The sequence below is a fragment of the Leptolyngbya sp. AS-A5 genome (assembly GCF_039962495.1).
Taxonomy (GTDB): Bacteria; Cyanobacteriota; Cyanobacteriia; order Leptolyngbyales; family Leptolyngbyaceae; genus Leptolyngbya.
On the sequence record NZ_JAMPLL010000009.1, the window covers coordinates 1 to 57,671 of the forward strand.

At 48.0% G+C, this 57,671-nt stretch carries 55 protein-coding genes (1 of these 55 running past the window's edge); 12 read left to right on the forward strand and 43 right to left on the reverse strand.

Going from position 1 to position 57,671, the window contains the following annotated elements; genetic code table 11:
* Positions 1-438: 438 nt before the first annotated feature.
* Together NC980_RS12575 and NC980_RS12580 are read right to left on the reverse strand one after the other, a co-directional pair.
* On the reverse strand, positions 439-1,149 hold the full coding sequence (locus NC980_RS12575) for a MarC family protein (protein WP_190376894.1): 711 nt from the start codon (positions 1,147-1,149) through the stop codon (positions 439-441).
* Between the two features lie 68 nt (positions 1,150-1,217).
* On the reverse strand, positions 1,218-2,669 hold the full coding sequence (locus NC980_RS12580) for a serine/threonine-protein kinase (RefSeq protein WP_190376895.1): 1,452 nt from the start codon (positions 2,667-2,669) through the stop codon (positions 1,218-1,220).
* A gap of 327 nt (positions 2,670-2,996) precedes the next feature.
* On the opposite strand from NC980_RS12580, the gene NC980_RS12585 reads away from it, so the two are divergent.
* On the forward strand, positions 2,997-5,813 hold the full coding sequence (locus NC980_RS12585; RefSeq protein WP_190376896.1) for a PAS domain S-box protein: 2,817 nt from the start codon (positions 2,997-2,999) through the stop codon (positions 5,811-5,813).
* Here NC980_RS12585 and larC read toward each other — a convergent pair.
* The gene (gene larC / locus NC980_RS12590; protein WP_190376897.1) at positions 5,810-7,117 is read right to left on the reverse strand and encodes a nickel pincer cofactor biosynthesis protein LarC; all 1,308 of its coding nucleotides are present in this window, start codon (positions 7,115-7,117) and stop codon (positions 5,810-5,812) included. The two genes, NC980_RS12585 and larC, sit on opposite strands and share 4 nt — an antisense overlap.
* Positions 7,118-7,165: 48 nt before the next feature.
* Here larC and NC980_RS12595 point away from each other — a divergent pair, with 48 nt between their 5' ends.
* The 3 genes from NC980_RS12595 to arsS all read left to right on the forward strand — a co-directional run bounded on the left by NC980_RS12595 (position 7,166) and on the right by arsS (position 9,256).
* Complete coding sequence (locus NC980_RS12595) at positions 7,166-7,828, forward strand: L-threonylcarbamoyladenylate synthase (protein WP_190376898.1); 663 nt, start codon at positions 7,166-7,168, stop codon at positions 7,826-7,828.
* A gap of 63 nt (positions 7,829-7,891) precedes the next feature.
* Entirely contained in the window at positions 7,892-8,224 is a 333-nt protein-coding gene (locus NC980_RS12600; RefSeq protein ID WP_068393759.1) for an arsenosugar biosynthesis-associated peroxidase-like protein, read from the forward strand.
* A 3-nt stretch (positions 8,225-8,227) separates the two neighbouring features.
* Positions 8,228-9,256, forward strand: coding sequence for an arsenosugar biosynthesis radical SAM (seleno)protein ArsS (gene arsS, locus NC980_RS12605; protein ID WP_190376899.1), 1,029 nt, complete (start codon positions 8,228-8,230; stop codon positions 9,254-9,256).
* 3 nt (positions 9,257-9,259) lie between these two features.
* Here arsS and NC980_RS12610 read toward each other — a convergent pair whose 3' ends face one another.
* On the reverse strand, positions 9,260-9,721 hold the full coding sequence (locus tag NC980_RS12610) for a DUF2141 domain-containing protein (RefSeq protein WP_347272604.1): 462 nt from the start codon (positions 9,719-9,721) through the stop codon (positions 9,260-9,262).
* A 153-nt stretch (positions 9,722-9,874) separates the two neighbouring features.
* Between NC980_RS12610 and NC980_RS12615 the strand changes: the two genes are divergently transcribed.
* From NC980_RS12615 to NC980_RS12645, 7 genes are all read left to right on the forward strand, one after another.
* The gene (locus NC980_RS12615) at positions 9,875-10,729 is read left to right on the forward strand and encodes an urease accessory protein UreD (RefSeq protein ID WP_190376900.1); all 855 of its coding nucleotides are present in this window, start codon (positions 9,875-9,877) and stop codon (positions 10,727-10,729) included.
* Between the two features lie 147 nt (positions 10,730-10,876).
* Positions 10,877-12,319 (forward strand): hypothetical protein, encoded by a 1,443-nt coding sequence (locus tag NC980_RS12620; protein ID WP_190376901.1) that lies wholly within the window; start codon positions 10,877-10,879, stop codon positions 12,317-12,319.
* Between the two features lie 79 nt (positions 12,320-12,398).
* Positions 12,399-14,372 (forward strand): HEAT repeat domain-containing protein, encoded by a 1,974-nt coding sequence (locus NC980_RS12625; RefSeq protein WP_190376902.1) that lies wholly within the window; start codon positions 12,399-12,401, stop codon positions 14,370-14,372.
* A gap of 294 nt (positions 14,373-14,666) precedes the next feature.
* Positions 14,667-14,969: an urease subunit gamma gene (gene ureA / locus NC980_RS12630; protein WP_190376903.1), complete on the forward strand. Its 303-nt coding sequence runs from the start codon at positions 14,667-14,669 to the stop codon at positions 14,967-14,969.
* Between the two features lie 12 nt (positions 14,970-14,981).
* Positions 14,982-15,323 (forward strand): urease subunit beta, encoded by a 342-nt coding sequence (locus NC980_RS12635; RefSeq protein ID WP_190376904.1) that lies wholly within the window; start codon positions 14,982-14,984, stop codon positions 15,321-15,323.
* Between the two features lie 63 nt (positions 15,324-15,386).
* Positions 15,387-16,067 (forward strand): Coq4 family protein, encoded by a 681-nt coding sequence (locus tag NC980_RS12640; RefSeq protein ID WP_190376905.1) that lies wholly within the window; start codon positions 15,387-15,389, stop codon positions 16,065-16,067.
* A gap of 109 nt (positions 16,068-16,176) precedes the next feature.
* On the forward strand, positions 16,177-17,163 hold the full coding sequence (locus tag NC980_RS12645; RefSeq protein WP_199298525.1) for an S-layer homology domain-containing protein: 987 nt from the start codon (positions 16,177-16,179) through the stop codon (positions 17,161-17,163).
* Between the two features lie 89 nt (positions 17,164-17,252).
* Here NC980_RS12645 and NC980_RS12650 read toward each other — a convergent pair whose 3' ends face one another.
* Positions 17,253-17,624 carry a hypothetical protein gene (locus NC980_RS12650; protein WP_348253931.1) on the reverse strand — a complete coding sequence of 124 codons (372 nt, stop codon included), beginning with the start codon at positions 17,622-17,624 and terminating at the stop codon, positions 17,253-17,255.
* Positions 17,625-18,676: 1,052 nt separating this feature from the next.
* Here NC980_RS12650 and dnaN point away from each other — a divergent pair.
* Entirely contained in the window at positions 18,677-19,810 is a 1,134-nt protein-coding gene (gene dnaN / locus NC980_RS12655) for a DNA polymerase III subunit beta (RefSeq protein WP_190376907.1), read from the forward strand.
* 302 nt (positions 19,811-20,112) lie between these two features.
* Here dnaN and NC980_RS12660 read toward each other — a convergent pair whose 3' ends face one another.
* The 38 genes from NC980_RS12660 to NC980_RS12845 all read right to left on the reverse strand — a co-directional run.
* On the reverse strand, positions 20,113-20,814 hold the full coding sequence (locus tag NC980_RS12660) for a response regulator (protein ID WP_190376908.1): 702 nt from the start codon (positions 20,812-20,814) through the stop codon (positions 20,113-20,115).
* A gap of 286 nt (positions 20,815-21,100) precedes the next feature.
* Entirely contained in the window at positions 21,101-22,141 is a 1,041-nt protein-coding gene (locus NC980_RS12665; protein ID WP_190376909.1) for a glycosyltransferase family 4 protein, read from the reverse strand.
* A 67-nt stretch (positions 22,142-22,208) separates the two neighbouring features.
* On the reverse strand, positions 22,209-23,153 hold the full coding sequence (locus NC980_RS12670; RefSeq protein ID WP_190376910.1) for an SDR family oxidoreductase: 945 nt from the start codon (positions 23,151-23,153) through the stop codon (positions 22,209-22,211).
* Entirely contained in the window at positions 23,150-23,905 is a 756-nt protein-coding gene (locus NC980_RS12675; protein ID WP_190376911.1) for a glycosyltransferase family 2 protein, read from the reverse strand. The genes NC980_RS12670 and NC980_RS12675 overlap by 4 nt, the downstream gene beginning before the upstream one ends.
* Positions 23,902-24,477 carry a WcaF family extracellular polysaccharide biosynthesis acetyltransferase gene (locus NC980_RS12680; RefSeq protein WP_190377047.1) on the reverse strand — a complete coding sequence of 192 codons (576 nt, stop codon included), beginning with the start codon at positions 24,475-24,477 and terminating at the stop codon, positions 23,902-23,904. Before NC980_RS12680 ends, NC980_RS12675 begins: the two co-directional genes overlap by 4 nt.
* A gap of 58 nt (positions 24,478-24,535) precedes the next feature.
* On the reverse strand, positions 24,536-25,381 hold the full coding sequence (locus NC980_RS12685) for a hypothetical protein (RefSeq protein WP_190376912.1): 846 nt from the start codon (positions 25,379-25,381) through the stop codon (positions 24,536-24,538).
* Between the two features lie 36 nt (positions 25,382-25,417).
* Positions 25,418-26,422: an SGNH/GDSL hydrolase family protein gene (locus NC980_RS12690; protein WP_190376913.1), complete on the reverse strand. Its 1,005-nt coding sequence runs from the start codon at positions 26,420-26,422 to the stop codon at positions 25,418-25,420.
* A 59-nt stretch (positions 26,423-26,481) separates the two neighbouring features.
* Positions 26,482-27,045 carry an ElyC/SanA/YdcF family protein gene (locus NC980_RS12695; RefSeq protein WP_190376914.1) on the reverse strand — a complete coding sequence of 188 codons (564 nt, stop codon included), beginning with the start codon at positions 27,043-27,045 and terminating at the stop codon, positions 26,482-26,484.
* 56 nt (positions 27,046-27,101) lie between these two features.
* A complete protein-coding gene (locus tag NC980_RS12700; protein WP_190376915.1) occupies positions 27,102-27,860 on the reverse strand; it encodes a glycosyltransferase family 2 protein in 759 nt (252 codons plus the stop codon).
* Between the two features lie 30 nt (positions 27,861-27,890).
* Positions 27,891-28,685, reverse strand: a complete 795-nt coding sequence (locus NC980_RS12705; RefSeq protein WP_190376916.1) for a glycosyltransferase family 2 protein — start codon at positions 28,683-28,685, stop codon at positions 27,891-27,893.
* 60 nt (positions 28,686-28,745) lie between these two features.
* On the reverse strand, positions 28,746-29,591 hold the full coding sequence (locus NC980_RS12710) for a glycosyltransferase family A protein (protein ID WP_190376917.1): 846 nt from the start codon (positions 29,589-29,591) through the stop codon (positions 28,746-28,748).
* 8 nt (positions 29,592-29,599) lie between these two features.
* Positions 29,600-30,535: a glycosyltransferase gene (locus NC980_RS12715; RefSeq protein ID WP_190376918.1), complete on the reverse strand. Its 936-nt coding sequence runs from the start codon at positions 30,533-30,535 to the stop codon at positions 29,600-29,602.
* 46 nt (positions 30,536-30,581) lie between these two features.
* Positions 30,582-31,388, reverse strand: a complete 807-nt coding sequence (locus NC980_RS12720; protein ID WP_190376919.1) for a glycosyltransferase family A protein — start codon at positions 31,386-31,388, stop codon at positions 30,582-30,584.
* Positions 31,389-31,449: 61 nt separating this feature from the next.
* Positions 31,450-32,628, reverse strand: coding sequence for a glycosyltransferase (locus NC980_RS12725; RefSeq protein WP_190376920.1), 1,179 nt, complete (start codon positions 32,626-32,628; stop codon positions 31,450-31,452).
* Positions 32,625-33,758, reverse strand: a complete 1,134-nt coding sequence (locus NC980_RS12730) for a glycosyltransferase family 4 protein (protein WP_190376921.1) — start codon at positions 33,756-33,758, stop codon at positions 32,625-32,627. The genes NC980_RS12725 and NC980_RS12730 overlap by 4 nt, the downstream gene beginning before the upstream one ends.
* Positions 33,759-33,761: 3 nt before the next feature.
* On the reverse strand, positions 33,762-35,120 hold the full coding sequence (locus NC980_RS12735; RefSeq protein WP_190376922.1) for an O-antigen ligase family protein: 1,359 nt from the start codon (positions 35,118-35,120) through the stop codon (positions 33,762-33,764).
* Positions 35,117-36,376: a glycosyltransferase gene (locus NC980_RS12740; RefSeq protein WP_190376923.1), complete on the reverse strand. Its 1,260-nt coding sequence runs from the start codon at positions 36,374-36,376 to the stop codon at positions 35,117-35,119. The genes NC980_RS12735 and NC980_RS12740 overlap by 4 nt, the downstream gene beginning before the upstream one ends.
* Positions 36,377-36,437: 61 nt before the next feature.
* Positions 36,438-37,562 carry a glycosyltransferase family 4 protein gene (locus NC980_RS12745; RefSeq protein WP_190376924.1) on the reverse strand — a complete coding sequence of 375 codons (1,125 nt, stop codon included), beginning with the start codon at positions 37,560-37,562 and terminating at the stop codon, positions 36,438-36,440.
* 86 nt (positions 37,563-37,648) lie between these two features.
* Positions 37,649-38,812 (reverse strand): glycosyltransferase, encoded by a 1,164-nt coding sequence (locus NC980_RS12750; RefSeq protein WP_190376925.1) that lies wholly within the window; start codon positions 38,810-38,812, stop codon positions 37,649-37,651.
* On the reverse strand, positions 38,775-39,947 hold the full coding sequence (locus NC980_RS12755; RefSeq protein ID WP_190376926.1) for a glycosyltransferase: 1,173 nt from the start codon (positions 39,945-39,947) through the stop codon (positions 38,775-38,777). The genes NC980_RS12750 and NC980_RS12755 overlap by 38 nt, the downstream gene beginning before the upstream one ends.
* Positions 39,944-40,771 carry a glycosyltransferase gene (locus NC980_RS12760; protein ID WP_190376927.1) on the reverse strand — a complete coding sequence of 276 codons (828 nt, stop codon included), beginning with the start codon at positions 40,769-40,771 and terminating at the stop codon, positions 39,944-39,946. The genes NC980_RS12755 and NC980_RS12760 overlap by 4 nt, the downstream gene beginning before the upstream one ends.
* 116 nt (positions 40,772-40,887) lie before the next feature.
* Complete coding sequence (locus NC980_RS12765) at positions 40,888-42,132, reverse strand: glycosyltransferase family 4 protein (protein WP_190376928.1); 1,245 nt, start codon at positions 42,130-42,132, stop codon at positions 40,888-40,890.
* A complete protein-coding gene (locus NC980_RS12770) occupies positions 42,104-42,646 on the reverse strand; it encodes an HAD-IIIA family hydrolase (RefSeq protein WP_190376929.1) in 543 nt (180 codons plus the stop codon). The genes NC980_RS12765 and NC980_RS12770 overlap by 29 nt, the downstream gene beginning before the upstream one ends.
* A complete protein-coding gene (kdsA, locus tag NC980_RS12775; RefSeq protein ID WP_190376930.1) occupies positions 42,643-43,467 on the reverse strand; it encodes a 3-deoxy-8-phosphooctulonate synthase in 825 nt (274 codons plus the stop codon). Before kdsA ends, NC980_RS12770 begins: the two co-directional genes overlap by 4 nt.
* A 332-nt stretch (positions 43,468-43,799) precedes the next feature.
* Positions 43,800-44,540 (reverse strand): 3-deoxy-manno-octulosonate cytidylyltransferase, encoded by a 741-nt coding sequence (gene kdsB, locus NC980_RS12780; protein WP_190377048.1) that lies wholly within the window; start codon positions 44,538-44,540, stop codon positions 43,800-43,802.
* An 89-nt stretch (positions 44,541-44,629) separates the two neighbouring features.
* On the reverse strand, positions 44,630-45,493 hold the full coding sequence (locus tag NC980_RS12785) for a hypothetical protein (RefSeq protein WP_190376931.1): 864 nt from the start codon (positions 45,491-45,493) through the stop codon (positions 44,630-44,632).
* Between the two features lie 88 nt (positions 45,494-45,581).
* A complete protein-coding gene (locus NC980_RS12790) occupies positions 45,582-46,748 on the reverse strand; it encodes an acyltransferase (RefSeq protein WP_190376932.1) in 1,167 nt (388 codons plus the stop codon).
* A gap of 64 nt (positions 46,749-46,812) precedes the next feature.
* The gene (locus tag NC980_RS12795) at positions 46,813-47,529 is read right to left on the reverse strand and encodes a sulfotransferase family 2 domain-containing protein (protein ID WP_348253932.1); all 717 of its coding nucleotides are present in this window, start codon (positions 47,527-47,529) and stop codon (positions 46,813-46,815) included.
* Positions 47,530-47,645: 116 nt separating this feature from the next.
* Positions 47,646-48,245, reverse strand: coding sequence for an adenylyl-sulfate kinase (gene cysC, locus NC980_RS12800; protein ID WP_190376934.1), 600 nt, complete (start codon positions 48,243-48,245; stop codon positions 47,646-47,648).
* A gap of 147 nt (positions 48,246-48,392) precedes the next feature.
* Complete coding sequence (locus NC980_RS12805; protein WP_190377049.1) at positions 48,393-49,382, reverse strand: KpsF/GutQ family sugar-phosphate isomerase; 990 nt, start codon at positions 49,380-49,382, stop codon at positions 48,393-48,395.
* A 319-nt stretch (positions 49,383-49,701) separates the two neighbouring features.
* Complete coding sequence (locus tag NC980_RS12810) at positions 49,702-50,817, reverse strand: glycosyltransferase family 4 protein (RefSeq protein ID WP_190376935.1); 1,116 nt, start codon at positions 50,815-50,817, stop codon at positions 49,702-49,704.
* Positions 50,814-52,292: a hypothetical protein gene (locus NC980_RS12815; RefSeq protein ID WP_190376936.1), complete on the reverse strand. Its 1,479-nt coding sequence runs from the start codon at positions 52,290-52,292 to the stop codon at positions 50,814-50,816. Before NC980_RS12815 ends, NC980_RS12810 begins: the two co-directional genes overlap by 4 nt.
* A 4-nt stretch (positions 52,293-52,296) precedes the next feature.
* On the reverse strand, positions 52,297-53,253 hold the full coding sequence (locus tag NC980_RS12820; RefSeq protein WP_190376937.1) for a glycosyltransferase: 957 nt from the start codon (positions 53,251-53,253) through the stop codon (positions 52,297-52,299).
* Between the two features lie 12 nt (positions 53,254-53,265).
* Positions 53,266-54,291, reverse strand: a complete 1,026-nt coding sequence (locus tag NC980_RS12825; RefSeq protein ID WP_190376938.1) for a glycosyltransferase family 4 protein — start codon at positions 54,289-54,291, stop codon at positions 53,266-53,268.
* Positions 54,288-55,625 carry a hypothetical protein gene (locus tag NC980_RS12830; protein WP_190376939.1) on the reverse strand — a complete coding sequence of 446 codons (1,338 nt, stop codon included), beginning with the start codon at positions 55,623-55,625 and terminating at the stop codon, positions 54,288-54,290. The genes NC980_RS12825 and NC980_RS12830 overlap by 4 nt, the downstream gene beginning before the upstream one ends.
* Positions 55,626-55,633: 8 nt before the next feature.
* Complete coding sequence (locus tag NC980_RS12835) at positions 55,634-56,446, reverse strand: hypothetical protein (protein ID WP_190376940.1); 813 nt, start codon at positions 56,444-56,446, stop codon at positions 55,634-55,636.
* Positions 56,447-56,593: 147 nt separating this feature from the next.
* Entirely contained in the window at positions 56,594-57,181 is a 588-nt protein-coding gene (locus NC980_RS12840; protein ID WP_190376941.1) for a YqeG family HAD IIIA-type phosphatase, read from the reverse strand.
* 24 nt (positions 57,182-57,205) lie between these two features.
* Positions 57,206-57,671, reverse strand: partial view of a decaprenyl-phosphate phosphoribosyltransferase gene (locus tag NC980_RS12845; RefSeq protein ID WP_190376942.1) — the end only. 488 nt of this gene lie beyond the right edge of the window; only the last 466 of its 954 coding nucleotides appear in the window; the start codon falls outside the window, past its right edge — the gene reads right to left on this strand; its stop codon occupies positions 57,206-57,208.

Genomic DNA, 57,671 nt, shown 5'->3' on the forward strand with positions numbered 1-57,671 from the left:
GACTGCCGCTGGATTATGGAATTTCTACTTGAAAGCTGCTTGATCTGATGACAGAAAGCTGAAATTGTCAGAGTTTCACTTTGAGGTAAAGTTATTTCCCAGCAATTCTATTAACCAACAACTCTATTAATCAATACAGCAGACTATACTTGAAAAAATGTAAAGTTATTATTTTTTGTTAGTAGCATCCCGGTGGTTTATGAGAGCGATTCTGTCCTCACCAAGCGCCTTCTCCCGAAGCGGGAACAAACAAGAGAAGTCTGGCTCTCGGTGACTTAAGCTTGATAAGCGATCGCCCGATTACGTTCCTGACGTTTGGTTCTGTACAAAGCAGCATCAGCCTGAGCAATCTTCGCCATTGCATCAATGACATCGCTACTTCACATAAGCAACCGAAGTTAGCAAGCTGCAATCTACAACTCTCTGCATAACAGAGTCCTAAGCTTGGTACTGCTGCAAAAAGTGGATCACGCCCGTTTGTAGCAAAGCGATCGTGCCATCCGCAATGTATTGCACCGCCAGCGCCGCCAGCAACACCCCTAAAATCCGAGTCACCACATTGACCCCGGTTCGACCCAGGGCTTGAGCTAAATACTTTGCCAGGATCAACAATGCGTAAGCGATCACCAGCACGATCGCAGCATCTGTCAAGACGATTACTTCTCCCAGCACATGGCTATCCGCTTCCTTGATCAAAATCAGCATACTGGCGAGCGTACCAGGACCTGCAATTAATGGAATTGCCAACGGAAAGACACTCACATCCTCACGCAGTTGCGCTTCTTGCTCCTCTTCTTTGGTTTCCCGTTCTCGCTGGGCAAACACCATATCAATCCCAATCTTGAAGAGCAAAATTCCGGCTGTAACCTGAAATGCTTCCATGCTGATGTCAAGATAGCGTAAGACAAAGGCTCCGGTGAGGGCGAAGGTTGAGAGAATCCCGGCTGAGACTAAAATAGCGCGTCGAGCAATGCGAGATTGTTCCTCCGGCGATCGACCTTCAACTAGGGTAATAAACAGAGGAACTAATCCGATCGGATCGACGATCACAAAGAGTGTTAAAAAGGCTTTTGCGATGAAAGCAATGGGGAGATGTTGCGCCAAAGCCTGCCAGTCAGCAGGGAACGACACAAATTGAAAATCAAACATAACTGCTCTATCTAGGTCTATTTACACAGCTTGCAGAATTTGAGCCTACGCCGAATCGGCACAAGTAGCTACTTTTTGTCTGGCTTCTCCCCTTTTTCTTCTCGTTTCTCGTCTTGGCGCTGCTCTTTTCTTTCTTTTTTGTCCTCCTGCTCGGATTGAATGGGTTGCACTGCAGGGGGTAGCGGGTCAGGGGTTAGATCTGGAGACGGCGAAGTCGTCGGGCTGGCAGAAGGCGATGGGATCGTTGGCAGTTCTGGAGCGGGCGTTGGTTCTGGCGGTAGGGGATCAGGGGATGGCTCTGGTGTAACCAAGGGCAATGCTTCAGAAGCAGACGGTTGGCTGGCTGGAGTCGATGCTGGCTTGGGACGCGCTGGCGCAGACGGTGCAACGATATCCTCACGCTGCCTTGGACTGATCGATGGCTCATCCTGGGGTGACACAGTGGGTTGAGGAGACACTGGAGCGCTGGATGGTGTTGAGAATCGGGTTGCCCACAGGCTCAGAACTGCCAGCCCGATCGCAGCAATCCCACCCCAGAGCCAGGGCTGTTTGGGTTGATCGTGGCGTTGGGGGAGCGGCGGTTCTGTGTGAACGTTCACGCGATCAGTTCGATCAGAATGAGGTGATCCAACCGCGAGGGTAGCAACTTGGCTAATGGGTGCTCTTGGAGCCGGAACCGATGCGATCGGCAGGGCCGAGATCGCTTCCTGCTTTAGTTCTGGCAGCAAGGCTAACCAGTCTTCCACGGTGGCGGGTCGGTGGTGCGGTTCAAGTGCCATGCCCTGTAAAATCGCCTGATTCGTTCTCGGACTCAGATCGGGGCGAAGGTGTCGCGGTTCCGGGAGGGGTTGGCGATCGCGCAAAACTGATGCGATCGGCACCTGACCTGTGACGAGAGTATAAAGCGTTGCCGCCAGTCCATAGACATCGATTGCAGCGGTACGTTTGGCTTGGGGTAAATACTGCTCGATCGGCGCATAGCCCTCGGAAAACATACTCGTGTGCGCCTGCGTTAAGCCTGGAGAAAATTCCCGCGCTGTGCCAAAGTCAATCAAAATCACCTGATCGGTTCCCTGGCGCAAAATCAGGTTTTGTGGCTTCACGTCCCGATGCAGTAATCCCAACTGATGCACGGCTGTTAACGCTGCTCCCACTTGCTGGATGAAGGCGATCGCGGTCGCTTCGGGCAAGGGCGAATGAGCGACGACCTGCGCCAGCGTCAGACCCGGAATATAATCCATCACCATGTAGGGCAAGCCTTCTTCGGCAAAAAAGTCGTTGACTCGCACAATGCCTGGATGAACGCACATCGCGAGCCGTTTTGCCTCGTCTTGAAACTGACGCTGGAAGTTGGCAAAGTTCTGGTCTTGCCGCAGTGCATCATTCATTGTTTTAATCACCACGACTTGAGCGAGCCAATGGTGAGTCGCACGGTAGGTCACGCCAAACCCTCCCCGTCCGAGTTCTTGATCGAGGGTATATTTGCCGTTTGAGAGCGTTTTGCCCACAAATATCGTCATGACGATCGGTGTAATGGGTTAACAAACGCTTCTAGTGTAAGCTACCGTCGTTCGATCTCTGAGTATCTGTGGGTGAAAAGAGAATTAATTCGTTTGACAAATTGACTCCAAAGTTCCGAGGCGAGATCGAATTGTAATTTATCGGTTTCTAGAGATATTAAGTCACGTTGATTCAACCGATCGCACAGACGACGATTTCTTGAAGGAATAGATTTTGTACTGCTCGATAGAAAAGTTAATACAGGGGCATCCTGGAAACATACACCCCATCTCAATCGCTTGAGCTGAGGTAACGCCCTTTACCTGTTTTGTCCCTGTTTCAATTTTATGCAGGATACCATTCACCGTCACCTAGAAAAGAATGCTCAACCAGAGGATGGCATCAACTTTCGGCGCTTGGTTGAAGCAGCCAATGATCTCAGTTGGGTTTGTCAGTTAGATTGGACACTAACCTACATTTCGCCTCAACTCCAGACATTGTTCGGGTATGCACCAGAAGAATGGGTGGGACGATCGTGGATGCCTCTGATTCATTCTGAAGACTTTCTCCGAATCGAAGCAATTTTACAGAATGTGATCAAAACGGGTGAAAATTTCTCGGGCATTGAGTTTCGTCATATCCACAAAGACGGAAGCTGGTATTGGGTCTCGTTGAATGTTGCATTAATTCAAGACAACAGTGGAAACCCGATCGGGCTGCAAGGGATTGTGCGAGACATCGACGATCGTAAAGCGACCCAAGCAACACTACAAGCGCAAGAGCAATTTCTTCAGAGTGTATATGAAGCCGTCGAGCACAGCATCACGATCGTCGATGTATTAGAGGATAAAGAATTTCGGTTTGTCGGCTGGAATCCGGCAACCGAGAAAATTACCGGGATTCTCAGCGAAGCGATCGTCGATCAAACGCCAGAAGCATTAATGGGCGAACTGCATGGAAAAATGGTGCGGCAGGATTATCATCGCTGTCTAGAAGCAGGCACTTCAATTACTTACGAAGAGTTTTTACCAATCGGAGAGCGTGACTTCTGGTGGTTAACCACTCTCAATCCGATTAAAGACGATCGCGGCAGAATTTGTCGGATTGTTGCGACCTCGTTTGACATCACCGATCGCAAAGCGGCTGAAACTGCGCTGCAACAGGCAGAAGTCCATTACCGCAGTATCTTTGAAGCGATCAACAATGGGATCAGCATCGTTAATTTAGAAACAGGCAGAGTCGTCGCCGTTAACCCTGCGTTCTGCCAGATGCATGGTTATACCGCCGAAGAATTTCTTCAGTTTGAATCGTCTAAGTACATTCATGCAGACTCTTTTCCAAAGTTCTTTCGGTTTGTTGAGACAATTCAGGCAGGAAAACAGTTTTTCTGCGAGGCGATCAATCTGCACAAAGACGGCACTTGCATTGATATTGAAGTCACTGCGGTTCCTTTTCTCTATAACAATCAGCCTTGCGCTCTATCAATCATTCGCGATATTCGCGATCGCAAAGCGGCTGAAACTGCGCTGCAACAGGCGGAAGCCCACTACCGCAGCATTTTTGAAACAATCAACGATGGTATCAGTATTGTCGATTTAGAAACAGGCAAAGCTGTCGCCGTTAACCCCGCATTCTGCCAGATGCACGGCTACACCGCCGAAGAACTTCTTCAGCTCGATCCATCTGATTACATCCATGCAGATTCTGTCTCAAAGTTCTCTCGGTTTGTTGAGACGGTTCAGGCAGGAGAACAGTTTTCCTGCGAGGCGATCGATCTGCACAAAGACGGGAGTTGCATTGAGGTTGAAGTCACCGCTGCTCCTTTCCTTTATAACAATCAGCCTTGCTCTCTATCAATTGTTCGCGACATTCGCGATCGCAAAGCCGCAGAACAGGCACAGGCAAGACTCACCGCTATTCTAGAAGCGACCTCTGACTTTGTCGGTATTGCAGATATGCAAGGTACAATTCTCTATCTCAATGCGGCGGGACACCACTTACTTGAAATTCCACTTGAAGAAGACCTGATTGGTTTTCCAATTGATAGTGTGCATCCGCCAGCTGCCAGTAAAATGCTTGCTGCTCAAGCGTTTCCAATCGCGATTCAGCAAGGCATTTGGCAAGGCGAGTCGATCGTCGTGACCCATAGTGGATGTGAAATTCCGGTCTCGCAGGTCGTCATTGCTCACAAAAAAGCCGATGGCACTCCTGAATATTTCTCTACAATTATTCGCAACATCACAGCACAAAAACAAGCCGAAATCATTCTGCAACAGAAAGCACAGGAGCTAGAAGCGGCATTGCAGGAACTCCAGCGCACCCAACTGCAAATGATTCAGGCTGAGAAGATGTCGTCTTTGGGTCAGTTAGTCGCGGGTGTTGCTCACGAGATCAATAACCCAGTGAACTTTATTTATGGTAATGTCGCGCCTGCGGGTGAGTACATTCAGGATTTGCTCAAATTAATCGACCTTTACCAGACGCAGTATCCGAATCCATCTCCGGTCATTCAAGACAAGATCGAGGAAATCGATTTGGAATTTATTGAGGCGGATCTACCTCGCTTGTTCACGTCGATGAAGATGGGAGCCGATCGTATTCGTCAGATTGTTCATTCTTTACGAACCTTCTCACGGTTGGATGAGGCAGCTTGTAAAGAAGTGGACATTCATGAAGGCATTGATAGCACCTTAATCATTTTAGAAAACCGTTTCAAAGCAAAAGCTGAGCAGCCTGCAATTGAAGTGGTTAAGCAATATGGCGATTTGCCGTTGGTGGAGTGCTACGCCGGACAACTGAATCAAGTGTTTATGAATGTTTTAGCGAATGCGCTAGATGCACTAGAGGGGCAAAATCAACACCGCTCTTTTGAGCAGATTAAAGCATCTCCCAACCGCATTGAGATTCGCACTCAGGTTTTGAATGGAGATCGCGTTCAGATTCGGATTGCAGACAATGGTGTCGGCATTCCAGAAGCGGTGAAGCAGCGTATTTTTGATCCGTTCTTTACGACAAAGCCTGTGGGCAAAGGCACAGGCATGGGAATGTCGATTAGCTATCAAATTATTACGGAAAACCACGGAGGGACGCTTCAGTGTTTTTCCACGCCTGGACAGGGTGCAGAATTTGTCATTGAAATTCCGCTACGGCAGCAAGTTTCCTAATGCGTAGAATGCCAGGTTTGCAGGGCGATGCGATGCACTTCTCGCCAGGGTAAATCTGCTTCTCGCGCAATGCGGGCACAGTCTTCATATTCGGGCTGCACGTTGACGATCGCGCCATTTTGAGAAGCAATTTTGACCTGAACTGAGCCATATTCCGTGCTGATTTTCTCGAATCTACGATCAAGGATTGTTCGCTTTTGTGTTGTGCGTCGAATTCCTAATGTGGTTGTTTCGCGAAATAAAATTGTTTCGCACTCTGCTGCCTTTTCTGGTAAACAAATCACTGTTAATAATGTTCCGAGACGTGATTTCTTCATCGCGATCGCTTGCGTAAACACATCGAGCGCTCCAGCTTCAAATAAGGGATCGAAGACATATCCGATCGCTTGGGGGTTGAGATCATCAATTTGAGTTTCGAGGACTGTAACGGTTTGCGGTGTGGTCATCTGATGCGCTGTAGATTGGTGATCTTCGGTGGTGCCGATCCAAACTCGCATCATATTCGGAATCGGGAGATCGATCGTTCCGGCTCCGAGTCCGATTTTTTGCAGCGTCATCTTTGGCGGAGCGCTAAAATCTGCAGCAAGAGTGGTGACGATCGCGGCTCCGGTGGGAGTGACTAATTCACGCTCGATGCCGTTGCTGTAGATCGGGACTTGCCGCAGTTCAAATAATTTCAGCACGGCGGGAACAGGAACGGGTAAGCGTCCGTGTGCCGCCCAGACGGTGCCGCCTCCGGTGGGTAAAGGTGAGCAAACAATGCGATCGACGTTCAGCCAGTCGAAGCCGAGACAGGTGCCGACGATATCCACAATGGCATCGATCGCGCCAACTTCGTGAAAATGTACTTCTTCCGGTGGAATGCCGTGGACGGCTCCTTCTGCAATCGCTAACTGCCGGAATACTGCCAAGCTCCAAGCTTCTGCCCGTGGAGACAAGTTTGCACCGTGGATCATGCGCTCGATTTCGGGTAGGCGGCGTAGTTTGTCATGGGAGTGATGATGCTCGTGCTGATATTCATGGTCATGAGGATGATTGTGAGCGTGAGCGTGGGAATGCTCCTGAGCATGATGCTCGTGATCAGGTGAGAATTGAGCATCCGACTTTAATCGCACATGAACTTTAGTTGCGCGTTGTCCATTGCGGTATACCGTTTCGGCTTCAAGCTGATATTCTTCCGAAATGCCTAGTCGATCGAGGCTTTCGGTTAGATACCCTAGAGGAACGCCCATATCGATTAATGCCCCAAGGCACATATCCCCAGCAATTCCTGTGGGGCAATCCAGGTACGCAATCTTGCTCATCACACATGAAAAGGGTTAAATACCTCTCCACAATACACCCGCTCAGCTATGGCAACCCTCTACAAAATTCATCCAGATACACCTCAATCGCGCAGCGTCGATCAAGTAGTTTCAGAACTGCGTAACGGAGCCGTGATGCTCTATCCAACGGATACGGTTTACGCGATCGGCTGCGATCTCAATTCCAAATCTGGAGTGCAGCGTGTCCGGCAACTCAAGCAACTGGCAAACGAAAAACCGTTAACGTTTCTTTGTTCCTCGCTTTCTGATATTTCTCAGTATGCCGTGGTGGGCGATCGGGCGTATCGGATTATGCGGAGTCTGGTTCCAGGGAGTTATACCTTTCTCCTGCCTGCGACGAAATTAGTGCCTAAGCTGGTGATGAATCCCAAGCGGAAAACGACTGGAATTCGAGTTCCCGACCATTCCGTTTGTCAGGCGTTGCTAAAATCGCTCGGAAATCCAATTATCTCGACTTCTGCCCATGTTCCGGTGGAGGATGAAACGATTCCGCTTAAGGTACGCAATCCAGAGAATTTAGCGCTACCAGAACTATTCGACAGTATGGATCGGCTGGTTGATTTGATTGTCGATACCGGACAGGAACCGACACAGGCAGTATCGACGATTCTGGATCTCACCGCCGATGAGCCTGAGATCGTGCGAAAAGGATTAGGTTGGGAGGCTGCGGCAGATTGGGTATTGGAGTAGGTTAGACAAGATGCTCAACCCATCGGTCAATTAGGATTGTTATAGCCCACCATTTAATCGAACATGGATACCTACTACAATCCCGACCACTTACCCAACTTTGGCAAAATCAGCGAAGGCAATCCCGAACTGGCTGAAAAGTTCTTTGCGTATTATGGTGCCGTGTTTGAAGAAGGCGCATTGTCGAAGCGCGAAAAAGCGCTGATTGCGATCGCGGTCGCTCACACGGTTCAATGTCCTTATTGCATTGATGCCTACACTAAAGAGTGCCTCCAGCAAGGCGCAGATCTAGAGCAAATGACCGAAGCGGTTCATGTTGCCACAGCCATTCGAGGTGGATCATCGCTGATTCACGGGCTGCAAATGCTGGATCAAGTTAACAAGTTAGCAATGTAGAGCATGACTTCACTTTTAAAACGCCGATCGCCCCTCACCTCAACCGATTATCAGCAAAGCCTTTTAGACAATCTGCCGTTAAACAACGGAGATTTCTCCGATCGCTTAGCTGTTCACGGTTGGGATAGCCTTCAACCCGCTGAACTGGAGATTTTCCAAATTAATGTTGGCAAGTTGTGTAATATGACCTGTCGGCATTGCCATGTCGATGCGAGTCCCGATCGCAAAGAAATTATGACTCGCGAAACCGTGGATCTGTGTTTACAGGCGTTAGATCAAACCAATGCTCACACCGTTGATCTCACAGGTGGCGCACCGGAGCTTAATCCGAATTTCCGTTACTTGGTCGATCAATGTGTGGCGCGTGGGAAAAAAGTAATTGATCGCTGTAATCTCACCGTTTTACTGCTTCCCACGATGGAAGCTCTGCCCGAATGGTTAGCAGAACGGAAAGTCGAAGTCGTTTGCTCTTTGCCGCATTATCGCCAACGAAACACCGATGCCCAACGCGGTGATGGTACGTTTGAGAAATCGATCGAAGCTTTGAGGCGCTTAAATGCAGCAGGCTATGGCGCGGGAGATCCCGATCGGCAGCTAACTCTAATGAGCAATCCGGTTGGCGCATTTCTTGCCAGTGGACAAGCCAAGCTCGAACAAGAGTGGAAAGCTGGACTGATGAAATATCAGGGCGTGAGCTTCGATCGCTTAATCACGCTGAACAACATGCCAATCTCGCGATTTTTGGAATGGCTCGAATCCACCGGAAACTTACAGGGCTACATGGAATTGTTAGTCAATTCGTTCAATCCTTCAACAATCAACGGATTAATGTGTTGCAACACACTATCGATCTCATGGGATGGATACTTATATGATTGCGACTTTAATCAGATGCTTGATTTGAAATGTGAAACACCACACCTGCGGTATCTCGATTTAGAGAAGCTGAGGAATCGGACGATCGTAACTGGGCGACATTGTTTCGGCTGCACCGCCGGGGCAGGAAGTTCATGCGGCGGCGCGTTGACCTAGACTCTAACCGCCTAACAAATACTGCAACTGAATCTGAGCGGTTGTCTCTGTTCCTGCGACAAACACAGCCGCTTCACTAAATCGCGGCGCACCTGTCCGAATCACCGGATTGCGCGAAAACCCAAATCCCTCGGTGGGAATGCCAACAAAATTGCGATCGAGCCTCCCATTGCCGTTGCGATCGTGATACACCGCGATCGCATAATTGCCTAACGCCAAGTTCTGAAACGTGACTGCGGTGCGCCCTTGCCCCACAGGAAGACACTGCGCCCGTACTGCTCGATCGCTCTTGTCGGGAAATCCCTGGCTGCCTGCAAACAAGCTGACACAGACCTGTCCTTGCTGTCTTTGAATACCGTTGACCACGATCTTCAAATTACTGGTCGATTTTGCCTGCGCCATCATCGGAATCATTAAGCCTGCAAACAGGGTCAAGGCTGCAAGCTTCGGGTAGGGGTTTCGCACGGTTTTCTCCTTTGAAATAGCCTTTACATTCTGTAATAAAGTTGTGAGTATTGTGGCATTCCGATCGCAAATCTGAAAAGCTTCTGTAAATTTTGCGATCGCTGCCTTTCCCGATAGAAGCTAAAAATACGAAACTTTAGCCGCTCTATTGCTGTGAATCATCCTCGACCTGTTGCTTCTGAGCTAACCCAAACCGATTGGCATGGTAGTTTGCGCCTCGAATTTGAAAATCGCCGTGGGATTACTCAACTGATTCAAAATCAGGGAAAAGCGCCGCTCAAAGTCCAGCGCCCGTTCTATCCAGAAAATAGCGGAACTTGCCACAGTGTCATCATGCACACCGCAGGCGGAATCGTCGGGGGCGATCGCTTAACTTTCGATGTTAAACTTGCACCTCACAGCCAAGCACTAATCACCACTCCCGCCGCCGCCAAAATCTATCGCACCAATGGGCGCGAAGCCCAGCAAATCACCGAGATCGATTTAGCAGAAGGCGCTTGTCTAGAATGGTTGCCGCTCGAAACGATCGTGTTTAATCAAGCCTCATTCCGCCAAGCAATGCGCGTGAACTTAGCTCCGGGTGCAACGTGGATTGGCTGGGAAATTACCCGATTTGGACGGAGTGCCAGAGGGGAACGATTTCTCGAAGGAAATTGGCGATCGCACACCGAAGTTTGGCAAGCGGGAAAACCCATTTGGATCGATCGACAATGGCTTCCAGGCAGTGAAACCACTTTCAACAGTCCGCACGGATTAGCAGGCTGTCCGATCGTTGCTAGTTTCGCTTGGATTGGACAGACCGTAGAGTCCGAACTGGTGGAAAAAGCACGCGCCCTTTGGACAGGAAGTGAGGGCGAAATTGGGGTAACGCGCTTACCCTTGGGCTTACTGTGCCGCTATCGGGGTCACTCTAGCAGCGAAGTCCGACGCTGGCTAATTGCAGTTTGGGGATTGGTGCGATCAATGTCTGGTCGCCCTGTCTGCATTCCGAGAGTTTGGCAACTTTAGAACAGTTTGTTCTCCGAAGAATTACCCAAATGGGTAAGAGGGAAACACGATCGCGCTTCATACGATTGAACCAAGATTCACTTCACTACCCCTCGTTCAGAGCTGAAGTGGTATCCCCCCATTCATTCGATGGAGCCGAACTAACCTATGTCTAAACGTTTAATTGCGCTTAGCTCGATCGCAACTCTCTCTGCACTCAATCTAGCAAGCACCCTGTCCGTCTCAGCGCAAACCCGTCAACTCGACATCAATCCAAATGCTGCAAGAATCAACCCGGAGACTGTCCGGATCAACAGGCGGGCACCCGTTCAATTTCAACCTTTTGAGGTGCGAGATCCCGAAACCGGAAAGCCAATCTCGCCGGACACGGTTCTGACGCTGCCAGATGGTAAACAAGTCAAAGCAGGCGAATACTATGCTGAGCTGAATCGTCTTGAGCAACAATTCAGCCAGATTGGTTATTCATTCCGACAACCAGAAGAGAGTGTCTTGTTGCAAGAGACGGTGATTGATCAAAGCGAACTGAAACGGCAGATTGATTCTGTTTCAGGTGATCACCGCAAGATCAGTCTAGAACGATCGCTGTTTAAAACCACGCTTGATCCGAGTCTGGTTCTCAGGCAACCCGAAGCCATTCCCAACTTAGAACTCCGACCCGGCGCACTACAATCGCAACTCAATCCTAAATTTGATCTTGATACTCTCCAGCAGCCCGATCTCGGCACTTTGCGGCAAAAGCAACTGCGATCGCCCGTGTTCAAGCCGATCAATCCCGATTTAATCCGAGTCATCCCGCCTGCACCCAAAGGCTACAACAAAGCCTGGAACTACAACCTCGGCAATCCCAGCACCTTCTCCGCTTACGTCAACGGAAAACTTCAGCTTAAAGGCTCGACGAATTTCTCGAATGCTTATGCGGAGGGCAATGCGGGTGGCTATATGTTTAACAACCAAGCCAACCTGATCCGGGCGACTGCTTCAATGAACTCGCAGAAGTCTGGCAACTCTACCATTGATGTCCGGCTGAATGTGCTGGGACAGAGCGTTTATAACTTCCAAGACAGTCGTAACACGCTGCTAATCAAGTCTGATAGCTTCTCGCGATCAGTCGATCGTCAGGTTGCGGATCTGCGGTTTAGCTTAGGCCCAATTCCGATGCGAGCCTCGTTTGGGGTGCGGGGAAGCGCAGGTATTCAGTATCTCGCGATCGCAAATCCAGCCATTGTTTCGGCGTATGCTCAAGTGAGTCCATTCGTGGATGCAAGAGCTTATGGTCAAGGTGGCGCGGACATCTATGTGGCTGGTGCAGGTGTCGGTACGAACTTACTTCTAGTACGCGATGATCTAGATATGCGGGGTCGAGCTTATCTGGCGCTCCAGAACAACAACCCTTACTTGATGATGCAGCTATCGGCATACAACTCGCTGGAAGCGCTGAGCGGTAATGCTTATGCTTATGCCTATATGTATGTTCCGAAGTTTGGTATCCCACCGTGGAAGAAGAAACAGTGGAACTGGAACATCTGGAGCTGGACAGGCTTCAAGACCGACGGTTATCTGTTTGATGAATCTTACAAAGTTGCGCTGTAACGGTTCGTTCGATTTGATTCTGTCTTTTACTGTCCCGAAAGACAGAATTACACCACTCTACTGCTCTTGAGATCAGATTATGTCTTCTAAAAAAGTGTTGCCTCTACAAAAAGTGTTGCCTCTGCATCGTCGATCGCTGTTTGCATTATCTGGATTGTTACTTGCAATCGCTATTCCTGGAACACTAACCTATGGCAAACAGATTGGTGAATTTGGCACAATTCTGAGTTCGTCGATTGTTGCTCAACCTTCACCGCAGTATCAGTTCAAAGTGGGCGATCGTTTGACGTACAAGTTGGACTATCGCAATATCGGAAATTCTGATTTACGGGCTTTGTTTGGGGATCTAAAACCAGATAGTAATGCAGAGGCTCCAAGTACCTTTGTAAGTAACTTTGACAATCGGATACAAGCAGATTTAGTCATGACTGTTCTGAAGCAGAAGAACGATCGCGTCACAGTTGCTTATCGTTTGCAAAATCTCAATGTGCAGATTCTCTCGAATGGTCAATTGATTGCAGAACAGTCTCAACTGATTCAGAAAGATCTCGCTCAAGATATCTTTGCTGAGGTTGATGCTCAGGGCAAGATTCTATCGGTGCGGTTTGATCCGAACATGAGCAACATTGCTCAGAGTTTTGCACGATCGCTGCTGGCTTCAACTCAGTTTGTCACAGCAAAATCTCCCACAGTTAGCACTTGGGAAACACAGGAAGACGATCCGAACGGACAGTACATTGCTCAATATCGCAGTACCTTTGATCAGTTCCAAAAGTCAAAACTACGCTATCTACAACCCGATAAAAAACCTAGAAGCACCAAACTCACACCCATTATTACTCCACAGGGACAATTAACCGCAAAATTTGACATAAAAGCAGGTCGCCTTTTAAGCCTGAGCGGGAAAGAGACTCAAAGCTTTGAAGTCTCTAAGAAAAAGATTGGACAAAGCGAAACAACACTGAATCTAAGTTATTCTGCACAGACACAATTAAACGCGACGGATTTAGCAGCCTTACAAAAAGCTAGTGCATCGCGGCAAACGCAAGCGATCGCGCTCTCCTACACCATTCCCGAAGAAGAAGCGGAAGCAAAAATTCAGCGCCAACAGTTAGGAGAAAGCACCTTAGAAAGCTTGTTATCTGAGTTAGACGCGCTGAGCAAATCACCCGACAAAGCTCAGAACACCACTGATCTGTATCTCAAGATCAAAGCTTTGATTTATCTCAAACCAGAAACCAGTGCAGCTTTTGCTCAACGCATTCTCAAGAGTGAAGCCACTCCAGCGATGCAATTAGTTGTAGGTGCGCTGAGTGCTGTTGGACATTCACAAGCACAAGCTGCTTTAGTTCAAATCATCAATTCTCAAACTCAAGATTGGAAAACACTCGCGGCACTAATTCCCAGTCTTGCAACCGTAAAATCTCCAACTCCAGAAACGATCGCGCTCTTAAGCAATTTCGCCTTCAACTCTGACAACTCGCAAGTTGCCTCAACCGCGCAACTCGCCCTCGGTACAGCCGCACACAACTTACTTGAGTCTGCGCCGAATCGAGCGAACTCGATCGCCGATCGCTTTGTTGAGCGACTCCAAAAATCGCAATCTTCCGATGACATCAAGCAAAACTTACTGGTGTTAGGGAATATTGGCTCGGCTCGATCGCTCGATGCCATTACAAAGCTGACAAATTCACCGCAGGCAGAGATTCGAGCGATCGCTGTTTCATCTCTGCGCCTAATTCCTGAGCCAACGATCGATCGACGCTTAACTCAAACCCTACAGAGCGACACAGAAGAAGCGGTGCGCGCTGAAGCGGCAGTTGCGTTAGGATTTCGCGAAATGTCGCCAGAGAATTACCAAAGCCAAAAACAAGCCATTCAATCGGATAAATCCGTTAAGGTCAGAATGGCGCTGCTTAGAAACCTGTGGCAAGTTCAAGCCCAATTTCCAGAAGTGCAGCAGATTGTGAAGCAACTTGCAGAGAAAGACGAATCCGAAGAAGTGCGAGAAGCAGCAAGTAGCCTGCTTTCCACGCTTGGGGCGCAATTGTAATACTCAATCAGTTGTAATACTCAATCAGTTGTAATACTCAATCAGTTTGTTAATGCTACAGATCCTTCGCCCCCTAAATCCCCCATTCTGGGGGACTTTGAGAATCCAATAATTCTTTGGTTTGAAGTCCCCCACTCGTGGGGGATTTAGGGGGCCACCAAGATCTGTGGTGCTCAAAGATCAAAAAGACCAATTGGGCATAAGCTGGACGCATCCAAGATTTCCAAAATTCTTCACAACATCTGCTCTGCTTTTGTCATACATTTAATTCCGAGCCGACCAGAGACAGAATCGATGCAACTCACGCCCCAAGAAAAAGATAAGCTTCTCATTTTTACTGCCGCTTTAGTCGCAGAACGCCGCAAAGCAAGAGGATTGAAACTAAACTATCCCGAAGCGATCGCCTACATCTCTGCGGCAATTCTCGAAGGAGCAAGAGACGGGCAAACCGTCGCCGAGTTAATGAACTACGGAACCACGCTCCTGACTCAAGACGACGTAATGGACGGAATTTCCGAAATGATTCACGAAGTCCAAGTCGAAGCTACCTTCCCGGATGGAACCAAGCTTGTCACCGTTCACAACCCGATTCGATAGGAGAATAGCGCCATGATTCCAGGTGAAATGTTCGTCGAAGACGGTGAAATCGAACTGAATGCAGGACGAGAAACCGTAACACTGACTGTGGCAAACCGAGGTGATCGCCCGATTCAGGTTGGATCACACTTTCATTTCTTTGAAGTGAATGCGGCATTGGAATTTGATCGCGATCGCGCCCGTGGAATGCGGCTCGATATTCCCGCAGGTACCGCCGTTCGATTTGAACCTGGAGACGATCGAGAAGTTACGCTTGTTGCGCTGGCTGGATCGCGTCAAGTGTACGGATTCAACGCCAAAATCGAAGGCGCACTGGATGGGAAGTCGAAAAAAGGTAAGAAGAAATCTAAATAATCGATTACACCGAAAAGGCTGATCGATTATGGTGGGCATGACATTTAACTCGATCTCAAAGTTATGCACTTCAAAGACTTGCGTCGCCTTAATATGAATTATTTGAATACGCTGAGATCAGTTCTAAATTTATTAAGAAGTTCAAATGAAACTGACTCCGTTTACGATGTCGAGGACGCACTCTTGCGATCGCATCCGCAAACAATGGCAGCAGCAGTCAAGTATATGGTGAACGATCCAGGAATTGCGGCGTTGGTGCGCGACCGCTATTCCGTTCCTGCTCCGGATATCGAACAATTAATGACTTATCCCCCAGACTCGTTGGGATATGCGTTTGCTCAATACATCTCCGTTTCAGGCTTTGATCCGGGGTTCTATCGTAAGATCGAAGTCGTTGATGATGCAACTTACCTACTGTTACGATCGCGCCAAACGCATGATATCTGGCACGTCGTTACAGGCATGAGTGTGGACGTTGCTGGTGAAATTGGACTGAAAGCGTTTGAGATTGCTCAAACTCGTCGTCCGCTTGCAGGGGTACTCGTTGCAGGTGCATTTCTGAATACAATGCTGAACCAGCCTGAGCAATTAGGGGGATTGCTCGATCGCATTGCTGCGGGCTATCGGATGGGCGCAAAAGCCAAACCCCTTCTAGCGCAAAGATGGGAAGAACACTGGGAAAAACCACTAACAGAATGGCGATCGGAGCTTGGGATTGAACCGGTGCCTGTGTATAGTCCCTGATAAAGCAGCAATTCCGTTCGTACTCTCTATCATACGGCAGAGGAAATAATCCACAAAAGCGACTAGCATAAGCGCTGACAGGGATTAACTGCCGTTTAGGAGAAAAAGTATGTCTGACTTAAGGAGCAATCGTTGGATGCGAAATGGCGCGATCGTTGGGATTGGCATTACCGCAACTTCCGCTGCCCTTTTATCTTCAATCTTTGCACCTAGTACCGCTCAGAATACTAACTTTCGCGACACGCAAAACTATTGGGCAAAGCCGTTCATCGAAGCCTTAGCAAGTCGCAATGTGATCAAAGGCTATCCAGATGGAACATTTCGCCCTGATCAACCCGTCGATCGCGATGAATTTGCTGCAATTTTAAGAACGGCATTCAACCAACCCCAAGAACGACAAATCGGAAGTGGGAGCGACTACCGCGATGTTCCCAAAGGTTATTGGGCGGCTCCTGCAATTAAAGAAGCTTACGAAGCTGGATTTATGCGTGGTTATCCGGGCGGCAATTTTCGTCCCAATCAGCCTGTGACGAAAGTGGAAGCATTAGTATCGCTCGCACAGAACCTAAACCTAAATTCAAAAGTACCTGCAACGAATCAAGCTGCGATCGCTCAAAACACAAATACTCAACCTGTCAACAATCAAGCCGCTTCGCAACGTCGAGCTAATCGCGGTTTAATGTTTCCATTTCCTATGGCAAGCATGATGCTACTTCAGCCATTCGTGACTCCGGCTGCGAATCGCGTCGCGGCTGCGCTTCCAGCACAATCACCCACACAATCAACTGCTGCCTCTGCGGCAAAAGCTAGCACTCCCCGAAAGCAGCCTTCCCTGTCGTTGAATCAATACTACACAGATGCGAATCGCATTCCGAAATATGCGGTTGGCCCTGTTGCAGAAGCAACTCGATCGAACATTGTAGTCAATCATCCGAATGCGCGACAGTTGAATCCGCTACGCCCTGCGACCCGTGGGGAAGTTGCCGCAATCGTTTATCAAGCAATGGTGAATAAAGGATACGCTCAACCCATATCGCAGAATGTTCCGGCATCTAAGTATGTGGTGCGGGCGGAAAAGGCTAATCAGCCTCGCTAAATGGTTGTCTTATAAAATTTGCTGCTGTGATCGTGCCAAAAGGCATTGTTTTGTAATGCTTTCTGGCACGATCGAGCGTTGAATGAGAGTTAGTTTTTTGCCGCAAGGGTGAACCTTCTTGCACTGTTCTTTGTCCGGCTTACGGCACTTTTGCGGACACGATCGCTTTTGCGAGTCCCGCCTGCCATTTCATACTCACGACTATCATTGCCGTATTTGACCGCAACTCCTTGCAGCAGTTGATCGAGCAAGTCACCCATTTCACGCTCCATCTGATCAATCTCTTGTTTTGCGGTATCAAGGGCGGCGATCGTGGTGTTGTATTCGTTTAATTTTGCGTTCAATTTCTCGATTTGCGCTTCGAGGGCTGGAACACTACGATCGGTACCAAGGGTCAGGTAGGGATCGATCGCTTTGAGCCGCAAGAGTCTGAGTTGTCCTTTTTCGAGAATACGGGACATGCGTTGTGCGCGTGACATGGTTGAGATGCTTCCTGTAATTGGTTTACACTGCTAATTTGTCTTTTAGCTGTAGGAAATTGGTTGAGTAAATCGCACAAAAACTTATGTTGTTTGCAAGAAGATTTGCGATCATTTCTCAGGAGTTTCCGCAGCGATATTGTCAGAGTGAGTAAGTTCACTGAAATAATTCCGCCGTTTATGGTGAATGCTTAAACGTTGATGGCAAACGTTTGAATGTTCACGGTATCTATTGCGGCTTTTACGAATAACGTCGCAATATTCACGACGACAAGCAGCACAGATACGGCAACAGCATTAGGGGATAGGACGATCGCGCTGATCATTACCGTAAGCTGAAACTCTTTTGCTGGGATTCGGAACCTGGCACACAGAAGCAGAAGAATAAGTTAACGTCAGTTCGATGAGTTTTTTCGCTTCGATTTGAGCGGATCTGCCCCCCTAAATCGCCATTCTGGGGGACTTAGAGAATCGCAATTTCCCAAATTTAAGGAGCCTTCTAACCTTCAAAGTCCCCCACTCGTGGGGATTTAGGGGGCTACCCGCAGATCCAAACGCAGCCAAGACTTGTATCGAGCTCAAGCTAACGTAAGTCTCTAACGAAAGCATACGTTATCTTTACTCTGCCGAATCATAGTTTTTTCCTATCTATCAAACCCCCTCTGTGGAAAACTTCTAGGTTTCTGTGGAAAACCTGTGGGAAAAATACCCTCAAGTTGCGAAAATCTTTGAAGCCGAGATCGGTTGATTCAGAGTTTTCCACAGGCTGCGATCGCAACTCCCCCGAAAGAATCGAGATTTGCTGCGTTTTCCACAATTTCCACAGGTCGTACAATAGTACTTATAGTCACTGTTTCTTTCTAGCTTCGCGCTTAGGTTAAAGAGGGAGTGGATCGATCCGACGAAGGGTGTTACTATGCTCAAACATCGATTAAAACGCTAGATATAGCACCTCAAATTTTAGAGCTACACCTATATAGAGTACGCTTTACTTTTCCACAACCCCCCATCTGTTCCACACTCCGGCAACTCCTATGAAACTGGTCTGCGCTCAAACTCACCTCAATTCACACTTGTCGCTGGTTAGTCGGGCGGTTTCTTCGCGCCCCACCCATCCAATCCTGGCGAACGTTCTGCTGAGAGCCGATGCTGCAGCTCAGCGCATCATTCTTAGCGCCTTCGACCTCAGCTTAGGGATTCAAACCAGCTTTCCGGCGAACGTCGAAACGAGCGGCGTTCTGACACTCCCGGCAAAACTTCTGGGAGACATCATATCGCGACTTCCCGAAGGCGACATTACGATCGAAAGCGATATCGAATCCAATCACGTCACAACAATCACCTCTGCCTCTGGACGCTATCAGGTGCGCGGCATGGGCGCTGAAGAGTTTCCCGAACTTCCCAGAATTGAGGAAGGAGAGCAAACCCAGTTAGTTGCCGATCGTTTGGTGGATGGGTTACGAGGATCGCTGTTTGCAGCGAGTGCCGATGAAACGAAACAGGTACTCACCGGAGTTCACGTCAGTATGCAGCCTGATGGATTGGAGTTTGCTGCAACCGATGGGCATCGACTCGCGGTGGTCACAACAGTCGAAGAGGATGCTCCAGAAGCAGATTCTCAGTTCGATGTCACGGTTCCAGCCAAGGCGTTGCAGGAATTGATGAAAATGCTCGATCGCCAGAGCGGTAACGCGATCAATGTGCAGTTTGATCAAGGACAGGTCATCTTTGAGTGGACGGGTCAGCGTCTGACCAGCCGATTGTTAGAAGGGCAGTATCCCAACTATCGCCAGCTTGTGCCGCGCCAGTTTACGCATCAGATGACAGTCGATCGTCGATCTTTCCTGAGTGCATTAGAGCGCATCTCGGTGCTTGCAGATCAGAAAAACAACATCGTCAAAGTTCAGCTTGATCCGACGAATCAGCAACTTACGCTGGTGGTTGATGCTCAAGATGTGGGAAGTGGACGAGAAGCAGTTCCTGCACAAATCTCTGGTGATGGCATGGAGATTGCGTTCAATGTGCGATACTTGCTCGATGGCTTGAAAGCAATCAACACGTCAGAAATCCAAATGCAGTTGAACACTTCAACCAGTCCTGTGGTTCTCTCGCCGCTCGGAAATCTGAAGATGACTTATTTGGTGATGCCTGTCCAAGTGCGATCGTAATCTCACCCATTTCCAAGATTATCGATGGAAGCATAACTTTTCGGCGTTGCTGAATTGAAGCATGAATCTGGATTTACCCTCACCCTCACCCTCTCGTTCTAGCTCTCTTCTCCCTGGGGAGAGGGTGAGGGTGAGGGCGATTCATCCTGGCATTCAGCAACGCCCGAATCTGTGATGAAGTTCGGTAACGGTTAAAGAGTGCGACCAAATGTAGACGATCGCTAGGCACTCGACAATGATTCAGCGTCGAGTTGCAGAGCGCGCCGAAGCATTTCACTCGACTCACGTTCCATTTAGAAAAGTCAGGGCGATAGGCGGATGTTGAGCTTGCTGCGGAGCAAATTAAGCTTAGAGGGGTGAAGATATTCCTGTAAGCTGGCAACTTCACTGAGCAAAGCTGTACTGCGGGTACATTCTTCTTCAAGAATCGCAAGGTAGCGATCGAAGTCTTTTTTCGGGATATCTTGCTTCAGCAGATAAGTTGCGATCGTCAAGTTTGAGACGGGATGCCGCAATCCCTGGCAGAGTTGCTGCAACAATAGCCGGTTTAAATCTGCGAGTTCTTGCAGGGTTTGTAGCTGTCTCTCAAGGGTTTGTGTTTGTTGAGCTAGGCTTTTATATTGGCGCGATAAGCGATCGTATTTGGTGAGGCAACTTTGCACTGCGCCAATTAATTCCGCTTGAGTGAAAGGTTTAGTAAGGTAATCGTCTGCCCCTAACTCCATACCAAGACGGATATCAGCGCGATCGGCGCGACCTGTGAGAAAAATAAACGGAATCGTTGCCGTCTCGGTTTGCTGACGGAGTTCACTCAAAACGGCATAGCCATCAATTCCGGGCATGATCACATCGCAAATCACTAGGCTGGGAAGCATTTCTTTTGCAAGCTGTAATCCCGTAAGACTGCTACTCGTCGCTAAAGTTTGGTAGCTTTGCAGCTCTAAAATTTCTTCAATATTTTCTAAAATTTCTGGATCGTCTTCGATTACCAAAACGCGATTCATCAACTACCCCGGTAAGTTGCAGTAAATATAAGCTGCTTACTTCTACAGAGAGATTCGATCGATATCAGTAGATATTTTGAGTTTTTCATTAAAGCAATTCGGTAAACACGGAGAAATCTTGCAGAGTTGCAGAGGTTTCTCCGTATTTGAGCAAGACTTTATGCGAATTCCCAGAAGTTCTGCAACACAGCAGTCTCCCTTCATAAAGACGCAATTAGGAGCTTCGCTGCGCCGAAGGTGTTCGCGTCTTTACCCGGATCTGTAGCGAGCAGTTAGAGATCTAGCATTAACTGGCTCGGAGTCCAGTAATTAGATTGCGTACCGAAGAATAGATAACTGTTCGCATTCTTACGCCTTGCTGATGGCTGAGATAACGCTCTAGGAGCGCGATCGCGCAAATCACTTCGACTCCGCTAAGCATCGCTCCAACTTCGTGCAAGAAGTACAGATTCAGAGCAATGGCGATCGTCACCAAGACATAAGCTGTTGCAACTTGAGCATGATTCCAGCCCGATTGCTGAAGACGCTGATACAAGTGAGTTCGGTGCGGCTTAAAAATGTTTTCGTGACGCAGCAAGCGGCGGATCAGCGTGTAAATAGCATCGGCGGTGAGCGGCAAGGTAATGGCTAAAGATGACCAAGCACGAACGGGATCATCAGACTGATGCAACAGCGCGATCGCGACCATTGCACCCAGCGTTGTACTGCCCACATCGCCCATAAAAATCTTGGCAGGCGACCAGTTCCACCACAAAAAACCCAGCAGTGCTACAACGAGTAGAAACAAAAGGGGTTGATTGAGCGCGATCGCTAAGTACGACAACTGCACGGCAGAAACGCTCGCCACCAGTCCATCGAGTCCATCCATGAAGTTGTAGAAATTGATCAGCGCAGTCATGCCGATCATCGTTAGAACGATTGCGACCGCGATCCCAATCATGCCAAATTGAGTTAGCCAGGGTTGCGGAAACGCGCTGAAAGCTGCGATCGCAATTCCTGCTGAACTGAGTTGAACTAGATACCGAATCCGAGCAGGAACATCACCGCGATCGTCAAAAAGACCAACAACCACGAGCGGAATTAAAGCTGCCCAAATTGAGAGAACATCACGACCGACCGTTTGCCAATTGAAATATGCAATTGCTGCGCTGGTGATCGCAAATGCCACGACAAAGCCAAGTCCACCTCCACGGGGAGTCGGTTGGGTGTGAGAACTGCGATCGTTGGGAATGTCCAATAGAAAGCGACTGAAATACTGCTTGATTGAGGCAACCAGTAGAAAACTCAAGCCGCCACTCGCCAGCAAAAGACTGAAAGATATATTCATCAGGAGAACACTTATTTGCTCTAACTGGTCAGGGCACAACCTCCAAGGCGACTGTTACTTTGACAAGTCAATCAATCTTTTTGAACCATCTCGCGGTATGTTCCAGACCTTGAGCTAGGCTAAAGGGAGGCTGCCAATCGAGGGTTTGGCGAATTTTTGAACTGTCGATCGTCAGTGAACCAAGTAGGCGATCGACCGTTGCCGTTTTGCCGAAGATCTGGGCGAGCATGGTTAGTATTACGGGAGGAATTGCCACTAACCGGACAGGTTGATTGAGAAATATACTTAAATTTCGAATTAATTCAGCCGTTGAAACGTCCGCGTTATCACTGATGAGAAACGTTTGTCCCGTCGCATTTGGGTGCGTAGCGCAGGTGGAGATCGCATCAACGAGGTTTCCGACATAGACTAAGCTGCGCTGATTATGGACGGCTCCCAAGGGCAAAGGAATGCCTTTCTCGACAAGCTTGATTAAATTAAGAAAATTAGCTCGGACTCCAGCACCGTAAACAAGCGGCGGACGGAGAATCACTACTTCTAAACCCGTTTCAGCGGAGATCGACTTTAAGGCGCATTCTGCTTCCCACTTGCTGATGCCATAGGGATCGTTGGGCTGCGGTTGGCTCTGTTCGGTGTAGGGTTCCGCTTGTCCGTCGCCGTTGACTTTGATCGAACTGAGATAGACAAATCGCTTTACACCTGCTGCTGCTGCCGCGATCGCTAGATTTTTTGTTGCTTCAGTGTTAACTAACCGAAACTCAGTCAGTGGATCAGTTGCAGTATCTTTCATCTGATGCACTCTTGCAGCGAGATGAATCACTACATCAATCTTGGACAAAATTGGATGATCGCTGAGTTGTGCGATCGAGGACACCAGAATTGGCTTTACTGATGCCGGTAAGATTGCATCAGGATTACGAATCACACCATAGAGAGTATGTTCTGAGGATTCTAAAAGCTGACAAAGGGCTGAGCCAACAAAGCCTGTCGCTCCAGTAATCAAGAAGTTCATGCTGGACGTGCGACGAGTTGGAAGACTTTGACAAAGTATTTCGAGAGCACCTTTGTCATATTGGTTTGAATACCGTTCTCAAGGCATCCTCGAACAATCTCGCGGTTCAGAATCCAGTTGCTTGAGAGATTGGCGGTACTAGCTCCTCCGGTTCGCATCTTCACAAGCACTTGAGGCAGGTAATGATAAGACAGTTTGTGAATCGCTAAGAACCGAATCAGCAGTTCATAGTCTGCGGCAATTTTATAATCTGTTTTGAAATAGCCATAGCGATCGAATGCCCATCGCTTCACCACAAAAGTCGGATGAGCAGGCATCCAACCATACGCAAACTTACCCGGGTGAAAGCTTGCAGAACTATAGTAGCGCACGACTTTATCTGGATTATCGTGCTTGACATACACTAAATCTCCGAACACAGAATCAACCTGATGCTGCTCAAACTGCTCGACGATCGTCGAAATCACCCGCGAATCGACATAAAAATCATCGGCATTCAAAATTGCAACCACATCGCCCGTTGCCAGCTTGATTCCTTTGTTCATGCCGTCATACATGCCGCGATCGGGTTCAGAAATAAACTTCGCAACGAGATCGCCATACGATTGCACAATCTCAACGGTGTTATCGCTGGATGCTCCGTCCACAATGATGTGTTCGATGTTGGGATAATCTTGAGCCAGCACCGATTCGATCGTGTCTCGAATCGTCGCACCTGCATTGTAGGTGACCGTAATAATAGAAACTCTCATGCGTTTAACACTGTAGAAGACAAGCTTTGGTCTTTGAGGATGCGAGGCTTAATCGCAGCGGCTGGATTTCCCGCGTAGATTGTCCAGGGAGCAAGCGATCGCACCGCAACACTCCCCAAACTCAGCACTGCACCTTCTCCGATCTCGACACCGGGCGCGATCGTCGATCGTGCAGCTAACCAACTTCCTGATCCAACCGAAATCGGCGCGATCCGGAGATCGAAGGTTGGCTTAGTCCAATCATGATTTCCAGTGCAGAAATAAACCGATTGCGACACACAGACATGATCGCCAAGAACAATAGGTGCAAGGTTATCAAACCAAGCATCCTCGCCAATCCAACAGTGATTTCCAATGGTTAAGCGCCACGGAAATTTTACTTGTACTCTCGGTTTGATGCGGACTCCTTGCCCGATCGATGCTCCAAACGATCGAAGTATCCATACTTTCAGGCTGGAGATCGGAAGCAGTCGAGATTTGACGATCGGATCGCCTAGAAAGAACCATAAAAGCTGCTTCCAGACCGATGCGCCTGGGGTATATTCTCCGGGTGTGTATTGATTGAGATGAATCAGGCTCACAGGATTTTAAGGCAATAACGTCAGAACAATGACTTCAGGGCAAGAGGAATTAGAGAGTGGCTTCAAACTTGACCGTTTCTTGCCACCAACCTTGTCGTGTATCCAAAATGTTTGTCCTGGGACTGTCATGACCAAACCAATCCCACAGCACGACTCCATTTGCACCACGATCGCGCACGGTTTCTAGCTGCGTTCGCCAAAAATCACCTTCGATGAATTGATTCCCGCGAAGACGGTTGCTAGTGTGGTATCGACACCAAAGAAAAGGATAGACAGGCTTACCAAATTGCTGTGCTTCTTCAATATTTCCACGTGCATAAGTCACCCACCCAGGAATGTCAGCATAAAAGGTATAGAGTGAGGGCACAATAAAATCCGCGGCTTCAGCGATGGGCTTAAGAAATTGGTTGACTGCTCTCCAGGAGGTAAGACCTGCGGGCTGATTTCGCACCGGTGTCCAATAGTCGCGCACAGGTGGAACCGCATAAACGCCAAGCTTAAGCGATGGTGCTGCTTCTCGCATCCACTGAATAATTTCGACGTACTTCTTGATATTGTCTTGAACTGTGTCTTTCCCAGCCTGGTTGATGTTCATTTTCCAGTGTTCGATGTCGATGACAAAGTGAGAAAAGTCTTTTGCAGCAGTGCGGGCGTTTTGCTGACAGGCATCGCGATCGGGGCGCGATCGATCCTTGTTTTTCCAAAATCCTCGATCATCAACTCGAATCGGAGTCATGCCAATCTGCGGCTTCTGGGCGTAAAGCAGCGCATCGAAAATCGTGAAAGATTTGGCTTGTCCAGCCGGGCGGGATTCGACGCTCTGGCAAGCACTGGGCAGCAAGATGCTTCCCCCCAGCAGTGTAAGAAACTGCCTGCGATTCCAAATATGAGACATTCAAGGAACTCCTAGATTTGAAAAATTTCTCTGAAACTATTGCTTTGTTGTTCGTTCTTTGCACCAATCGGACTTGGATTGAACACAAAGCTGCTGGAACAATAAATCTGCGATCGCCTGGTTTCCAGACTCGGTGAGGTGAATGACATCGCTGAAGTAGCTTGATTTTGTCTTTTCTGGTAGCGATGACCAAGCTTGATGTGCATCTACTACTGGAATTTGGAGCTGCTTCAGCAGGTTAAGAAATTCTGCTTTGTATAGGGGGGCTTGCGGAGTCGACGCAACATCTTCCAGGTTTGGGGTGTATAGCACGATGATGGGAACGTTTGTCGTTTCGGGATTGCTCCTTAAAGCGCGGATTGCTTGGTTAAAACTTTGACTGTTACGGGCAAACCATTCCGCTTTATCTTGCGGGGTGCGTACCTGTTGTGCATAAGCAGGCGCGATCGTGGCTTGACTTGTCAATCTCCGGAGCACACGCATCCAATATCGGGACATCCCTTCTGAGATCGCTGACAAAGGACGCTGATTCGGATAGCTGGAATCGACTCCAACCATTCCCCCTGTGCTTGTTCTCTGAATCAGGTCGCTGGTGCCGATTTGGAAGATAATCACATCGCTCTGAAAGCTGCCAAATAGACGCAAGTAACCGATGCGGTTTTCGATGCCCCATGAACCAGCAGAAGCATTAATCACTTCTGTTGAATTGCCCAGTCGAGCGCGAAACCGCTCTGTAATGGTGCGAGATTGATCGGTCAGGGCACCCCCATTCAGGACTGAATCTCCGAGCATTAAAATCCGGCGCGTGTTCGGTGGCTTGGTTGGCGAGATTACACCGTTGCGCTGAGAATACTGATTGACCTCCATCGAGTTGCCAAATCGAAATAGCTTTTGATTCGGCTGGAGGCGGTAGCCTGTTTGGCTGTCGGCTTGGTATAGTGGCGGGTTGCCCAGTCCGAGAAACAGACGCAGTGCGAGTTCCAGGACACCAATGCTCAGCCCAAGCCCAAGCAGTCCCAGCAGCAGAGGTTTTGTTTTCATGTTAGTTCAGCAGGAACAATGCTAGCGGTGTCGCACCTAGGCGCGATTGCAGCAAAACTTTATTTGAACCACGATCGATAACGCAGACTTGCCCCCGTTCGTCCGGTGATTAACCACACCACTGAGCGTCCCACATCTCGCAAAACTCGAATCTTTGATTCTTGGCGATGCTCACCAGAAACCTCAATCGGCGTAAAAGTAATGCCTTGGCTCCCGAACACAACCGTCGCGATCGCTTCTGCTCTTGGCATGTGATAGTCAGAGGTGACAATGTAAACATGCTGAATGCCCCGCCGTTTGAGATCCGGAACAACGGTTGTAAAGTTGGTGACGGTATCGGTAGCGCGGGTGTCAAAGTACAGGCGCGATCGGGGAATGCCCGCATTCTCAAAGATGCGAACGGCATTCGGAGAACCACTCGACACCCAGATTTTGAGCCAAGGATAGCGTTGGGCGAGTCGTGTCGTGTATTCCTCTCGATCTGGACTGCCTCCCAGAATGAGAATCATCTCTGGAGAGGGAGATTGCTGACGCGCAATGGTCAGTCGGGTCGGAATATATCCTGAGCCAAGCAAAACGGCAGCAGCGGCGATGCACTGAAGCAGTCGAGTACGAAATAACACGGTAGACTCTGATCATTTGGTAGAACCCTGAACCCAGTGTACTCGGTTTTTTCATTTTATGAATCTTTCTCCGTTTGAATTAAATGAATTGATAACAAAATTTCAGCTAAGACGCGCTGAAGAGTGTAGTACCAACCTGCCCAGCCATCGAGAATGCCACGTTTAACGATCAAGCAGTAAATCAAAACGGCAAAGGGTGCGAGAATTTTTGTTTTACGGATGCGATCGCCCAAGCTCAGTTTGCTAGGGGGTGTAGAGAGCAGTTTTTTGACCTCCAGTACCATGTAGCGATCCTGTGCCCAGAGCCAGCGCGAGAGTGGCTTGCGATCGTCGTGGTAAATGTATCCGCTTAGCATCTGCGGGTTTCCATTAACCTTGACTCGATGGGCGTGACCATCGTTTTGGTAAACGGCGCGATCGCGGCGATAGAGGATCGTTCTAGGGGGTAACAGTGTGCCTTGCAGGGGCTTGCCAAAAACGCAGTATTTGAAGCGTGCCTTGTAGTAATTCGTGGTTTTATCTAAAGCTAAGGCTTGAATCTCGGTGATCAGTTCATCAGTTAGCACATAATCAGCGTCGAGCGAGAGCACCCATTCAGAGTGGATTTTAGACAAGCCGTAATTGCATTGTGAGGCGAATGAGTCAAACGATCGGGTAAAAATCTCAACCTGTGGGTAAGCCTTGAGAATTTCTATAGTTTCATCAGTGCTCCCACTATCAATCACGACAATTCGCTCTGCCCAAGTCAATCGCTCTAGCACTCGTCCAATATTGGCGACTTCGTTGTAGGTCAAAATTAACGGCGTTACTTTCATAAAATTCGCTTGTGAGACTGAGTTAGACGATTAGTAGCTGAGCCGGCACAGTCCAAACTCTTGTCGAACCGATCGTATGAGAGGGCGTGATGTGATCGTGTCTTGAAGCAGCAACAGTCTATATTTAACTGATCCCCGCCAGCTTCCACTCAGACCCTTGAGAACCGAGGCTGTATCGGCTTGTATATTTTCAGAATTGTCAGTCACATACACTGCACCTGGAAATGGCAGGGGTTGAACCGGAAACCCTCTGCTTTTCATGATGTTGGGCAGGTCTTTATGGTGGAGTAAGTACCGATCCTGAATGTCATCCAACTTCATTGTTTGGAGATAAGCATAGATAAGGTCTGTCCTGATGATGTTACAGGTACCGCAAATCTGCTCAAACCTATTTTTCAAAGGTTGGATAAAGAGGCTGCCATCGCGGTACTTATATCCACGGTTGATGAACCAACCGTTACAGTCTTTATTCTGTTGAACGAAGGCTGTAAGCCGCTTGCTGATACAGTCATCAGAATCAACAGCCATGATGTGTGAACTAGAAAATTGCATTGCATACTGGACACCCACCCAAAATTTACGATGTTGATCAGCACATTTACTTTCCATATTGGCTGGGTCTGGCATTGGAAAATCGACTTCAACAAAATTAATGTGAGGATGTTCATACTGAATGACAGGTCGCTCATGACAGACAACCACAACCTGAAAAGCTGATGACGTTTGATTACAGACCGATCGTAATGTTCGTTCTAATTGTTTAGATACCCGGTGCCAAGACTTTGAAACCTTGGCGCTGCGGAGTGAAATAATGAAGATCAGCATAGCTTATTGAGGTAGCAGGAACGACAATGTATAAATCTCTGACTATCTATTAATCTCTAACTATTGTTGAACTCGTGGCTCAGTTGTTATTCGCTGAGCAGACCCAATCGCCGCGATCGGGTAGAGCTTAAACTCTTGCTGCAATGCGTGTGTAAGAGGTTGAGCAGCTAGCCTTTTATATAGCTTCATGGCGTAAAACTTAGTCAATTTCACAGGCTGGCTTCTGATTTGCTGAAGCACGAGTGTAGATTGATTTTCAAGATTTTCTGAGTTATCGGTGATATAGACCGCGCCAGGAAAAGGGAGAGGAGACAGCGGCGTTGCTCTTGCTTGCATTGCTTTCGCGATCTCAGTGTGAAACAGTCGTTTTTCGGCAAATCGGGTTTCGAGTAGCTGCAAGTCTTCGATGTACTGATGGATCACATCGGCTCTGACGATATTCGATGTACCGCAAATCTTAGAAAACCCTTGCTTTCGATGTTTTAGTCTGGGGTTTCCATCCTGATATTCGTAGCCTTGATCCAGAAACCAGCCATGACAGTGCTGGTGTTGTTTGACAAATTCAGCCAGATTGCTGCTGACACAATCATCCGCATCGACAAACATCAAATGCGAAGCAGGTGCGATCGTGCTTGCATGATCAGCTCCAATTCTGAGCTTTCGTTCTTGATCAGCCATGCCGCTCGAAGGAGTGAACAGACTCGGTGGAGCAAAGTTAACCTCCAGAAACTCAACTTTGGAGTAATCGTGTTGTAGATTGGGTCGATCGTGGCAGACGACAATGACCTGAAAATCGGGAGAAGTTTGGTTACAGACCGACTGAAGCGTGCGCTCAAGCAGGTTAGAAACTGTTTCCCACGACTTTGCGGCAACCTTACTTTTTAGTGGAATGACAAAAATAAGCATAGTGATCCTCAGTTAGCTCTCTTGTCTAGCGCTGAATTAGCGAGAAATCGTTGTTTAAATTGCCATTTCACCAATGAATAATAGGAGCGAGACAACGCAAATGTTCGCTGGAAGCGAGGAATTGAAGGTGTTAAATAGCTTTTATAATTCTGAAATGCGGTTTCCTTGAGGTACCGATAAAAGGCAGGATAGCTGTTATGCAGGACTTCACCAAACAGATCCCATGGCTTTGGAGAACCTACGAGATGACAAATACAATCTGAGTCATCTGTGATTCCGTATCCTCCTGGATAAAAGGGACGATTGTACTTGTGAGGCAACAGAAGAAACTCTCCGCCTACTGCTGCGTTCAGAACAGTCTGATCGGTATTGTGCAGAAGCTTTCCATACTCATCAATAATCTTGAAGCAGCGAGGGCTCATCTGCTCCTGCTTCCATCTTTTTGCGTCGAATAAGACCACGCCAGAATTAAAATAAGGGGCATCATCCGGTAGACCAATTTGTTTGAGTAGCCCGTATTCTTTGTTCCAAGTTTTTGAAACATAAGATTCAAACACTGCTCCAATAATTTTGTCTTCAAGGGGATAGGCAAATAGCTTAGATAAGTCAGTTCTAATAATGAGATCTGCATCTAAAAACAACAGCTTTTCCGCTTCGACGAGATTCGCAGCCAAGAGAATTACATAAGGCATTTTGTTGTAGTGTAATCCCTTGCCACTTCCTAAATCTAATGTTGCGACATCGTAGGTTTGTAGATGATACAGATCGCGGTAAGGAGACAGAGTTTGATGAATTCGCTCGATCGCCTGACTGGAGAAATCTTTGCTGAACAGGTGAATGTTGACGAAGGCATCCGGATCTAAAAACTGTAGAGCAGTGTAGAGCGTAACATGTAGCCCAACTTCCATGTTTCGATCTGAAGCGATCGCGATATTTATCTGCATTGTCTTATCCCCTCGTGAATGATTGTCCCAAGGTTTTGTGTTTTAACTAATCCGATGGCTCAATCCGATAAAGATTAAATTCATCTCGAATTGAGGCTGATAGAACCTGAGAAATAAAAGGCTTACACAGTCTCAAAGCATAAAATCTCATCAGTTTGAGGGGATGATTACCTACGAATTGCTGCCGAATTATTTTCACTTGGTTTAAGATATTCTCCGAGTGATCGGTAATGTAAACTGCGCCAGGAAAAGGCAGAGGCTGCAAAGGAATGTTCTGCTCTGCTAAGCGATAGGGTAGCTGAGTATGCAGTAGAAAGGTTTGGGTAATGTCTGAAAATTGCACTTCTTTGATGTAATCCAGCAAGATTCTGGCTTTCACAATGTTGCAGCTCCCACAAAACTGCTCAAATCCTCGCTTGCGGTGTCGAATCAACCAGCTTCCTTCCTGATATTGATAGCCTTGGCTAAAATACCAGCCATTTGTCTGTGGATGTTGAGCGACAAATGCTGCAAGATTTTTATGAATGCAATCATCCGCATCCATAATCATCAGATGTGCATCTTTGAAGTGTTTCTCAGCATGATGAATTCCAGTCCAAAGCTTGCGGTTTTTATCGGTTCTTCTTTCCGCGATCGAACTTGCTTGATTTGGTGCCGGAAAATCAACCTCTACAAACTCAACTTGGGCATAGTCATCCTGAAGAATTGGACGATCGTGACAGAGAATAATGACATGATATTCCGCAGAGGTTTGATGACAGATTGAGCGAAGCGTGCGCTCTAATAACTTCGATACTTTTTCCCAAGACTTTGAGGATTGGGCACTTCTCAATGGAATAATGAAGACTAGCATACGTCTTACTAGATCAAAAATAGGTGGGTGGAAAGCCTGTTTACATTGACATCGAGAAACTCTAAGGAAGACGATCGTGCTCGAATAAGATCTTGCTGTAAACCTCGCTCAAGCCCGCTGCAATCTGTTGCCAGGTATAGTGATCAAAAATAAATTGCTGTGCTCGTTTACCCATTTGCTTGGCTGCATTCGGGTCTAAGAGTAGCTCTTTCATTGCCTGAGCGATCGCGCCTGAATCAATCTCAACGACTTTCGCGGAAGCCGCGATCGCGGCTTCCGGGAAGTTACACCCAGTCGTGAATACACAAGGCAAGCCTGATGCCATCGCTTCAAGCACCGACAGACTCAGACCTTCTGAATAAGACGGAGCAACATACAGATCGGCTGCTGCAAGTGCAGCGGATTTCAGTGTTCCCGTGAGCATTCCTGTGAATGTGACGGCTTCAAGACATCCTGCTTGGGCAAAGTACGATCGAGCCGTCGGCAGAAATCCAATGTTATCCGGCCCAGCTACCACTAAATGAGTTTGAGAAAACTCAGCGTGAACTTGAGCAAAAGCAGGTGCTAAGAGATCCAGTCCTTTTTTCGGATCAACTCGTCCTAGAAATAGAATCAAGGTTTTGCCACGCAGGGCTGGGAAGTTTTGATGAAACAGTTCCGGATCAGGCAAAGGTTCAAAGTCGCGCTGGTGGATGCCGTTGGCAAGGATTGTTAATGAAGTGGGTAAGGCTAACGATCGCACGGCATTGGCTTCAGATTGGGAAAGCACTTGAATCATACTGGCTTTGCATAAAATTGGTCGTTCAATCAGTGTGTAATAAGCTTTCTTTTTCCAGGCTTTGTAATTTAATGCCCAGGGATCTAACATTCCGTGAGGGCTGGCAATGTAGGGAATTTTGTAGAGCTGGCAGAGCCAGTGTGCGATCGCAACCGGATAGGTAAACAGCGAAATCGTATGCACCAAATCATAGTCTCTGAGGTGCTGAAACAGCCAAGCGGTCAGCGGATAACTAAATTTATATTCGTTTACTCCCCATCTGGGAAAATATTGAATTCGATAAGAGCCTGCTTGCTGCCAGGTACACAGAGGAACCTCTAAATTGGTCGAACCATTGGCATTGGTTGTAACAACATCAACGTGCAGATCGCGATCGCCGAGTGCCTGAGCCAGTTCAGACACCAGCTTAGAGGTTCCACCATAAACCAAACTAACCGCAGGAATGACGATTAAAACTTTCATAGCGCTCTCTGTTTTAGGACATACTCAACTGCTTGATGTAAGCCCTGAGCAAAATAACTAGGAGAGAAGTTCTGGATGTGTTTTAGGGCAGCGTTTCCCATGATTTCCGCAAGCTGCGGGTCTGAGCTTATTTTGCTCATTAACTGCTGAATTTGTTCTACATTGTCTGGATCAAATCCCCAGCCGTTCACGCCCTCAATCACTAGATCTTCAAAGCATCCGCAGCGATTGGAGACCAATACAGGTAGACCTGCCGCCATTGCTTCATTAATGACTAATCCCCACTGCTCCTGCTGGCTTGCATGAACAAAACAATTAGCATGAGCAAAGTACGGCAATAATTCATCCTGCTGAAGAAATCCGGGTAGATGAACGCGATCGCTCAGTCCTAAAGCCTGAATCTGTTGTTCGATCTGGGGTCGAAGCTCACCATCCCCACAAAGCACTAAATCCCAAGGCGATGAAGTTTGGGCAGCATAAGCTGCATAAGCTGTGATTAAATTGGGTAAGTTTTTCTTTTCGAGGAATCGATTGATCGACAAAAAGAAAGGAGCCTTGGTCGGATTTGGCAGCGATCGCAGTCGATCGGGATGAAACGCAGCATTTCCCACCACGTTGTATCCGGTAAAAACGCTCTGGATTGGCATTCCCAACTTGAGTAAATACCGCTTCTGGGGCTGTCCTCCCACTAATGCCGATTGATACTGATTCACCAACAACCGTTTTGCCTGTTCTTTCAGTCCGTGTCGCGCAGCATCATCTTCTTTAGAAGCAGATAACAGAATTGCAGGCTTGCGATGCCAACGGCTCCAACATAGTGCTGATAACATGCCCGTTTGAAAGTAGCCTGCGATCGCCACGACATCAGGATTGATTTGGGATAAGACGTTGTAAACAGATTGAAATAATCGGCTGGGTGTTACCGCCTGCAACGGTTGATCCCGAATCACTGTGATAAACGGGCAATCAGACTGTTCAACGGCTGCTTTCCAAGCATAGTCCTGATCAGCGCGAGCAAGCTCGATCGCGTGGAGTTGCCACCCTATCTGCTCGAATCGCTGATGAGCTGCATTCGATCGAGCAAAATGATAAGGCCCATAGTTTGTAAACAGGAGCGCAACACTCGTCATAGTTTAGAAAAGAGGTGGAAAGTTCTGCGACTGAGAAGCGGCTTGAGTCTCTCGCCGACTGAATCTTAGAAAGGCAATCATTAACCCGACCGAAGCGATCGGCAGGTAGTTTCGATACGGATCTCCGTGAAAGCTAAATAGACAGATGGACTGAAACAAAAAGATAACCGTAAAGCAGGTCATCATTGCATAGTCGCTTTTAACAAACTGGGTGGGAGATTGGTGAGCCTCTGCACACTGCTTTGCTGGAGATAAAGCAATCTGCATCACGCGGAATGCCAAGTAGAGAAACGGCAACACAAACGTAATGATTCCGAAAATGCCAAACTCGATCGCGACCTGCATAAAGGCATTATGGACGCTTCCGTAACTGTAAAGACCATGACCCCAAATCGGGCTTCTAAAGAACAAGCTTGAAACACCGCTGTACATGGCTTCTCGTCCCTGAATAGACCTATCTCCACCGCCACTACCCGTAATCAGCTTAAATAAGATGTCAATTCTCTGAAAGCCATTGGTAAGCGCGCGCTCGACCGGGGACATTTCAGCTTTGCTCGAACTGGTCGCGGCTGAGAGCGGTGATAACATAAGCAAGCTGGCTAACCCAACCCCCGAATACAAAAGAAAGTTAGAAATCGCTCTCACAGCACTTTTGTTGGAAGACATCAACAGATTGACCGTATAGATCACAACAAATGCTGCACTCACCAGAACGGAAAGTGTAGCGCTACGTGTTCCTGCAAAAGAAGACACCAAAAAACCTGGAACCATCAGAACTAATAACAAGGGATTGCCAGCATACCGGCCCGTTAGCCACATCACTAGGCAAGATAGAAACGCATAAGCGCCCGTATACGCAACTAAGATTGGATTACTGGATGTGCCTGCAACTAACCGTCCACCGTTGTCTGCCCATTGAGCACCTCCAGTCAGCACTTGAACCAGCAAAATCAGCGAGGTGAAAACCGCGATCGCACTAGAAGCGGGGCACAACAGTCGAAACTGTGCAAACGTTAGGCTTCTCATCAAACACAAGGCAGTCCAGTACACACCAAAATAGATGAGGAGATTTTCTGGGAAAGTAGATTTATCCTTGATTGTCATATAGTCCACTAAGAACATTGCAACAAACGCCAGATAAAAGATTTCGACGAAGCTAACGCGAAACAATCGCTGTCGGGGTGCGCGGGTTAGCACAATTAGCACAAACGGGATCGTAACCAAAGTGACCTGAAAGATTGCAGTCAAGAGCGTTGTACGAGCGCCTACTAGCCCACTCACCGAAAAGTAGAAAGTTAAGCCATGAACATAACAAGCTAACAGAATTGCAATCAATTTTGCTTTGAATGAAAGCTCATTCATGGCTGCACCTCTACAAAAAAATCAGACATCAAAGCACTGACAAATTGATCAGCACGATTTTCATCTACCACCTGGTTCATTTTTGATAACTTGCAGAAGATCGGCTGCGAGATCGCGGCTTGCAGGGCTTTCGAGATCGCGGCTGGATTTTCAGAATCAACAGTCTGTCCCAGTTGATTCTGTTGTGTCATTGCTCCCATCAATCCATAGTTCGTGGAGAGAACAGGTTTATGAGCAGCAGCAGCATGAACCAAAATCGAACTCATTCCTACATGCTTTTGATACAGCGCCAGCACGGTATCTGCAAGCTCGAAGAATTGTTGCACTTCTGCACCTTTGATATAGCGATCGCATAACACAATCTGAGCCTGAGTGATCTGCTTGAGCTGCTCAATTTCAGTCCGAATCTCTGGATCGCGCTCGTTCACTGACCCCGCAAGCACGAGACAAAGCTGGCTTTGCGTCTCGACCGGCAGTTGTTTTAGAGCCTGTAGCACCTGATAAACTCCTTTACGACCACTCAGTTCACCAAACAGCAAAAAGAGATGTCGATCCGGCAGAATCTGAAGTTTCCGGCGCAAGGCTTCCACTTCAGCAGGCTGGCAAGCAGGAACTTCAACCGGATCAGCCAGCGGCAAGATTGGCTTTTGAGTCAACTGCTGAATTTCTGGCACTGCAAAGCGATCGAGACAAAACAGCGTTTTGAACTGCGATCGCTGGAGAATCCGGGCAAGTACGGCTTTTTGCCGCCATTGTCTCCACTGCTCTTTTGCAGAAAGAGGATGTGCCGAGAACTGATGGTAATGAAAGCTAGGACGAAAGTAAATTCCCGACACGGGGCAGGGCGATCGTTCTCCAAAAGCTAAAGGCAACTGCAGGCTATCAAGATACATCAAAAGTGCCTGAGTCGGGTTGAGCCGTTTGGCATAACGACAAAATAGCTTCCACTCGATAAAAGACTTGGCGACGAGCGATCGAGCGCGAAGATAGGTTTGGTATTCTGCTTCAGTGATCGAACTAAATCGAATACGACTCAGCTTTGATTCTGTGCTAAATGCGATTAAGTCAGGATGGTTCTTGACCAACGCCGGAGAAACGACCAAGTGCAAACATCCGGGTCGCTGCTGCTGAGACCAGTCTTTTACCAAATGCTTAAAATAAACTGGGTGATGTCCTCGCGGTGAGAGATCAAACAGCAAAAAGGTACGATCGCTACTCGATTGGGTTGAAACGGATAGATCACACTGAGACAGCATAGTTTGAGTCCTCAACGGCGATGATGTGCTGCAATACTACGTTCACGTCGGTTATCTCGCCTCAACTTGCGATCGCGCTCAATCTGCCAAAAAGCTCTAGATAAGCTTTGGAGGTTTGTTCCACTGAATATGCACTCAAATCTCGCTGCCAGCGAACCTTGACACCACTACGGACAGTTTCAACGATCGCACGAGTGAACTCATTGATCGGTTCAGGACAAATAAGCTTCACGCCCGGAAAGGCTTTGCCATACTGCAAAGAGGGAATGTTAGACGCGACGATCGCGATGCCGCTAGAGAGTGCTTCAATAAATGCAAGCGAGTGCGCCTCGATTTTTGAAGGCATCAGGAACACATCTGCGCCAGATAGTAGGTCAGGAACATCTGAACGAGACCCTAGAATGAGGAGTTGATCTTCAATGTTAAATTGCTGTGCGAGTTGTCTCAGGTGTTGTTCGTAAGGCTGATCTTCGGAACTTCCCACAAAGCACAGCTTTCCCGAAAAAGGCGCTTGCTGTTGTGCCTGAGCAAAGGCTTCTAACGAAAGATGCTGCTGTTTGGTCGAGCTAAACCGCCCCACCTGCAAAAACACAACCTCCTCTGGCTGCACTGCAAAGATGGTTTGCCTGACTCTGTCTCGCTGAGTCGCCGCTTGCTTGATTGCGCTTAAATTAATTCCGTTAGGAATCACGACAGGCTTCGCGATCGAATTAATGCGGTTGCAGTAGTTCTCTGCTCCTGTTTGCGAGACAGCGACGATCGCGTCAGGCGCGGGCACGAACCAGCGTTCAAGGGCGCGGAAATAAGGCGATGCGTAGTCGTCTTGAGAGGCATCGTGTAACACGCTCAGGGTCGAAGTGTGATGAAGCGCTGCCAACTTCACCGCAATTCGCGCATATAAACTGGGGATCACCGCATGAGCAACGATGATATCTGGCTTAAACTGCTTTAAATGCTGGACTAGGAATGTGATTCGCTCCCTTTTGCTGAGTTCTTGCTCAGGGAGAAACAGCGAAACCTGAGCTGCCTGCATTTGGGCAAGTTCGCTTAGAAACGAAGGCTGCGGCGGCATGAGTGCCATCACCGCAACTTGATGCCCCAAGGCTTGATGCGCGATCGCAAGACTCCGCACTAAGATTTCCGCCCCTGAAAATCTTGGAATATAGATAACATGGCAAATTCTCATAGAGTATTCTGGGTTGTTGCCTTTTGTACCCTTCAGAGACTCGATCGCTTCAACCGGAGACTTTGGTAAACAAAGCAGAATTTCTTCTACTCAGCCTGCGCCAGTTGTAACACCCATTCAATCAATCGCTGCTCGGCAGAAATTGGACGCGGTAGGACTTCTGGCATGGCTAAATCACGGCTCAACCATTCTGCAAGCTCTCGCCAATCTTCATAACAATAGACTCCAGCATATTCAAACGCACTTCGACAAGCATTACTGCTGGCAATCACCGGAATTCCCGCAATGATCATCTCTGGAATGCGAGTGAGTGCGCCGACTCCTGCTTTTTGATGAACTAAAACCGCTTTTGCCGACTGCAAGAATTGGTTCAGCGTTTTGGTTTCGACAGCACCATGAACCGTGAAGCCCGGACGATCGCAGTAACGGCTGAGTTGTTCAGTGCCATATCCTACAATGTCAACCTCAAAGCCAACCTCAAACTCGATCGTGGATTGAATTTGCTTTAACCATTCGATCTGTTCGATCATTCCAAGCAGCGTCGGCGTGTTGTTGGCGGTTCCTAGAATGAGAAATCGTTGTTTCTGGGTGGTTAACCTAGCTTGACGCACGGTTGCCAGGTCTTTGAGGATTGGGTCAGGTGGATAGTAAGGTAAATAAAACGCATTTACGCCTTTTGCTTTTAATAGCCATTCTTCTTCGCGAGCAATGCAAAAGACCGCATCGGCTTTGCCTAAAGATGCAATCTCGGTTTCTAGTGTTTCACAGCAGTCATTTCGGGGAATCAGCGCTTCGATATTGTGCGGCAGTGCAATCACGCGATATCCGATCGCTTTGGCAACATAAGGCGCAACATAGTTTTTTGTCGTTTCCCAGAGCAGCAGCTTGCTGCCTTGATGATGGCTCAATTCGTCGTGGTAAACCTGACGTTGAAAGCCGCAAAATGCGAGTGACTGCAAAGAAGAACGAATCTGAAGCTGATTTTGAACAATGAATCGTAGTGTGTTGGGATTCAACACAGAACTGATCCCCGTCAGATAGCGATCGCGCTGAGTTCGCAAAATCTTTCGCTCTAGATGCGAAAGTTCAATGTTCGCTTTCTGTAAAAGCTCAATCACCTGCACTGTACGCCGGGAGCCGCCATGCCCATTCACATCCAACGGATAAAAAGGATCAATCAGTACAGCGTTGGTAGGTATAGGGGGGGTCTGTTTAGGCAATTTTAGCGGACGAGTAGGACTGAGATTCATAGGCGGCTTGATAATGGCTCAGATGCTGATCGAAAATTTTGGGCATCGACAGGTGATGCCGCAGGCGGGAAACATTTGGGTCTGGTTCGGGGGAACAGCTGGGAATGAGATGGTTTAAGGCATCTACGATCGCGTCACTCGTATAAGGTTCAAATGTAGCGATCGCATGGGGCTGTAAACGGTTGTATTCCTCGACTTGGGGAATGTTTGAAGCAAGAATTGGACGCTCTACAGAAATCCAGGTCGAAAGTGATCCCGATGCCGAAGTTTGCCTAAAGGGGCAAACGGCAAGGTCGGTTGAGAGCAGATATTGTTCTAATTCTGCTTCAGGCAAGTAGCCTGTCACTCGCAGACGATCGCGAACTCCTACTTGCTCTGCGAGTGACAGCAACTCTTGATAATACGCTTCATGTCCCGCACTCACTCCCCCGGCAAAGATAACTTTGACCGTCTCTGGAAGCTTTGGCAAAGCTCGAATCAGGAGTGAATGTCCTTTGCCACTATAGATAAATCCCAGCAGTGTAATCACCGTAAACGGCTCTAATCCTAATGTCCTGCGGGCTTCTGCTCGATCGTTTTGGAGGTGCCGCGATTCAACAAAATGAGGAATAATGCTGAGTTTTGCTCGATCAATGCGATCGCTGAGCCGTTGCGCTTCTTCTTGAGTACAGACGATCACAACTCGCGATCGAGCAATTACTTTCTGTAAGGCTAAAATATGCGGCGCGACGCGATCGCGTAGGACTGCTTTTGCTAAATCAGAGAAGCGGACTGTACCAGGATGGGAGAAATATCGTTGGGTCAGCGTGGCGCTAGAGGGTGGGTAGAAAATATCGTGCAGCGTCACAACCAAAGGACGAGAGCAGTGATTGAGAAACGCATCAAGATAGCTGAGCTGACTCCAGTGATCCCGCCAGATTGCGCGATTGTATTGGAAGTGAACGACATCTGCCTGAGCAAGCGTTTGAGCCGCATGAATGAGGCTGGTGCAATCGTGCTGTCGGTCTCCGGTTAAATTTACTTCCGCTTCGATCACTTGAAGCTGCGATCGACTCTGAGCTTCTGCGGCAAGTAAACGTCCATAACGACGAATGCCGTGCTGCAATGCGCCAATGTGTAAATAACCAATTTTCATGTTTGTAAGACCTTGGGCAGCGATCGCACTGTTCTACCAATTCCTTTCTTCATCCATTTCACCGTCTGTCGGGGAGAATTCAGCAGAAAATAAAGCATCACGACTTGAATTTGCAAATGCGGTGGAAGCTGTTTGCGGTAGGTTCTCAGTAATGCCTGTGCCCGCTTAGCCCCTTCGCCCGATCTCCAATCTAAGATTGTTTTTGTTCCCTCAATTTCGCGATAATTTCCCCAAGTTTCATCAATATGCTTTACATGAGCGACTTGTACGGCTCTCAAGATGAAGTCTAAATCCAGGGCAAAATGTTCATCGACTTTGTAGAGTCCGATCGCGTCGTGTAGAGCAGTGTGGTAAAAGTACGCAGATGGATTGATCGGGTGAGGGTTCACTTCTGCACCCAGCAGCAGATCCGTTAACCGTAATTTAGCAGGACGATTGTATTTTTTTAATTCACCTGCATCATTCCAAACGTTGCAATTTCCGACTACAAAACTCGGCTGAGGAAGGGACTGAAAGAGTTCTAGAACTCGGTTGAGAACATTAGGCTCGTAGTAGTCATCCACATTGAGAAATCCAATAATCTCGCCTTTTGCTAAAGTAACGCCCTTATTCATCGCATCGGACTGTCCCCGATCTTTCTCGGAGATCCAGCGAATCTGTGAATACTGTTGAGCATAGCGCTGAACTATTTCGATCGTACGATCGCTAGAGCCACCGTCTACGATCAAATGTTCGACTTCTGAGCAGTTCTGCTGAATCACAGTTTGCAGACAGCTTTCGATGAAGCGATCGCCGTTGTAGACCGGAGTAATAATCGTAATCACAGTGATTAAATCGTAAAGATTAATGAGTTGAATATTGAGTGAGGCAAGCGGGCAATTCAAGAATGTTTAGAATCTGAATTCGATCGCACTGCTTCAAAGTGATAACGCATCTCTTTTTATTGGTCATGTTTTTTCAGGCTGTTTTTTGCCTGCACCAATTGTTGATAAAGCGTTAAATATCGCTGAGCTTGAAGCCCGAGCGCGTATTCCTGCACAGCGACCTCCCGACAGTTCTGACGCATGCGATCGCGCAACTCATCGTTTTCTAAAAGCTGAACCATTCCGCGACTCAAATCGGCTGCATCTTCCGGTTCTGCTAGATATCCCGTCACTCCAGAACGAACTAAATCAGGCACTCCACCCACACGAAAAGACACCATTGGAGTCCCACAAGCTAAACTTTCTTGAAGTACCAGCGGCAAGTTATCAGCACGAGTCGGAAACACAAACAAGTCAGCGGCCGAGAATGCAGTCACTTTGGTTCGATCTTCACTTACATACCCTAAGTTCAAGGTTTTGATCCCAAAGGTATCTTGAGCAATTTGGCTTTCGCCCATGGTAAGTAGAAGAACCTCAGATTTCAGCGATTCAGGTAAATCCTGAATCGCTTTTAACAATAAATCTCCGCCTTTACGCGCATCTTCTAGGGTTTGAGAAACAAACAACAAGACTTTGCGATCGCTCTCAATTCCCAACGCAGCACGAGCGCGACTGCGATCTTCGGGTTGATAGGTTTCCGTATCAATTCCATACGGAATGTAGTGGATCGGGAATTGGTTGAGTAGGCTTGTTTTTGCTACATCCACTAGCCACTGGCTCGGAGCAACGATTGACAACTCTGTATGTTGATATACCCAGTTTTTCAGCTTCCATTCCCAGCGGGTACTATCCCGGCGCACGGAGGGATAACTGTGTAAATCAGGACACCGACCACACCCGATTTTCCAGCGATCGCACCCGTAGCTATAGGCACAATGTCCAGTCATCGACCACATATCATGCAGCGTTAAAACCGCAGGCTTATGACGAACCAGGGCGGGAACTGCAAGATAATTAAAATAGCTAGTGTGTAAGTTATGAAAATTCAGGACTTCAGCCGCTTGATAAAACGGGTGTTGCTGCACTTTAAAGGTTGAAAGCTGTGCAACATAGTTCAAGCCAGCTTTTTCCGTAACTCGTTTGAGCTTTTGATCAAGCCAGGACTCGCGCGGAGCTTGAGCCACACGATCGCTCTGTGTTTTGACTCGACCCACTAGCAAGCGCGAATCAATTCCCTGCTGCAACAGTCCTTGATGCAAGCGATACCCTGCGATCGCGGCTCCACCAAAAATATCAGATTGATTGATATGAAGAACGCGCATGATCGGTAGACGAATGTTGTTTTGCAATCAAGTCACAAATTTCGCGGACTGCGCCTTGCCCCCCTGATTTTTGGGTGATGTAGACCGCAACCGCTTGATTCTCTGGCATGGCATCGGCGACCGTGATTGGAACTCCTACAGTTTGCATGGCAGGAATATCCACCAGATCATCGCCCATGTAAGCAACGCGATCGAGCGGTATCGCTAATGTTTCACACAACTGTTTGATTGCAGCTAACTTGTCTGGAACACGAAGATAGATGTGCTTAATTCCTAAACGCTTGGCACGATGTAGGGTTGCTGAAGAAGAACCCGCCGAAAAAATCGCAACTTGAACACCGCAACCCATCGCTCGCTGAATGCCTAACCCATCTTTGACATTGAACTTTTTCAGTTCTTCGCCTGTTTCAGTGTAGTAGAGTCCTCCATCCGTGAGAACGCCATCGACATCTAGCGCAAGCAACTGCACCTGAGCGAGCCGCGCTTCAAATTCAGCCTGAGCAATGATTGTCATGATCCCGATACTGCTGCTCGAATTTGCAGAATTGGTTTTAACACAGATTCTAATTGCGAGAGTGGAATCATGTTTGGGCCGTCGCTCGGTGCATTGTCCGGGTCTTCGTGAATTTCCATAAACAGCGCGTCAATCCCCACTGCTGCTGCGGCTCTCGCTAAAGTCGGAACAAAATGACGCTGCCCACCGGATTTATCGCCCTGTCCACCTGGCATTTGCACACTATGAGTCGCATCAAACACGATCGGATACCCGAACTCTCGCATCTGGGGCAGCGATCGATAATCGACGACGAGCGCGTTATACCCAAAGCTCGTACCCCGCTCGGTCAGCAAAATGTTTCTCGCACCGCTGGTTTCTAACTTCCGCACTACATTTTTCATGTCCCACGGTGCAAGAAACTGCCCTTTCTTCACGTTTACTGCGCGTCCGGTTTCAGCAGCAGCCATCAGCAAGTCAGTTTGGCGACAGAGAAACGCCGGAATTTGCAGCACATCCACGACCTCGGCTGCGATCGCGGCTTGATAGCTTTCGTGAATGTCGGTCAGGACTGGAACACCGATTTTCTCTTTGACTTTTTGCAGAATTTCTAAGCCATCGTCGATCGCTTGTCCCCGGAAAGAATTGATCGACGTGCGGTTTGCTTTATCGAACGATGACTTAAAGATGAAGGGAATCGACAAGCGATCGCACACTTGCTTAATTTCATCTGCCATCTTCAGCGTGAAATCTTCTGATTCAATCACGCAAGGACCGCCAATTAAAGTCAGTGGATGCCCTTCGCCAATGGTGAGGTTTGAACCGATCGTTGCTAGATTCATGATGGATTTAAGAAAGATGACTGAACTTTTTTATCGTTTAGGAAATTGGACAAAATAGAGTCCTCGATCGACAAAACTGAGTGCGCTTTTGGCAAGGAAGTGGCTGATTTTGTTTCACCTCAGTCCAAGCAATTTCCCGTTTAAGAAATCGCATTCCCTCGACATAGATTGTATTGCACAACGACTTGCTGAATGCTGGACTGTTTTATAGAGTTTAATTGCTGATTGACCACTGCCGCTCCTCGAACTGCTTAAAAAATCTCTGGAGCAATCACCGAGAGACAATTAATCGGTAGGCGAAACCGGGCTTGCTGCTCGTTCCGCAAATTTGCTTAAATAGTCAGCGATGAATTCATCACCAAATCCTTTGCCGCCGTCAAATCCTCAGCTGTATTCACTTCGAGCGTCATTCGCTCAGACAGACAGACTCGAATCCGAAAGCCATGTTCTAACACCCGCAGTTGTTCAAGTGCTTCACATTGCTCAAAGGGAGTCGGTTCGAGTCGAGCATAATCCGCGAGAAAATCTCGTCGAAACGCATACAGTCCCAGATGATGGTGTACCGGAACCTCGCCTCGATTGCGAAAATAAGGAATCGGCGATCGCGAAAAATATAAAGCGTATTGATGGCGATCGCACAAGACTTTCACCACATTCGGATCGTGATATCCCGCTTCGTAATCGAGCGGAGTCGCCAAAGTGATCATTTCTGGCGTTTCGCCCTGTAGATAAGGCTGCACAAGCTTTAATAGCATTTCAGCGGTGACAAAGGGCTGATCGCCTTGCACATTCACTACGACATCCATCTCAGGATAGCGGCTTGCCACTTCCGCAACTCGGTCAGTTCCGGTTTCGTGTTGATTCGATGTCATTTCAACTGTCCCTCCAAAGCCCCGAACACAATCGGCAACTGCTTCGTTATCGGTTGCAACCACCACTTTTGAGAAAGCCGGGCACTGAATCGCTGCTTCATAGACCCATTGCACCATGGGTCGATCGCCAATTTTGAGCAATACTTTTCCAGGAAGGCGTTGGGAACTGTATCGAGCCGGAATCACTGCAAGAATTTGCATCATCGAGAGCCTTGATAAAGAAACAATGGAAAATACTCAGACCAAACCGTAGAATTTTCCTTAGTTTAGTCTGAGTACCCTGAGCTACTTCAAGCAGTTCTTGAGCGAACCACTCTCGCAAGCTTTTTGACTGCTTTCGCCGACTGCTCGATCGTGCGATCAACCCAGGTAGGCGACAACGCATAAGGACTGGTATCAAACAGCGGACGATTGACCTCACCGACAAGATTAAAAAATAATCTTGGCTGATCGGTGACATTACGAACAGTCACACCATGCAGCGAGCGAATACTGTTGATTCCAATCACACAGTGATTCGTTTGATAAGGAATTGTCTGCACCAGTTTGAGATAGCGATCGTCTACAAAGCCACCTCGATAAACTTGTTCTCGGTCTTTTAGCCGATAAATTTCTAAGTCGCCGCCGGTTGTGAAATCTGTCTCAGGACGAAGATAGAATAGCCCGAAAAACAGCTTGTTTGGAGCATCCACATGCCCGCGTCGTACCGAGCAAGGAGCGCCAACAACAGGGGTGTTAATACAAATCTGAGCATCGAGTAGCACATCGGCATTCGAGAAATCATCAAGACCGCGAATGCCTGCCCTTAACTGATCGATACGACCAAAATCAGCCTCAAAATTCGGATAACAAGCTCTAATCTGATTCTGGAATAACTGAACAAATTGATTCAAAAACGCTTGAGAAACATGATACTCGATAAATTCACGCCAAAGCGGACTTAAACCCTTGTTAGATAAAGCGAGTCTTGCTGGATAGCTGAAACGTTCGTTACTCGCAGTGGGCATTCCTTGCGTCACAGTTTCTAAAGGCGGAAACTCAGCGATTAACTGAGCACAAACTTCTGGAGCGATCGCAGTTTGAGTCCTGAAATAAGGAAAAGGATCAGTAACGATATCTTGCTCCACACTGGAAGATAATAAGGATTGCATCATGATTTTGAAATTTTTGAGTATTCACAGCTAATCTCGAAGCAGTTGAAACTGAGTACCTTATTGCGTCGATCGGTTTTCCGAATCAGACTTATTGCGCCTTTGCTGTTCCCAATTTTTCGATTACAATCTTGCCCAGACGAATGCTTGGTAACTCGCAATATCGATACAACAAAGCCGATAGCGGAACAATAAAGAGCCAAGCGGATAATGCGACTAAGAACCTCGGGACCGGGTCTGCAAACAAACTAGGACGCAGTCTAATCATCAACATCACAAGCTGCTCCATTAACGGCTGATGAAGCAGATAAATACTATAGCTCAAGAGACCAATCCGACTGAGATAGGTCGTACAGAACTGTGGTACTTGCAGCTTAAATTGCTCTCCATTCAGCAGTTTGGCAATCCAGGTGGTAGAGAGAATCGCAAAAAACACAAAAGACAACGGATAGAGCGGCTTAAAGCAGTAGGTTCCAACCGCAAGCGCAAACCAGAGCCAGAGGGACGATCGCGCAAACGGTAAGGGCTGCTTGAGCAAATACGCCTCTGCCAGCCACGCCCCGATCGACCAGCTATACCAGTAGGTAAAGGGTGAAAATTCAATCCAAGTGGGAATCCTCGTTTGCGCTGTAAAACTGAGAAAGAGAGCGGGCGCCACAAGTCGCAAAAGGACTTCAAGCACTGCTAATCCCGCAAGTGATTTACGCCAACCAAATTTGGATGCCAGAAACAACAGCGCTGGATAGATAACATAGAGTTGAGCCTCGATCGCAATGCTCCAAAACGAGTTATTCACCCGATAGATCGAGTGGATATCAATGTTGTTAATCAGCGCCAGATGCACACCCAACTGCGTCCAGGCTGAAAACGGGCCTGATGCGAGTTCTCGACGCGGAATGATGAACGCAAAGAGAATCAGCGCGAACAGATAAGGTGGGTAAATGCGAAAAAACCGCCGCAGAAAGAAGGTCGTAAAGTTAGGTTGGCGACCACGGGCAAAACTCAAATGAATACAAAAGCCACTGACAGCGAAGAAAACGGCAACGCCTGCCCAACCGAGGGTGCCGGGGGTAACTAGCAGCAACCATCGCGGTGTGGGTAGCGTCCGAAACCAGTCTCCCCAGGGAAGCTGCGCATAGTTATCGGCAAGAGCATCCAAAGCATGGAAAATAAAAACACCAATAATTGCAAATCCACGGATGGGATCGAGAAAATCAATGTAGGTGTTGCGGCGATCGCTGGTCTGTTCTAATTGCATAGGGACAGGAAAGGGATAGGAAAACGGAATCTAACCATGACTTAGCCCTGTGGCACGATCGCGGCTAGCGTGAAATTAACTTCTGCATCCCCTGTGTGCTGTAATTCTCCTGCGCTAGCAATCGCTTGCAGAGATCTAGAAACTGATAGTCAGCCGCATACCATTCCAGTAAGTTCTGGCGTTCTGTTTCGCTAAACGTCAGATTGATGCCTATGGGAGATCGATTCGTTTTCTCATCGCTTTGGGGCAGAACTACAGTGTCAGGTAACTGTAGGATCTGTTTGAGTTTGGCAAAATCTGAGTCAAACGATTCTTGAAAGCCAATAAACAGAATATCCGCCCATCGGCTGAGAAAATAGTTCTCGTCCTTAAACCAGTCCCAAAAATGACTTTTGACGTGACCAATATTGGTCATTGCATAATGTGCTGCTTCTCGAAGTTCAGCGTCATCGGAAGAGAGTGCAGCAGCTAAGGCTTGAGGAGACTGAAAGCGATTGAACGAGATTGCTTCATTTGGTCGCCACGGGTTAAAGTCGCGCGGCAGTCCCTGCCGTTGTCGGCTATAGAATCCACTAGCAAATCGACTAATCGGATCGCGTAAAAAGAAAATTACTTTCTCGCCACCCGGGACATCCATCAGCTTGAAGGGGTGACCATGCAGGATGATCCGATATCGATCAGTGATTAGGTTAGGTTCAACTGCTTTGTGAAATGCAGTGCCGCCTGTTTTGCCAATGTGCAGATAATGCACAAACTGTTTGCCTTGCAGTCTGTATTTCACATCTCTGAGAAACGGGCGTGCAGTTTGTTTGAATTTGTGGATGGATTCGGTTAGGGACATAGTGGCTTTAATAGCTGATGGGTCAATTTCTACCGATGCTTCACTCTAGAACGCGTTTAGATCTGGAATTCTAAGTGCGAAATTCGCTTGCTCAAGCCACGACTTTCAATTTTTTCCATGATCTTCAAGGTGCTTTCCTGAATGGTTTCTTGCTCGGTATGACAAACAACATCGGGATTTATCGGCGGCTCATAAGGATCATCAATCCCCGTGAAGTTCTTGATTTCTCCAGCTCGAACTTTCTGATATAGACCCTTAACATCGCGCTGTTCACAGACTTCGACCGAGGCATCCACATAAACTTCAACAAAAGAATCTGCTCCAATTTGTTGCCGCACTTCCTCGCGAACACCGCGATAAGGCGAAATGGCTGAAACAATCACGATGACATTATGCTTTGTTAATAAGTTGGCAACAAAGCCAATTCTGCGAATGTTTTCTTCTCGGTCAGCTTTGCTAAATCCCAACCCCTTTGTGAGCGATTGACGGACGACATCTCCATCGAGCAGCTCAAACTGATATCCTTGCTGACACAGCATTGCAGCAAGCGCATTGCTAATAGTAGTTTTTCCTGCACCACTTAGCCCAGTTAGCCAAACGGTTAGGCCAGAATGACAATTTTCGGATGCTTGAATTGACTGATCTTGAAAAATCATTCGCATTGATACTCCTACTGGATGTACGGGAACTGATTGGTCTTCTGATGCAAACGTTGGGAATTTCGCTCCGGGGCATTGATTCTTATGCAGAAAGTCGAATGCGTTGCGCTTTACTTTGCTAAAGCTGGCGAAAGAGGACGATCGCTAGAGTCCGCTGCGAAACAGGTCATGCAGGCGCAACAGCCCAATACAGTGTTGCGCTTCATCTACTACAGATAAAACAGAGATTTGAGAAGGACGATTCTCCATGAGCTTCAGCGCATCGTAGGCAAGCACTTCTGGCCGAATCGAAACCGGATTTTGGGTCATGATATGAGCCGCCGTTAGGGTTTCTAAATCCACTGGCTTGGTTTTCTGAATGCAGCGCCGCAAATCTCCATCTGTGATCAAGCCCAGCAGCTTGCCTCGCTCATCAATGATATTAACGGCTCCAAGCCCACCCCGACTAATGCCTTCAATCACTTCTAGCCAAGAGGCTTGGGAAGTTAGCGTCGGACTATCCGGGTGCATCAAATCGTGCACGGTCAGGGTTAATCGCTTTCCGAGCCGACCTGCGGGATGATTAAACGCGAACTCTTCCGGGGTTGTGCCCTTGAGTTGCATTACGCTGATTGCCAGTGCATCTCCGAGCGCGAGTGCCACTGTTGTGCTGGTGGTCGGTGCTAGGTTGTGCGGACAAGCTTCACGATTAACGGATGCATCTAGCGCGATCGTTGCCTGCTGTGCCAACGTTGAACTGAGATTGCCTAAAATCGCAATCACGGGTACGTTGCGATGCTTCAGGTGAGGCATCATCTGAAGCAGTTCATCGGTTTCGCCGCTATTGCTCAGCACAATTCCTACATCCGCAGCATTGACAATTCCAAGATCGCCATGTAGCGCATCACACGGGTGCAAAAATACAGCCACCGTCCCGATGCTGTTGAGGGTTGCAGCAATTTTTTGAGCGACAATTCCAGACTTTCCGACCCCTGAAAGTACCACTTTGCCACGACAGTTTAGTAATAGCGTCACTGCGAGATTCACCGCTTGAGGATCAAGTCGCTGAGCCGTTTTTGCAATCGCATCTGCTTCGAGTTGCAACAGCGATTGAACGTGCGACCAATGTAGCTCAGTTTGAGTCAATGGCACGATGAGAGCCTCCACACAGGGGGTAAACAAGGAATAGAAAGCGAATTCTTTGTGCGTAAATTTATCAAGAGACGCAATCTCTACTAAAAGCCTGCTCTCCGGGTGATCACTAGAGGCAGGTCAAGGGGCGAAACTGAGATTAAAAGCGATCGTCGAAGCCTGCTTCAGATAAAGCGCGAAATTTAACTAACCCTTCATACCAGCATCAATTGATCTTTCAGGGAGAATCTGTAGATTTCAGAAAGAAATTGATCTACGTGAATAGTCAGTGAAAAAACGGGCAATTATCCGGAGAATATAGTGTTAATGCGTAAGCTTTAGATTAGCTTTCATGAAGTAGGGCTTCAAGGTCTTGGGCAAACACGGCGATCGGATCAGGCGGAATCACCTCGCGAACTTTATGAGCCGCGGCTTGGCCCATTTCGTACCAAAATTCTCGCTGTTGCCAGGCTCGCTCTAATGCTTCATCCAGTAATTCTGGGATCGGTGCCTTTGCGACAAAGCCATTCACATTGTCTTCAACTAGCTCTGTATTCCCTGCAACATCCGTGACAATACACATCCGCCCACACAGCATTGCCTCTACCACCACCAGCGGTAATCCCTCATACCGAGACGGCAAAATTAGCCCGTGATGGGTAGCCCAAATTTCCTCGATATTGGAAGTGAACTGCCCGAATTCAATATTGTGCAACTCCCAGAGGGTTTTCAATCGCTTGAGTGTTTCTGTGTGTTCCCCGCCGCCGAAAAGCGTAACCGTGAGCGGGCGATTTTTCCATTTGGACGATCGCAGCACCTCAAACAGAATGTCCTGCCCCTTGCTAATCGGGTTAATTCGACCGACACAAGCAAGCTTAAATCCTTCATCTGTGGGTCGCCAAGATCGCATCGCAGTGTGGGAAACATTGAAAGGATTGCGGACAACTTGAGCTTGGGGCAAATCTGTGGCAATTTGTTTCACTGTCAACTTCAGATTGCGCTGGGACACGAAGTAGCACTTTTTGGCTTGTGTGTAACCGATCGCTAATCGTTGATTGAGGTCATCAGAATACCAATAAGTCTCGGAGGCGGATTGTGAAATGGTGGCATAGGGAATATCTCTCGCTATACACGCTTCCATCCAGGGCAACCCATCATTATTGCAAGCTTGAGAAATTACCACGAACTCAGGACGCACTCGATCAAGCCAGCGATAAAAGCTTTTGCCGCGCTGCGCCATAAAGCTGAGCTTTTCAATCCAATTGCGATCGTAGCCGCGATAGGTGGTTGAGCAGACTGCTTCTATGGCTTGCATCTGAGCGGGCTTCGTTGCCCAGCCCTTGACATTGACTGCGACCTGATGCCCAGATTTTGCTAGGTAGATCGCAGTCTGCGCCCAGAGTTCTTCGCTGCCGCCCCAAGGGGCAGTATTGTTCACAGCAATAAAGGCAATTTTCACTGATCTAACACTCCTCGAATCATTGCTGTCACTCGTTCTTGAGCTTGTCCAGTGTAGTCCGCAAACTCTTGGATAAATCGGCGCTGTCCTGCGGCAAGCGATTGGGTGTCGCTCAACTGTTCTAGGGTTTGCAGCGCTGTTTGTAACATTTGCGGTGAATATCCGGGCAGTGCTGCACCATATTGCACCAATGGGAGCACAGGTTCAGAAGCAGCGAAGTGTGCGTGAATCACGATTTTGCCGAAAAACATGGCTTCTAGCCCGATCGTTGAATCTTCCGAGATCACAACGGTTGCTTCTGGAAGCAACGATCGTACCGATTCCGTTGAGATTGCAACGCGATCTGCAAGGCAATGTTCATCAAGGTAGGATTGATACAAATCAATCTGATCGAGTGGATGCGGTTTAATCACTAGCCGAGCCTGCGGCAATCTCGCTAATGCCGTTAGCAGTGATTCTAAAATTTGGATGCCTTCTTGGGGATGGCGTGAAGGACTGTAGCATTTTTCGGGACAGTGTGGACGAGTTGCCCATAACCAGTAGCAACCGGCGCGATCAATCTGATGCGGTAAGCTGAATGAATCATATTCTGGATTGCCATTCACTTGAATGTGTTCAGGTTGCCAACCCGATTGAGTCTGGTAGCGCTGGAGCCTCGACTTTCCCCAAACGCTAATGACATCTGCATAAGCTTCATCTAAGCAGTAATGCTCACAATCTAGCCCGTGCTGGAGCATGATGCTTTTGATTCCATGTTTACGCGCAGCCAACACGTAGCTTTGAACTGGAAAGTGATTGTCCGCAAACACTAGAATTGCAGCAGGGCGAAGCAGCGAAAGTTCTCGATCGATCTGCTCAGTGCGAAGAAAAAGCTGAGCAAGTTGAGCGCGAAGAACAACTATATCTTCAGGTAATAATGCAATTGCAAACGCCTGCAATCCCTCCAGAATACCGCGATGCAGCTCATTGACTTGAGCCAACCTTGGAGAATCTCCGCACAAAGGCAAACGGATGGTTTGGAGTTCTGGGATTTGATCGAATGCGTTCTCAGGCGCAACTACCGGAAGAGTCCGTGCCAAGGTGCGAACTATCGTTTGCAGCGTAGGATGAGCGTGAGGAACATATAAAATTCGTTTTGACGACAGAGATCGCGCATCTTGCCAGGTTTGCAGAGCGGTGAGCGATCGCTTCAGCCAGAACTTGAATTGATTTGGATTAGGCGTAGGTAAGTTCAGAATAGGGCGACGATCGAGCAGGGCTTGCTCAAACTCGAATCGCTTGGGGTGCGTCTGCTTCCGAATGGCTCTCGCTACTTTATCCCACAGAAAACATCGGGATAGTTCTGCATAATCAATGCCGTTGTAGTGTGTGCGGGCTTGCGTATGCTCTGACCAATCGCAAATCGCATCCCAAGCAAAGCGATCGAGATCGGCAATCACGCGATTTTGATCAATTCGCGAACATTCGACGGGCATAACTTTAAGCTCGGATAGTTTTCCACTGCGTTAAGCGAAATAGTCCTGATTTCAATCGCTGAACTTGACGATCGAGCGTGGTTCTTACCTTGAACACTGTTGCTCCCCAGCTCCGCCAAACCCAATTGATCGGGCGGCGAACTAGACTTGGCAGTTGAGCGAGAACTTTGATTCTGCGATTGATCCAGCCGTTTGCATACGCAGTCTCAAGCTGAGCTTGGGTTAGAGCATTGTCATCCACTGCGGCTAGAAAAACCGTTTCCCAGACCTCGGCGATCGGGTTGTGATGAAATCTCCAAGGTTGGCTCGTTAAATCCGTAAAGTGAACAATTTTAGACTCACGATCAGCATAATCTAAGTGATTCCATTCGCTCGGTAATGCGCTAACGCTTAGATTAAAATGCTGCCGGAACTGTTCTCCCAAATACATCAAATTCGGCAAAGAAAAGGCATTGCGATCAAGTAGCTCGACAAGCTCACTGAGATTCCACTGAATCTTTTCGCAATCCATCAGCATGACACTAGCAAGATAAAACGTTTCCTCAGTGTGTAAAAACACACCCATTGAATCTGCAATATAATGCTGATAACATTTGGCCTGTTTGACCGGAACGGCTGCAAGGCTACTGTCGCCTAAGCCATAGTTCCAGAGTTCAGTCATGTCTTGCAGCGCAATCTGATCTGAGTCACAGTAAATGGCGCGACCTTGATGATTGCACCATTCTGGAATTGCCCAACGTGCTAGGGAAAACGCCGTCGCGCCTTGAATCCGATCGCCCACACCTGCTGGCAAGCGTTTCACTTCACCTGTGGTTAAATTCTTGGCAGAGCCGCTCGTTCCATCGATCGCGTAAATCTCGATTGGGTGCTGAGTTTGTTTGAGCAGTGTATAGCGAAAAACGCTTTCTTCGATAGTGTTTTTGGGGCTAGAGCCAATAAAAATCCGAATCGGGTCTGTCATCAGCGGTTACTCCTACAGCAGTTTTTGAACATCCAGTGAAAAGTTTTTCCAACTCAAGTGCTTGACTGTTTCATGAACATCGGTGGTCAGGCTGAACGCTTGGTCAATGCGATCGCAGATCTCCTCGATCGGCGCATCGATATCAAAAATAAATCCATTTTCGCCATGTCGAATGATATCGGTGCTAAATCCGGTATTGCTGGCAACGGGAAATACATTGCACATCATGGCTTCAATCAGCGGAATTGGGCCACCTTCTAATTTAGAAGCAGAAACAAACACATCCATCTGAGCATAGTATTTCGGATAATCCGCATACTTTGCTTTGATGTAAGTAAAGTTCTTCAAGCTGCACAACGCTTCAAACCGTTCATACTGCTCCCAATTTTTTCCTAGCAAAATAAACGATCGATGCGGCATTGCTCGAACAATGTTGAAGATGCGATCGGGATCTTTGCGGGGATAGTAGGCGGTGCAGAAACCAACGGCGCCCTGCGATCGTGCATGAGGCTGAAACAGTTCAGGATCAGCCGCCCCCAAGATTACTGTAGTTCGCTCAGGCGCTAGCCCCTGAAAATGCAGCAGTTTCTCGTAGCCTGAACAGGTACAAATCACCTTAGAAGCTTGATTGAGTGCTGCAATCAGTTCTTGATCAGGAATGTCTAAAGGTTTGGGGTGCGTGTACCAAATTAGAGCAGCTGAATTCGCAATCTGAGGCGTACTTTTAAGCGCAGCAGGATAAAGCGAATAGTGCGAGAAAAAGTAGGCTTTTGCAGGCGGCAGAAAATGAGTCGAGTAATAATGGCGGCAGGTTCCAGAAAAATAAGCTTCGATTTCATGACAGATTGCATCTAAAATCCAGCCTTTATTACCTGCATCTGTGACAAATACCAGATCGTAGGTCTTAAGCTGGATCGCCCAACTGAGCTGATGCACAACGATCTTTATAAGATGTTGCAGCTTTGCGAGCAGCCGTTGACTCAGCTTTGTTCCTTTCTGGACTGTTTGTCCAAAGTGAAAAGCAGCACTATTGCTCATGAAACGATCGGGGATACAGAAGTCTGAATGAATTGAGCAGAGATCAAAGGTTCAGTGTGATTTGATCGCACCTGTGGAACCTGTTGCCGCAAGAGACCCCGGTACTTAAGAAATTCAGTTGCGTGTGAAAACTGCGCTCCATTATTCAACCCAGCAAACACAATCAGCAGCACTGCTAAACCCAGAACGAGCGATCGCCATTTCGTTAACGTCGTCATTGCAACCACAATCAAGAGAAAGGGGATCATGTGAATTGCATAAAGAAAGGTTTCTTCGCCATACACCAAATGCAAAGCAAGCTGTCCCAACAGTACCAACCCAACGACAATGCGTAATTTCTGATTCTGTCTCACTGTCCAGCAAGCCCACGCCCCGAATCCCAGCAGTGCGATCCACAAGAGCAATGCAATCATGCCGGTGATACCCCCCGATCCAGGAAGCGAGTGCTGAACACTCAGCATGGGCCATTCCGGTTGATTGCGGTTGCTGGGAATGACTTGCAGGGCGGGAACAACCATCGGATGAAGAAATAACCCCAATACAATCTGCAACGGGCCTCCGGCTGTCTTGGGCAGGATATAGTTTGTTTCTCCTGCAATGTCAGTAATAAAAGTTGTCCCCGGAAAAATTCGATACTGTACCACCCACAACCCCAAAACGATCGCGAGTGCGGCTCCAGTCAGAGCGATCGTCCGCTTCCAGGTGTGATTCACGATTGTTGCCGCTATTCCCGCGATCCAATTGGTCGTGGTGATACTGAGCGAGAATGCACTCACTATCACATAGCTCCATAGCGGTAATCTTCTTGTCTGGGACAGCACGACCAAAAACAACGGCACAAGCAGACTCAACGAGCCAAATAGATAAGTTTCGGGGATCGTCGTCCAAAAAAGCAGCGCCGCGCTCGACAAGGATAAAACGCTAAACACCGTCGCATCGAACCGCCGACAGCCCATTAACCGCAGTGTCGCATATAGCAAGCCGACCCAGATCGCAGTCGTCGCCGCATTGAGCAACATGACTGCGGTTTCAGGCGGCACTTGCGCGATCGCCCGTACCCCTTTCACCAAGGGAAACACTAACAATGCGAACAAAGGATGCACCCGCGCCCGCGTATTCGGTGCAGATCGTAGGCTCATGTTTGAGAACACACGTTCAATATCAGAGCCAAACCAAACATCTTCGGTGAAATCTTTCAGCAAAACTGGATCGACCATCTGACTAGTCGCATAAGTGATCATGCTTGTCACAACCAGCAACAAACTCACAATCACTACATCAGCACGATACGAACTCAGCGCAACAGAAACAGGTGGAATGACTTTAGCTTTCATCGGGAGCCTCAACGGGCGGCTAACACTTTACGAGCAAATTTTTTGAAGCGATCGACATAGTAGCCTGTATAGTCTAGCTTTGGAGAAATATCGGCAGCGCTTTCGATCAAGCTGGGTCGATCGAGGTCTTCACAAAGTCGCATAAAGTCTTGTTCGGGTGCTGCTAAGCTCAGAAACGGAGTCAAGCTGACTAAGTTGACTCCTCGCTCTCGCAGCACCGGACGCATTTCTGCTAAGCCTTCATAGTACTCCCGATAGCGGCTGTCGGCAGAAGCATCGCGCCAGCGTGTGTGTTGTTTGTGAGCGTGATTGTTACCGAGCAGCGCACAGTTGTCACAGCCGATCAGAAAGACATTTTTTGCGCCCATATTTGCTGCTAAGTTAACCCCAGCTTGAGCGATCGAAGTCCAAAGATATAGCTTATCGTCGGTCGGTCGGCGTACCCAATCTAACATGCGTCCTGTGTCTGATGGCTTGTTCGGCGGCTGAGTGTTCGGTCGCCCTGCCGTCTCAAAAAAGTAAAACTGCTCTTCTGCATAGCGGAGTTGTTCAGAGGTGGCCACGCCCTTTGTTTTTTCGTACTTCGTGATCCAGGTGATTTCTGGGTGAGCAGGTTCGCTGGGAAGAAACTCTGGAATGCTCAACTCCGGGTGAATGGTGATGCTGTAGCGAACTGGAACCGTTTTCCAGGCTTGGTTGAGTCCGATCGTGATTTTGTTGTCTAGCAGCGAGAGGGGAAAGACTCGCAGACTTGCGCCAGTACCAACCACATAGATATCACTGTTTGGATAGCGATCGTAAAGTTCTGAAACACACTTCATAGTCAGGTTGTTAGATAGCTGAAAAACAATGCAACGGGTTGCCAAACGCGATCGCGTCAATCATCAGGAAGAACACCAATCGCCTCAGAAATGACATTTTCTCTGAGGCAAGTTGTTCTTGCGAAAGTACAGTGCGTTTATCCAGAATCAACAGTTAACATTGCTATCTGTGATTGTCCAAAGCTCGCGATCGTGTGGATAAGACCGATGCACAACTCGCCCGATCACTCGCTCCCACGATCGCTTTGGGTGCGGCAAAGAGGCAACCTGAATCATTGGGCAACCCACAAACCACGCGCCCAATCGATCAGTGTGAAGACTATCCCCAATCACAACAACTTGATGCGGTTTGAGTTGCATTCGGTTCAAGGCTTGACGAAATGCTTTTGGAAAAGGCTTGCAGGCTGGATGAATCGCTGGAACTCCCAGGCGCTTTGTCCAGTAGTCGATCCGCCCCTCGCGCTTCCCGTTTGTTAGGATCAAAAGCTTGAATGATGCTCGCTTCGCGGTGTCAATCCAAGCTTCTGCTTCTGGAGAAACATAGCGATCGTCCTCGGACACGATCGTGTTATCTAAATCTAATATCACACCGCGAATTCCGTGGTAATACAGCAATCTTAAGCTGATGTCTGCCAACAAATCTACTCGCGAAATCGGTAAAAAACGTTTAGAAAAGCGAACAAAATGAAGCAGCTTCCAACCGATTACCTCAAGCCAAAATCCAATCTTTGTCATGTTTAAACGACGATCGATCGCGCCTTACTGAAGAATTTCATAGTGCTTGAGCAGCAAAATCGCAAAAACAGTAGCGACCCAGGAAAGCACAGTGAGCAAAATAGGCAGATCCGTCAGCAGCACTTCATCGGGTCGCTCCGTTTTGTCGCACTCTGGATCATCCCCAATGATTTCGCTCAGTAACTGATACCGAAATACGCCATACAGCACAAACGGTAATGTGATCACCATCCAAGGAGTCGAGGCACCTGACAGTTTTGGCCCCGCGCTCCAAAGTGCGTAAGTCAGCACCGTTCCTGTGACGACGGTACTTTCCATCCGGGTCAACAGAGACATCGAATATTTGCGTAACACCGATCGCGTTTTTCCGCCCTTGCGCTGTAGCAGTCTCAATTCTGCCTTACGTTTCTCAATGCCTAGAAACAATGCCAACATTGCGGTACACAGCACAAACCAAATCGAGAGCCGAATCTCAGTCGCGCTTGCTCCC

Bases quoted from the DNA above. Each gene is read 5' to 3' on its own strand.
- NC980_RS12575 (WP_190376894.1), bottom strand. From the start codon at position 1,149: ATGTTTGATTTTCAATTTGTGTCGTTCCCTGCTGACTGGCAGGCTTTG.
- NC980_RS12580 (WP_190376895.1), bottom strand. From the start codon at position 2,669: ATGACGATATTTGTGGGCAAAACGCTCTCAAACGGCAAATATACCCTC.
- NC980_RS12585 (WP_190376896.1), top strand. From the start codon at position 2,997: ATGCAGGATACCATTCACCGTCACCTAGAAAAGAATGCTCAACCAGAG.
- larC (WP_190376897.1), bottom strand. From the start codon at position 7,117: ATGAGCAAGATTGCGTACCTGGATTGCCCCACAGGAATTGCTGGGGAT.
- NC980_RS12595 (WP_190376898.1), top strand. From the start codon at position 7,166: ATGGCAACCCTCTACAAAATTCATCCAGATACACCTCAATCGCGCAGC.
- NC980_RS12600 (WP_068393759.1), top strand. From the start codon at position 7,892: ATGGATACCTACTACAATCCCGACCACTTACCCAACTTTGGCAAAATC.
- arsS (WP_190376899.1), top strand. From the start codon at position 8,228: ATGACTTCACTTTTAAAACGCCGATCGCCCCTCACCTCAACCGATTAT.
- NC980_RS12620 (WP_190376901.1), top strand. From the start codon at position 10,877: ATGTCTAAACGTTTAATTGCGCTTAGCTCGATCGCAACTCTCTCTGCA.
- NC980_RS12625 (WP_190376902.1), top strand. From the start codon at position 12,399: ATGTCTTCTAAAAAAGTGTTGCCTCTACAAAAAGTGTTGCCTCTGCAT.
- ureA (WP_190376903.1), top strand. From the start codon at position 14,667: ATGCAACTCACGCCCCAAGAAAAAGATAAGCTTCTCATTTTTACTGCC.
- NC980_RS12635 (WP_190376904.1), top strand. From the start codon at position 14,982: ATGATTCCAGGTGAAATGTTCGTCGAAGACGGTGAAATCGAACTGAAT.
- NC980_RS12640 (WP_190376905.1), top strand. From the start codon at position 15,387: ATGCACTTCAAAGACTTGCGTCGCCTTAATATGAATTATTTGAATACG.
- NC980_RS12645 (WP_199298525.1), top strand. From the start codon at position 16,177: ATGTCTGACTTAAGGAGCAATCGTTGGATGCGAAATGGCGCGATCGTT.
- NC980_RS12650 (WP_348253931.1), bottom strand. From the start codon at position 17,624: ATGTCCCGTATTCTCGAAAAAGGACAACTCAGACTCTTGCGGCTCAAA.
- dnaN (WP_190376907.1), top strand. From the start codon at position 18,677: ATGAAACTGGTCTGCGCTCAAACTCACCTCAATTCACACTTGTCGCTG.
- NC980_RS12660 (WP_190376908.1), bottom strand. From the start codon at position 20,814: ATGAATCGCGTTTTGGTAATCGAAGACGATCCAGAAATTTTAGAAAAT.
- NC980_RS12665 (WP_190376909.1), bottom strand. From the start codon at position 22,141: ATGAATATATCTTTCAGTCTTTTGCTGGCGAGTGGCGGCTTGAGTTTT.
- NC980_RS12670 (WP_190376910.1), bottom strand. From the start codon at position 23,153: ATGAACTTCTTGATTACTGGAGCGACAGGCTTTGTTGGCTCAGCCCTT.
- NC980_RS12675 (WP_190376911.1), bottom strand. From the start codon at position 23,905: ATGAGAGTTTCTATTATTACGGTCACCTACAATGCAGGTGCGACGATT.
- NC980_RS12685 (WP_190376912.1), bottom strand. From the start codon at position 25,381: ATGTCTCATATTTGGAATCGCAGGCAGTTTCTTACACTGCTGGGGGGA.
- NC980_RS12690 (WP_190376913.1), bottom strand. From the start codon at position 26,422: ATGAAAACAAAACCTCTGCTGCTGGGACTGCTTGGGCTTGGGCTGAGC.
- NC980_RS12700 (WP_190376915.1), bottom strand. From the start codon at position 27,860: ATGAAAGTAACGCCGTTAATTTTGACCTACAACGAAGTCGCCAATATT.
- NC980_RS12705 (WP_190376916.1), bottom strand. From the start codon at position 28,685: ATGCTGATCTTCATTATTTCACTCCGCAGCGCCAAGGTTTCAAAGTCT.
- NC980_RS12710 (WP_190376917.1), bottom strand. From the start codon at position 29,591: ATGCTTATTTTTGTCATTCCACTAAAAAGTAAGGTTGCCGCAAAGTCG.
- NC980_RS12715 (WP_190376918.1), bottom strand. From the start codon at position 30,535: ATGCAGATAAATATCGCGATCGCTTCAGATCGAAACATGGAAGTTGGG.
- NC980_RS12720 (WP_190376919.1), bottom strand. From the start codon at position 31,388: ATGCTAGTCTTCATTATTCCATTGAGAAGTGCCCAATCCTCAAAGTCT.
- NC980_RS12725 (WP_190376920.1), bottom strand. From the start codon at position 32,628: ATGAAAGTTTTAATCGTCATTCCTGCGGTTAGTTTGGTTTATGGTGGA.
- NC980_RS12730 (WP_190376921.1), bottom strand. From the start codon at position 33,758: ATGACGAGTGTTGCGCTCCTGTTTACAAACTATGGGCCTTATCATTTT.
- NC980_RS12735 (WP_190376922.1), bottom strand. From the start codon at position 35,120: ATGAATGAGCTTTCATTCAAAGCAAAATTGATTGCAATTCTGTTAGCT.
- NC980_RS12740 (WP_190376923.1), bottom strand. From the start codon at position 36,376: ATGCTGTCTCAGTGTGATCTATCCGTTTCAACCCAATCGAGTAGCGAT.
- NC980_RS12745 (WP_190376924.1), bottom strand. From the start codon at position 37,562: ATGAGAATTTGCCATGTTATCTATATTCCAAGATTTTCAGGGGCGGAA.
- NC980_RS12750 (WP_190376925.1), bottom strand. From the start codon at position 38,812: ATGAATCTCAGTCCTACTCGTCCGCTAAAATTGCCTAAACAGACCCCC.
- NC980_RS12755 (WP_190376926.1), bottom strand. From the start codon at position 39,947: ATGAAAATTGGTTATTTACACATTGGCGCATTGCAGCACGGCATTCGT.
- NC980_RS12765 (WP_190376928.1), bottom strand. From the start codon at position 42,132: ATGCGCGTTCTTCATATCAATCAATCTGATATTTTTGGTGGAGCCGCG.
- NC980_RS12770 (WP_190376929.1), bottom strand. From the start codon at position 42,646: ATGACAATCATTGCTCAGGCTGAATTTGAAGCGCGGCTCGCTCAGGTG.
- kdsA (WP_190376930.1), bottom strand. From the start codon at position 43,467: ATGAATCTAGCAACGATCGGTTCAAACCTCACCATTGGCGAAGGGCAT.
- kdsB (WP_190377048.1), bottom strand. From the start codon at position 44,540: ATGCAAATTCTTGCAGTGATTCCGGCTCGATACAGTTCCCAACGCCTT.
- NC980_RS12785 (WP_190376931.1), bottom strand. From the start codon at position 45,493: ATGATGCAATCCTTATTATCTTCCAGTGTGGAGCAAGATATCGTTACT.
- NC980_RS12790 (WP_190376932.1), bottom strand. From the start codon at position 46,748: ATGCAATTAGAACAGACCAGCGATCGCCGCAACACCTACATTGATTTT.
- cysC (WP_190376934.1), bottom strand. From the start codon at position 48,245: ATGATTTTTCAAGATCAGTCAATTCAAGCATCCGAAAATTGTCATTCT.
- NC980_RS12815 (WP_190376936.1), bottom strand. From the start codon at position 52,292: ATGCCCGTCGAATGTTCGCGAATTGATCAAAATCGCGTGATTGCCGAT.
- NC980_RS12820 (WP_190376937.1), bottom strand. From the start codon at position 53,253: ATGACAGACCCGATTCGGATTTTTATTGGCTCTAGCCCCAAAAACACT.
- NC980_RS12825 (WP_190376938.1), bottom strand. From the start codon at position 54,291: ATGAGCAATAGTGCTGCTTTTCACTTTGGACAAACAGTCCAGAAAGGA.
- NC980_RS12830 (WP_190376939.1), bottom strand. From the start codon at position 55,625: ATGAAAGCTAAAGTCATTCCACCTGTTTCTGTTGCGCTGAGTTCGTAT.
- NC980_RS12835 (WP_190376940.1), bottom strand. From the start codon at position 56,446: ATGAAGTGTGTTTCAGAACTTTACGATCGCTATCCAAACAGTGATATC.
- NC980_RS12840 (WP_190376941.1), bottom strand. From the start codon at position 57,181: ATGACAAAGATTGGATTTTGGCTTGAGGTAATCGGTTGGAAGCTGCTT.